The 51,118-nt window shown below is 37.0% G+C and carries 40 protein-coding genes and 1 tRNA gene; 17 read left to right on the plus strand and 24 right to left on the minus strand.

The window, feature by feature from the left end:
- Window positions 1-873 precede the first annotated feature (873 nt).
- Genes B3P23_RS00375 through spt form a run of 5 tightly spaced genes read right to left on the minus strand, consistent with a single transcriptional unit; the run spans window position 874 to window position 5,288 of the window.
- Window positions 874-1,260 carry a GtrA family protein gene (locus B3P23_RS00375; protein WP_045752946.1) on the minus strand — a complete coding sequence of 129 codons (387 nt, stop codon included), beginning with the start codon at window positions 1,258-1,260 and terminating at the stop codon, window positions 874-876.
- A 3-nt stretch (window positions 1,261-1,263) separates the two neighbouring features.
- Window positions 1,264-1,953, minus strand: a complete 690-nt coding sequence (locus B3P23_RS00380; protein WP_045752947.1) for a CDP-alcohol phosphatidyltransferase family protein — start codon at window positions 1,951-1,953, stop codon at window positions 1,264-1,266.
- Between the two features lie 9 nt (window positions 1,954-1,962).
- The gene (locus tag B3P23_RS00385; RefSeq protein ID WP_248755688.1) at window positions 1,963-2,958 is read right to left on the minus strand and encodes an NAD-dependent epimerase/dehydratase family protein; all 996 of its coding nucleotides are present in this window, start codon (window positions 2,956-2,958) and stop codon (window positions 1,963-1,965) included.
- The gene (locus B3P23_RS00390) at window positions 2,955-4,079 is read right to left on the minus strand and encodes a hypothetical protein (protein WP_045752949.1); all 1,125 of its coding nucleotides are present in this window, start codon (window positions 4,077-4,079) and stop codon (window positions 2,955-2,957) included. Before B3P23_RS00390 ends, B3P23_RS00385 begins: the two co-directional genes overlap by 4 nt.
- Before the next feature lie 9 nt (window positions 4,080-4,088).
- Window positions 4,089-5,288, minus strand: coding sequence for a serine palmitoyltransferase (spt, locus tag B3P23_RS00395; RefSeq protein ID WP_045752950.1), 1,200 nt, complete (start codon window positions 5,286-5,288; stop codon window positions 4,089-4,091).
- Window positions 5,289-5,681: 393 nt separating this feature from the next.
- On the opposite strand from spt, the gene smpB reads away from it, so the two are divergent.
- Window positions 5,682-6,137, plus strand: coding sequence for an SsrA-binding protein SmpB (gene smpB, locus B3P23_RS00400; protein ID WP_045752951.1), 456 nt, complete (start codon window positions 5,682-5,684; stop codon window positions 6,135-6,137).
- Window positions 6,138-6,140: 3 nt separating this feature from the next.
- Here the strand turns inward: smpB and B3P23_RS00405 are convergent, their stop codons facing one another.
- On the minus strand, window positions 6,141-7,049 hold the full coding sequence (locus tag B3P23_RS00405; RefSeq protein ID WP_045752952.1) for a helix-turn-helix domain-containing protein: 909 nt from the start codon (window positions 7,047-7,049) through the stop codon (window positions 6,141-6,143).
- A gap of 252 nt (window positions 7,050-7,301) precedes the next feature.
- Between B3P23_RS00405 and B3P23_RS00410 the strand changes: the two genes are divergently transcribed.
- Window positions 7,302-8,804, plus strand: coding sequence for an aldehyde dehydrogenase family protein (locus B3P23_RS00410; protein WP_045752953.1), 1,503 nt, complete (start codon window positions 7,302-7,304; stop codon window positions 8,802-8,804).
- 340 nt (window positions 8,805-9,144) lie between these two features.
- Window positions 9,145-9,519 carry a DUF779 domain-containing protein gene (locus B3P23_RS00415; protein ID WP_045752954.1) on the plus strand — a complete coding sequence of 125 codons (375 nt, stop codon included), beginning with the start codon at window positions 9,145-9,147 and terminating at the stop codon, window positions 9,517-9,519.
- Window positions 9,520-9,566: 47 nt separating this feature from the next.
- On the opposite strand, the gene B3P23_RS00420 is transcribed toward B3P23_RS00415, so the two are convergent.
- From B3P23_RS00420 to B3P23_RS00440, 5 genes are all read right to left on the minus strand, one after another.
- On the minus strand, window positions 9,567-9,971 hold the full coding sequence (locus B3P23_RS00420) for an acyl-CoA thioesterase (RefSeq protein WP_045752955.1): 405 nt from the start codon (window positions 9,969-9,971) through the stop codon (window positions 9,567-9,569).
- A gap of 7 nt (window positions 9,972-9,978) precedes the next feature.
- Window positions 9,979-11,802, minus strand: coding sequence for a MutS-related protein (locus tag B3P23_RS00425; protein WP_293923547.1), 1,824 nt, complete (start codon window positions 11,800-11,802; stop codon window positions 9,979-9,981).
- Window positions 11,803-12,114: 312 nt separating this feature from the next.
- Window positions 12,115-12,771: a protein-L-isoaspartate(D-aspartate) O-methyltransferase gene (locus B3P23_RS00430; RefSeq protein ID WP_293923549.1), complete on the minus strand. Its 657-nt coding sequence runs from the start codon at window positions 12,769-12,771 to the stop codon at window positions 12,115-12,117.
- A 133-nt stretch (window positions 12,772-12,904) separates the two neighbouring features.
- The gene (gene priA / locus B3P23_RS00435) at window positions 12,905-15,406 is read right to left on the minus strand and encodes a replication restart helicase PriA (RefSeq protein ID WP_293923551.1); all 2,502 of its coding nucleotides are present in this window, start codon (window positions 15,404-15,406) and stop codon (window positions 12,905-12,907) included.
- A 79-nt stretch (window positions 15,407-15,485) separates the two neighbouring features.
- The gene (locus tag B3P23_RS00440; protein WP_248755685.1) at window positions 15,486-15,875 is read right to left on the minus strand and encodes a DUF423 domain-containing protein; all 390 of its coding nucleotides are present in this window, start codon (window positions 15,873-15,875) and stop codon (window positions 15,486-15,488) included.
- A 156-nt stretch (window positions 15,876-16,031) separates the two neighbouring features.
- Here B3P23_RS00440 and B3P23_RS00445 point away from each other — a divergent pair, with 156 nt between their 5' ends.
- The 5 genes from B3P23_RS00445 to B3P23_RS00465 all read left to right on the plus strand — a co-directional run bounded on the left by B3P23_RS00445 (window position 16,032) and on the right by B3P23_RS00465 (window position 23,026).
- Window positions 16,032-18,671, plus strand: coding sequence for a PQQ-binding-like beta-propeller repeat protein (locus B3P23_RS00445; protein ID WP_293923554.1), 2,640 nt, complete (start codon window positions 16,032-16,034; stop codon window positions 18,669-18,671).
- A gap of 118 nt (window positions 18,672-18,789) precedes the next feature.
- Window positions 18,790-19,800: a DHH family phosphoesterase gene (locus B3P23_RS00450; protein WP_293923556.1), complete on the plus strand. Its 1,011-nt coding sequence runs from the start codon at window positions 18,790-18,792 to the stop codon at window positions 19,798-19,800.
- 19 nt (window positions 19,801-19,819) lie between these two features.
- Entirely contained in the window at window positions 19,820-20,815 is a 996-nt protein-coding gene (locus B3P23_RS00455; RefSeq protein ID WP_293923558.1) for an FKBP-type peptidyl-prolyl cis-trans isomerase, read from the plus strand.
- A 415-nt stretch (window positions 20,816-21,230) separates the two neighbouring features.
- Complete coding sequence (locus tag B3P23_RS00460; protein WP_293923559.1) at window positions 21,231-21,998, plus strand: TatD family hydrolase; 768 nt, start codon at window positions 21,231-21,233, stop codon at window positions 21,996-21,998.
- An 8-nt stretch (window positions 21,999-22,006) separates the two neighbouring features.
- Complete coding sequence (locus B3P23_RS00465) at window positions 22,007-23,026, plus strand: asparaginase (protein ID WP_045754579.1); 1,020 nt, start codon at window positions 22,007-22,009, stop codon at window positions 23,024-23,026.
- Window positions 23,027-23,218: 192 nt separating this feature from the next.
- Here the strand turns inward: B3P23_RS00465 and B3P23_RS00470 are convergent, their stop codons facing one another.
- From B3P23_RS00470 to B3P23_RS00530, 13 genes are all read right to left on the minus strand, one after another.
- Window positions 23,219-24,517, minus strand: a complete 1,299-nt coding sequence (locus B3P23_RS00470; RefSeq protein WP_293923563.1) for a bifunctional folylpolyglutamate synthase/dihydrofolate synthase — start codon at window positions 24,515-24,517, stop codon at window positions 23,219-23,221.
- 12 nt (window positions 24,518-24,529) lie between these two features.
- Window positions 24,530-25,357, minus strand: a complete 828-nt coding sequence (locus B3P23_RS00475) for an energy transducer TonB (protein ID WP_045754577.1) — start codon at window positions 25,355-25,357, stop codon at window positions 24,530-24,532.
- A 61-nt stretch (window positions 25,358-25,418) separates the two neighbouring features.
- Entirely contained in the window at window positions 25,419-25,826 is a 408-nt protein-coding gene (locus tag B3P23_RS00480) for an ExbD/TolR family protein (protein WP_045755600.1), read from the minus strand.
- Between the two features lie 43 nt (window positions 25,827-25,869).
- Complete coding sequence (locus B3P23_RS00485) at window positions 25,870-26,571, minus strand: MotA/TolQ/ExbB proton channel family protein (RefSeq protein WP_045754576.1); 702 nt, start codon at window positions 26,569-26,571, stop codon at window positions 25,870-25,872.
- A 34-nt stretch (window positions 26,572-26,605) separates the two neighbouring features.
- Window positions 26,606-27,787, minus strand: a complete 1,182-nt coding sequence (locus tag B3P23_RS00490) for an SPOR domain-containing protein (protein WP_293923567.1) — start codon at window positions 27,785-27,787, stop codon at window positions 26,606-26,608.
- Window positions 27,788-27,830: 43 nt separating this feature from the next.
- Window positions 27,831-29,567, minus strand: coding sequence for a TonB-dependent receptor (locus tag B3P23_RS00495; RefSeq protein WP_248755681.1), 1,737 nt, complete (start codon window positions 29,565-29,567; stop codon window positions 27,831-27,833).
- A 5-nt stretch (window positions 29,568-29,572) separates the two neighbouring features.
- Window positions 29,573-32,608, minus strand: a complete 3,036-nt coding sequence (locus B3P23_RS00500; RefSeq protein ID WP_293923570.1) for a tetratricopeptide repeat protein — start codon at window positions 32,606-32,608, stop codon at window positions 29,573-29,575.
- 235 nt (window positions 32,609-32,843) lie between these two features.
- Window positions 32,844-33,782: an aspartate carbamoyltransferase catalytic subunit gene (locus B3P23_RS00505; RefSeq protein ID WP_045754572.1), complete on the minus strand. Its 939-nt coding sequence runs from the start codon at window positions 33,780-33,782 to the stop codon at window positions 32,844-32,846.
- Window positions 33,783-33,810: 28 nt separating this feature from the next.
- Complete coding sequence (pyrR, locus tag B3P23_RS00510; protein ID WP_045754571.1) at window positions 33,811-34,359, minus strand: bifunctional pyr operon transcriptional regulator/uracil phosphoribosyltransferase PyrR; 549 nt, start codon at window positions 34,357-34,359, stop codon at window positions 33,811-33,813.
- Window positions 34,360-34,579: 220 nt separating this feature from the next.
- The gene (locus tag B3P23_RS00515) at window positions 34,580-35,977 is read right to left on the minus strand and encodes an APC family permease (protein ID WP_293923572.1); all 1,398 of its coding nucleotides are present in this window, start codon (window positions 35,975-35,977) and stop codon (window positions 34,580-34,582) included.
- A 159-nt stretch (window positions 35,978-36,136) separates the two neighbouring features.
- A complete protein-coding gene (locus tag B3P23_RS00520; RefSeq protein WP_293923573.1) occupies window positions 36,137-36,769 on the minus strand; it encodes a gluconate 2-dehydrogenase subunit 3 family protein in 633 nt (210 codons plus the stop codon).
- Between the two features lie 5 nt (window positions 36,770-36,774).
- The gene (locus B3P23_RS00525) at window positions 36,775-38,511 is read right to left on the minus strand and encodes a GMC oxidoreductase (protein ID WP_045754568.1); all 1,737 of its coding nucleotides are present in this window, start codon (window positions 38,509-38,511) and stop codon (window positions 36,775-36,777) included.
- Between the two features lie 288 nt (window positions 38,512-38,799).
- A complete protein-coding gene (locus tag B3P23_RS00530) occupies window positions 38,800-41,811 on the minus strand; it encodes a DUF2723 domain-containing protein (protein WP_293923576.1) in 3,012 nt (1,003 codons plus the stop codon).
- A 290-nt stretch (window positions 41,812-42,101) separates the two neighbouring features.
- Between B3P23_RS00530 and B3P23_RS00535 the strand changes: the two genes are divergently transcribed.
- From B3P23_RS00535 to B3P23_RS00575, 9 genes are all read left to right on the plus strand, one after another.
- Window positions 42,102-42,172, plus strand: a tRNA-Gln gene (locus B3P23_RS00535).
- A gap of 858 nt (window positions 42,173-43,030) precedes the next feature.
- A complete protein-coding gene (locus B3P23_RS00540; RefSeq protein ID WP_045753802.1) occupies window positions 43,031-43,987 on the plus strand; it encodes a ribose-phosphate pyrophosphokinase in 957 nt (318 codons plus the stop codon).
- A gap of 141 nt (window positions 43,988-44,128) precedes the next feature.
- The gene (locus B3P23_RS00545; protein ID WP_045753801.1) at window positions 44,129-44,725 is read left to right on the plus strand and encodes a 50S ribosomal protein L25/general stress protein Ctc; all 597 of its coding nucleotides are present in this window, start codon (window positions 44,129-44,131) and stop codon (window positions 44,723-44,725) included.
- A gap of 177 nt (window positions 44,726-44,902) precedes the next feature.
- Window positions 44,903-45,757, plus strand: coding sequence for a substrate-binding domain-containing protein (locus B3P23_RS00550; protein ID WP_045753800.1), 855 nt, complete (start codon window positions 44,903-44,905; stop codon window positions 45,755-45,757).
- An 8-nt stretch (window positions 45,758-45,765) separates the two neighbouring features.
- Entirely contained in the window at window positions 45,766-46,656 is an 891-nt protein-coding gene (pstC, locus tag B3P23_RS00555; protein WP_045753799.1) for a phosphate ABC transporter permease subunit PstC, read from the plus strand.
- The gene (pstA, locus tag B3P23_RS00560) at window positions 46,646-47,503 is read left to right on the plus strand and encodes a phosphate ABC transporter permease PstA (RefSeq protein ID WP_293923581.1); all 858 of its coding nucleotides are present in this window, start codon (window positions 46,646-46,648) and stop codon (window positions 47,501-47,503) included. The genes pstC and pstA overlap by 11 nt, the downstream gene beginning before the upstream one ends.
- Window positions 47,493-48,239 carry a phosphate ABC transporter ATP-binding protein PstB gene (gene pstB, locus B3P23_RS00565; protein WP_045753798.1) on the plus strand — a complete coding sequence of 249 codons (747 nt, stop codon included), beginning with the start codon at window positions 47,493-47,495 and terminating at the stop codon, window positions 48,237-48,239. The genes pstA and pstB overlap by 11 nt, the downstream gene beginning before the upstream one ends.
- Window positions 48,240-48,335: 96 nt before the next feature.
- Window positions 48,336-48,899 carry an aminoacyl-tRNA hydrolase gene (pth, locus tag B3P23_RS00570; protein WP_293923583.1) on the plus strand — a complete coding sequence of 188 codons (564 nt, stop codon included), beginning with the start codon at window positions 48,336-48,338 and terminating at the stop codon, window positions 48,897-48,899.
- Between the two features lie 153 nt (window positions 48,900-49,052).
- Window positions 49,053-51,089, plus strand: coding sequence for a beta-N-acetylhexosaminidase (locus B3P23_RS00575; RefSeq protein WP_293923585.1), 2,037 nt, complete (start codon window positions 49,053-49,055; stop codon window positions 51,087-51,089).
- The last annotated feature ends 29 nt before the right edge of the window (window positions 51,090-51,118 follow it).

The raw sequence follows: 51,118 nt of genomic DNA on the forward strand, positions 1-51,118 counted from the left end.
CTTCACTTCCTAATGTTTTCCGGAAATAGTTTACCGCGATACGGTAAAGGGCTAGAAATGTGACCGATAATTTATCTGGATGCCGCCTGATGATCATGCTGGGTCGGATATGGATTACCTTTTGCTATGGATCACATTGCTAATTGGTCTGGGGCCATCTGTGTGCGGACACGCCCGTCACCTTGTCCAGATATTAGATCATCTCACGAATACTGCGTTACTATGTTACCTAGTTACTTCTTTACTGAGACACTTTGTTAGCTTCGTCACTAAATCACTACGTTACTCGATCCCTCCGTTACTTTACCATATATACCAGATCTTAAAGACAAATCCTGACCAACTAGATACCAACTTCACTATTAAATGGGGAATACACCAGACATTACTTAGGGTTTATAGGGGGTTAGTAGGGGTATACCCCTACTAACCCCCTATAAACCCCCTCTTATCCCCCTACTATACCAGTATTAAATACGAAGTTGGTCAGAATTTGATATGTAGTTGGTAGCAATCAGATATCCATTTCACATCACTACTCTCCCTTAGATAAAATACTTGCATGTTAACACGTCTACTTAAAGTATAAGATTTATCATACATTTTATTAAACCCTTTTCCTTTTAGCAGACTAAAAATTTATCCTCTCCGACTTTCATTAAAAAAAAGCAGCATAATTGCCCTAATCCAGTTCTAATGATACCTTAAATGAATACTCGATCTATATCACATAAAACTATTTGATGAGCGATCATTTTTATAAAAAATGCATAGCTATCGAAAACATTTATTTTTTTATAGTAAAAGGGAATAAAAAAGGTCATCTCTTCTGAGATGACCTGACAATCCTAATATGGATTAATTCTTTTACCGCTACTTTTTAAAAACCCAAAAGCGTTGAAGCGTATAATTGAATCCTAACGAAACAATAATCTCCACAATCACTTTTGATAGCAAAGGATGTAAATGTAATCTGTCATCCAACAGATAAATGCCAAGTGACTTTAGGAGTATACTTCCAGCAACTACGATTACAAATTTACCGAGCTGTTTTCCAAGTGGGGCCGAAGTATTATTGAAAGACCAGTAACGGTTGATTACAAAATTAACGACCGCTCCTAAAGAGCCACTAATTACATTTGAAAATGCGGGCGAAATACTGAGTACTTTATAGCAGAAAGTATAAATGCCAAAATCTGAAAGACCACCTACAAAAGCTGATAATTGCGCTCTAAAGAATTCTTTTAGTTTTGCATTCATATGTTAAACGTTTTCAGGCTCTTTCGTTTTTTTCTCTTCAGCATCTCTGATATCTCCTAAATCCAGTAATTTTTTAGTATCAATAGCATTGATAACAAAAAGAATAGCACAGATTCCCATCACTAAATAATGGATGGCACCTACGAAGAATACCTCAACCAGCAATACAAGACAAATAATAACGCGGATTTCTGTTGGTCCAACGATACCTGCATCTATTGTATATTTGTCGGTTACCTTATAGCGCAGCAAGGATAAAATCATCGCCCAACCATACAAAGCCACCAAAACAAAACCAGTTAATTCAAAATTACCTTTAGCATAGAATACATATCCCAGTCCGATCATCACCGTACTAATCCAATCCATGACAATATCTAAAGAAAATCCATACCATTTACGAGACTTATTTCTATAAAAAGCAATTCTACCATCAAGTGAATCACCGAACCACTGAATAAAAAAACCTACTATACCTAATAATAAATAATTAATATCCCAATATTGCGCTAGGATAAAACTTACCATAATCATTAAGGAACCAAACAAACCAATTGCTGTTAGTCCATCGGATGAAATCCAATTTGGAATACGCGGAACTAAATACGAAATAAATTTCTGTTCTGGATTACTCAATATATTTGTTCTCTTTCTATCTTGAAAAAGTTTTTTGTTTATTTTTTGACCACTCATCTCTCTTTGTTATTTTAACCATTTATGATCACGATACCATTGAATTGTAACTTTCAAGCCAGCATCCAAATCATAAATAGGTTTATATTGAATATTTTTTATTGATGAACTGATATCACATGCCCAACTAGCGGCTGTCAATTCATTTAATCTTTCCGGATACAATACCGGTATTGATTTGGATTTTTTATATGCTAGATCCATTGCTTGAGCCACACCTCTAACCAAGCGAAGTGGAAGGTGTAATCTATATAGGGACTTAGCAGTATATTTTTTAAAAATTGTTGCCATTTCATAACGGTCATACACTAAGCCATCGGTAATATTATAAACTTTCTTGCCGCCTTTATCTAAAAAGCATGCATTCAGAATAGCATTAACGAGATCTTTTACAAAAACAAAAGTTAATTTTTGAGGTGATTTTCCAATATAAGCATCTAAACCCGTATTTAATGTTTTAAACAACACAAAAAGATCTTTCTCTTTGGGTCCATATACTGCAGTAGGACGGATAATGGAAAGTTTATTGTCAACATATTTATCAAGCATCTTTTCAGCCAGGACTTTACTACGGCCATATGCTGTTACAGGGTGATAATCATTTTGCTCATTGATCGCAGGTGCGTCATAAGCCACTGGTCCGATCGCTGCGAGACTACTAATAAAAACAAATCGTTCAAGCGGTATATTGGATTCAAAGACTGCGTCTGCCAAGCATTCGCTATACCCAACATTTACCTCAACAAGATCTAATTCGTTCTTTGCTCTTGTCATTGCAGCTGCATGAACAATATAGGCATATTGCTCTAGCTCTAACAGTTCCAATAATGAATCCTTATTTTTAAAATCAGGATAAACAAATTGATCAACAAAAGACTTTATTTCACTGACATCACTGGTTTTCCTAACGGCTGCATGCACTTCCAAGCCTGCCTCATAGGCAGCTTGAACGAGATGATAACCGACAAAACCACTTGCGCCTGTGATTAAGATTTTTTTTCTCATAGCGCTTGCTCGTACAGACGATAGCGTTTGTACAATTCTCCATTGATTTGCTCGATAGCATGATTCATCATATAATTAGTATCAAGCATCCATGAGCATTCTGCTCCTTTAACGGTAAATCCGTCTCCAGAATTTTTAATTATGCTACCATAAAGGCAGGCTTCAATTCCTAATTTACGGTACTCATCCAGTACCCCAAGCATCAGAACACGAATCAGATTTACCTTTTTCAATCCAAATAATAATTTGAAAATCCCGGTAGGTAATAATCTTCCGCGCTTGATTTTAATTAAAATTTGGTTGATATCTGGAATACCTAAAGCAAATCCAATGACTTTACCATCCTTTTCTGCCAACAAAGCATATCTAGGATCAACAATCATTTTCATTTCTTTAGCTGCGTAATTAAATTCATCTTCCGTAAAGGGCACAAAACCTAAGTTTTTATCCCACGCCTTATTATAAATCTCTCTGATTCGCTCTGTTTCATTTTTAAAATCCTTCAAATTCATTTGACGGATCTTAATTCCGGAACGATTTAACCGCTCTTCTAGTTTTTCCAGCAGAAGAACAGATCGTTTACTTGCTTTATTTTCCATCACCAGATAAGCACGCAAATCAATTTTCTTTTGAAAACCGGCATTTGTTACCAGATCTGGATAGTAAGCAAAATTATAAGGCATCATGGCTACAGGAGGACTATCAAATCCTTCCACCAATAAACCGCAGGTATCATTGGTCGTTAAATTAATTGGACCGACGATATTCGTTCCACCTTTAGCTTTTACCCAATCTTTTGCAGCTTGAAATAAAGCATTTGCAACTTCTTGATCGTTTATGGAATCAAAAAATCCCCACTGACCTTCCTGCACTTGGTTAAAGGCATTGTGATTCACATTCCAAATTGCAGCAATACGACCGACCAATTTCTGATCTTTGTACGCTAAAAATAATTGTGTTGAGGAATGTTTGTAAAAGGGATGCTTGCCAGGAGTTAGCAAATCATACTGAGCAAGATATAGCTCTGGTACATAATAAGGATTTTCCGCATATAAAGTATGCGGAAAATCTATATATAACCGTTTCTGTTTCTTAGTTTCAACGGGGATAACCTGTATCATAATAGACACTTAGATTAATGATTCAACATCTGCTAATTTGAAGACTTTAACCATCTTCTCGATCGCTTCATCAATTTGATCGAAGCTATGTGTTGCCATTAGTGAGAAACGAATCAAAGATTCTTCCGCAGGAACAGCAGGTGAAACTACTGGATTAACAAAAACACCATCGTCTTGAAGCATTTTAGTTACCCAGAATGTCTTTTCGTTATTTCTAATAAAAATTGGTAAAATCGGGCTCTCTGTCGCACCCAAATCAAAACCACTTTCTAATAATAATTTTTTAGCGTAATTTGTATTTGCCCACAATTTTTCAATATGTTGAGGCTCTGCTTGAATGATCTCCAAAGCTTTCAATGTCGAAGCAACAGAAGCTGGAGTCATACTAGCGCTAAACATGACCGAACGTGCAGAGTGCTTCAAGTATTCAATAACATCAGCATCTCCAGAAACAAATCCGCCCAATGAAGCAAATGATTTACTGAAGGTACCCATAATCAAATCGGCGCTATCAGTTAGTCCAAAATGTGACGCTGTACCAGCTCCCTTTTCTCCGATCACACCTAAACTATGTGCATCATCGACCATTACTGTCGCATCAAACTCGTCTGCAATTTTTATTAATTCTGGTAAGTTAACGATATCCCCTTCCATACTGAAGATACCATCTGTTGCGATCAATTTGCCACTTTCTTCTGGTAATCTAGCTATTTTTGCACGCAGATCGTTCATATCGTTGTGCGCATACTTGATCACTTTAGAAAAGGACAATCTACTACCATCAATAATGGAAGCATGATCGCGTTCATCCAATAAGATATAATCGTTACGTCCCGTAAGACATGATAATGGTCCTAAATTTGATTGAAAACCCGTACTGAATAAAATAGTTGACTCTTTCCCCACATAAGCCGACAATTTCTCTTCAAGCTCCACATGAATATCTAAAGTACCATTTAAAAAACGAGATCCAGCACAACCGGTTCCATATTTTGCTAATGCATCTTGAGAAGCTTTGATAATACGTTCATCCGTCGTTAATCCTAAATAAGAATTAGAACCAAACATCAAAACACGTTTGCCATCAATTTTTACTTCGGTATCTTGTCTCGACTGAATGGGTCTAAAATAAGCATATAAGCCTTTAGCTTTTAACTCACTAACGATTTTAAATTGCGATATTCTCTCGCCTAATTTTCCTTTACTCATGCGATTAAAAGGTATTTCTTAAATTTTATAATTGTTTTTGACTGCAATGATTACCAAAATATCAGCTTCATCATCAGCACTTTCAATTCCTACTTCCAAATAGATTAATACAAAATGACTTCCTAAATACTGCGTGAAATACAATATTAAATCAAAAACGATGCAAACATACGAAAACAAAACCTGACTTTCACTTAATGTTAGTCATATTTTTCACATATAAATATCGTAAAAATAATTTTAATTTAACACTTAAATTAAAATCCAAAAAATAACAATGCTAAAAAAAACACCATTATAATATTTATATTTGCTTTTCCGTGGCTTTACATATCACAAACTTAGCTGGGTTTGTATTTGGAAATGGAATGGGAATAAATATATTAAGAAATTATGGCAATATCATCAGATATCAATATAAAAAATAAAAGGGCATCGTTTGAATACCATTTGCTTGACAGATATGTCGCTGGAATTAGACTGCTTGGCACAGAAATCAAATCAATTCGAGAAGGAAAAGCAAATATCAATGATAGTTTTTGCAATTTTTTTCATGATGGTCTTTATCTAAGAAACATGCATATCGCAGAGTATTCGCATGGATCGTTTTACAATCACGAGGCAAAGCGTGATCGTCAATTGTTATTGACAAAGAGAGAATTGAAAAAATTAAGATTAAAAGGAGAGGAAAAAGGTTTTACTATCGTTCCGCTACGTATTTTCATCAGTCCTAGAGGTTTTGCTAAAGTGGAAATAGCTTTAGCGCAAGGTAAAAAAGACTTTGATAAACGTGATACCATCAAAGACAGAGAAGGCAAAAGAGAGCTGGATCGAGCGCTAAAAAGATAGTGCCTATCCGCATATGATATAAGCTCCAGGTGTTATACCTACTCTATTTTTAAAGAGACGAACAAAATAATTGACATCATTAAATCCAACACGAAAACAAGTCTCTTTAACGCTTTTTGTTTTCCGTAACAAACTCTTTGCCTGCTGAATACGTGTCCTGATAATGTATTCTATTGGTGTAATCCCCAATTCGTTTTTAAAAAGGCGAAATAAACTAGACTTACTCATATTTGCCTGCTTTTCTAAGACTTCCACTGTAATGGATTCGGAAAGGTGGGCATGTATATAATTTCGGATATGCTCTAAAGCTGTATTATTTTTTGTCTTACCAATATCAAGAGACAGTAACGATTGCGTTTGAAGTAAACGGATAACAAGTTCACGAAAGGTAAGATCAGCTAGGGCATCTTTCAACGGATTATCACTAGTGATGGTTTGGAATAATTTATTAATCAAATCCGTCAATTCTGGAGTGTTATACAGATGAAACAAGTTTAAGTCTAATTTCCAATCCATTACTGCATTTGCTTTTGGATAGTGCTCATTAAGATGGTTAATCACTTCATCTATCTTCGCTTTACTTATTGTCAAAGCGGTACATTGTGTAGGAGCTGTAAAAGTAGCTTCTGGAAAATCGATCTGCATTTTACTGTATGCAGGCAATATCATGGTCTGACCAGGTAAATATTCAAAGGAATCTCGTTGCTGGAGGTGCATAATTTTTTTTCCATGAATCATATTGATAATCACCAGATCATCAAATTGTAAAGCAACTTTCTCAGATCTTTGATAAGTCTCAAATACGTTTAATTCTAGATTTTCTAAAGTAAACGCTCTCCTATTCTCTACCAGCGTAGAAAGTTCATGACGCGATGAAAATGGCAACGAATTTACAAGCCTGTTGTTTATCATATCCCTATCTTTTATTATAATTGGCTGGTAATCAAACTTAGACAAATTGTCTTTAAAATACAAGATAATTATGTCGAATATTGGATTATTTCATCTACAATCACCGCCTCCAACATCGATTTATGGGTTATCTGCCGCTTTGATGATGAAATTATAATGCTACCATTTGAAACCATAATGCTATAAGTAAGCAAACACTTTTGCTAAATTTGAGATACAACAATTTGTATAACATTATAAAAAACAAATATTATGGCAGCAATTCAAAGACCGTCGTTTAAAGAGCGTTATGGTAATTACATAGGTGGAAAATTTGTTCCACCAACATTAGGAAAATACTTTGACAATATCTCTCCTTTAGATGGTAAAGTATTTACACAGGTTGCACATTCTACAAAGGAAGATTTAGAATTAGCTGTTGATACAGCTTCAAAAGCATTTGAAACCTGGGGAAAAACCTCTTCGACGGAAAGAAGCATCATTTTAAATAAAATTGCAGACCGCATCGAGCAAAACTTGGAATACATTGCAGCAGTTGAAACGGTTGACAATGGAAAAGCTGTTCGCGAAACGTTAAATGCAGACATTCCATTAGCGATTGATCACTTTCGTTATTTTGCCAGTGTAATACGTGCAGAAGAGGGATCTTTAAGTGAATTGGATCAAAACACCGTTTCTTTAATTGTTCATGAGCCAATCGGTGTTATTGCGCAGATTATTCCTTGGAATTTCCCAATTTTGATGGCTGTTTGGAAATTGGCCCCTGCTTTAGCCGCAGGTAACTGTGTGGTATTAAAGCCAGCAGAGAGTACACCTGTATCTATTCTTGTCCTAATGGAATTAATCGGTGACTTGATCCCTGATGGAGTGATCAACATCGTTAATGGTTTTGGAGGAGAATTAGGTCGTGCACTTGTCACCAATCCTAAGGTTTCAAAAGCCGCATTTACTGGCTCTACTGCAACTGGCCGTATGGTGATGCAGTATGCTACGGAAAACATCATTCCTGTAACATTGGAATTAGGTGGTAAATCTCCCAATGTGTTCTTTAGTTCGGTCATGGATCATGACGACGCATTCTTAGATAAAGCAATAGAAGGTGCTGTTTTATTTGCCCTGAACCAAGGAGAGATCTGTACTTGTCCTTCTCGCTTACTGATTCAGGAGGATATCTATGATCGTTTTATAGCTAAAGTGATCGATCGTGTCAATCAAATTAAAGTTGGCGATCCTTTAGATCCAGAAACGATGATGGGTGCTCAAGCTTCAAAAATCCAAAAGGACAAAATTATGTCTTATATCAAACTGGGTAAAGAAGAGGGTGCTGAGCTGTTAACTGGTGGTGATGAAAATCATTTGGGCGAAGGTCTGGAAGAAGGGTATTATATCAAACCAACTTTATTTAAAGGCCATAACAAAATGCGTATTTTCCAAGAGGAAATATTTGGTCCTGTATTAGCTGTTACAACATTCAAAGATGAGAAAGAAGCGTTAGAAATTGCTAATGATACCATCTATGGTTTGGGAGCTGGAGTCTGGACACGTGATGCACATCAGCTGTATCAAATCCCACGTGCTATCCAAGCTGGACGTGTATGGGTCAATCAATATCATTCGTACCCTGCTGGCGCTCCTTTTGGAGGTTATAAGCAATCTGGTATCGGTCGTGAAAACCATAAAATGATGCTTGATCATTACCGTCAAACAAAAAACATGTTGATTTCATACAGTAAAGAAAAACTTGGTTTTTTTTAATCTCGAAAAATAAAATTAAAAAAATGGGGTTATTACTATAATCCCATTTTTTTTAATTCTTAATGTATCATGTGGAATAACAAAATTCAATTATCGAAAAGGATACCGTAGGTATCTGAGCCCAATTTGCAAAATTACTCCTCGCGGGTGACCAATATTAATATCAGGTCAAGCAGAAAGATGGTCACATTATTGCAGGATACAATCAAGCAAAACAGATGAGATTTTCAGCAATAACATTCGGGAACAAATTGATCCACTGTCATACTATTGGCACTTTGGTGATCGTTAAAAACACCCCCTTAAAAAGCTTTAAATAAAGCATAAAATAGAACGGATTATGGTAGAAAGATTAGCGTTAACGGAAAAAGCAAAAGCACTAATAAAGGAATTATCAAGCACTCATGGGGATTTGATGTTTTATCAGGCAGGGGGATGTTGTGAAGGTACACAACCACAATGTTTTGAAAAAGGTGGATTCTACCCCCGAATGAATGATGCGATGATCGGCCTTGCGGAAGGTTATGAATTTTGGATCGATCGCGATTTATTTGAATATTGGAAATTTTCGCATTTCACCCTGGATGTCCTCGATGGGTTTGGACCAGGTGGATTTTCATTGGAATCATCCTTAGGGAAAACATTTAAAGTTCACTATAGGCTTTTCACAGAGGAGGAATTAAAAGAATTGTCGCCTATAAAACGAATGGAATAACCAACTTGTGTTATTCCATTCGTAATTTCATGAAGATGTAATCTGATTTAATCCTCGATTTCAAGCCCCTCTAATACGGGTATTGGTTTTTTATTATCATCCAAGGCTACGAAAGAAAAAACACCTTTAACAGCCAATTCGCGACCGTCTTTATACATATCTTCTAAGAAGATTTCAACTTTTACTTTTAAACTTGTTCGCCCAACGTGTATAACCTCAGCTATTGCTTCGATCATACTACCTGCAGGGATCGCTTTTTCAAAATCAATCTTGTCTGAAGAGACGGTTACAAGTGCTTTTCTGCAGAATCTGGTTGCACACATAAATGTTACTTCATCCATAATAGCCATAGCTTTACCTCCAAACAAAGTGGAATGATGGTTTGTTGTAAACGGGAAAACAGTTATAAAATGATGTGTTCTCGACTGTTCAATTCTTTCTTGTAATGTCATTATTTATTTAATTTCTTCCTTGTTCTACGTCGACTCCAATACCTTTTAACAACATTGAAGCATTAAATATTTTACACTCTCCGATCTTGAGTTTATAATCGAACAGCATCTCGTCTTGAATCACCTGTATATCAAAATGATAATTCTTGACTATTTTTGGATATTCATCTGCTAAAGTCGACAATTGCAAATCATGTGTTGCAACCATCCCCTTACCATTCTCCATGATCAATTTTTTAATAATGGCTCTTGATCCCAAATACTTATCGACCGAATTAGTTCCTCTTAGCATCTCATCGATTAAAAAGAAACTATCAGCACGCTGCGCTACTGTTTCTAAGATAAATTTCATACGATCCAGTTCTGCTTTAAATGTCGAAGTACTCTCATTCAAATTGTCTTTTATTCGCATATAGGATATCAAATGAAAGATCGGAAGTTTAAAAGAAGTAGCGGGTACTACTGCACCGGCATAAGCTAAGACCGCATTGATACCGACAGTGCGCAAAAATGTACTCTTTCCTGCCATATTTGAACCCGTAACCAATGCGATCTGATGATCAACATTGGTATATGTATTTGCAATGGCTTTATCAGCAGAAATCAGAGGATGAGCCAAATCAACAGCTTCTACAGGTGAATCCATTTGTTCTAATAATATTGGGACTGTCCAGTCAGGATGGTTACGGTTCCAGGTACCTAGACTTACCAGTGCTTCTACTTCAGCAAGCGTATCAAATGATTCCAATATATTAACGTGGTACTTTGCTTTCCAATCTACGATAGCCAATACCTGCTTAAAATCCCATAAGAATATCATGTTCAAGATTGTTCCGACCATCATATTATTTCGAGCATCCAAGTTACTGATCAGTTTACCCAGTTTTTTAAAGGCATGAGAAACTGAGTCTGATGACCCCTGTATGTTTAGTTGTTTCTGTAATTCTTGATTACGAGTTGCCTTCCAAGTTCGATTCTCAACTAGCTCCATACTTGCGGCATACGAATCCAGTAGATTGCCAACTTTATCGATTCGACTAGAGAAGAAAGAAACTTTTCCCCCATTGGCCATAGACCAAAAAACATGTCCCAATCCTATTACCACTGGTATGTATGCTGCAGCGGGAATAATAACCGCAAGAATAACAGCACCGATAAATAAAAACGGGGCTAGCTTCACGTATAAGCGCATAAATGAATGACCGAATGAGAAATCTGCAGACTGAAAGTATGTGGCTAGAAAAGATTTAACATCTAATTTTTGGTTCAAATTTGACAACAATTTTGCTTGAAAATCTTGGCTCCATGTGATATCAGTTGCAATTTCAGCCGCAGCTTCCTGTCTTTTTACAATTTCATCTCTTTTTGCATCAGTAAGTAACCATTGTCCTAAAACGGATAAACCCATTTTTGTGGTTGAACGATTTAACAATTCAAATAGAGAGTGGCTTCCAACAATATCCAGATCTGCACTATAGGGATGCTTATTATCTTCTAAATGTGCCCCATTATCATACATATTAACGCCTTTATTTTCGACATCAATTTCATTTAGGTTCACAGCCAGCAATGCTTTCTGATACACAGTAATTTTCTCTAATTTACTTTGCCTACTTACCAGGAAAGCAAAAAGAAATATCAGTGCAAAAAATAAAATCAGAACGAGCAGTAGATTTTCTAATTGAAATGAATAAAATAAAGCAGCACCGCCAAAGATGATCACACCGAGACGGAAGAAACTATTTTGGTTAATTGCTCGGTCCAGTTTCTTTACTTCTTGCTCGATCTGTACCTTATTACTAAGGTATATGTCCATAATTTTATTTTTCATTGGAGAATATTTTTTTACCATAATGAGTCTAGCATGTGCATCTTAACTGCTGTTTATGAGCGGTATGCTCATGCTGGCTTCATCAAAATTTAATTATTTATGAGTGTATGATTTCAAGTAAAACCTGTTGTACTAGCACTCGTATTTTGTATTCATGATCTATTTTTTTGAAAACACACATGCTTCATTTCGTCATTAAAGGTCATGAGCTTAGTTTGCTTCTAAAATTCACTCTTGAACTCAAACTAACAGTTGATATAAGCCTTTAATCCTGTTATTTTATTGATTTAAATAACTAAAAAAGCTTGGTTTTTACCAAGCTTGATCCCCCACCAAAGGAACAAATCTAAAGGTATCGAGCTCGATTCGATCAAAATCATTTTCTCCAGCTCGAATGATGGTTACCATTTTTTGTTCTTTTTCATCACCAACTGGTATTACGAATATACCACCGATTTTTAATTGTTTGAGCATAATCTCCGGCACAAAGGGAGCGCCTGCAGTCACAATTATTTTATCATATGGTGCATGTTGCTCAATTCCTTTGGAACCATCTCCACAGAAGAAATGAGGTTTATATCCCATATACGGTAAAACCTGTATCGTTCTCTGGTATAAATTTTCTTGTCTTTCTATGGTGTAAACATTTGCCCCCAGCTCCATTAAGATACAGGTCTGATATCCAGACCCCGTTCCAATTTCCAGCACTTTATCTCCCTTTTTTACATGGAGCAATTCCGATTGATAAGCAACAGTATAGGGCTGTGAGATGGTTTGCCTGTCTCCTATAGGAAAAGCGATATCTTTATACGCCTGATTCCAAAATGTCTCATCAAAGAAAAAATGACGAGGTACTTTAGCGATAGCATTCAATACATTTTGGTCAGTAATACCTCTTGTCTTCAGTAGCTGCACCAATTGCTTACGAGCACCTTTTTCCCTATAATTATCTACAAATTTATACGCCATTATGACTCAAAAATACTATTGTTATTTAATAATTACCACTATAAGAACATTTTCACAACTAATCAATTAACTGGCAAGCTCTTTCATTTGAAATTAATAATTTTTGGCTAATTTCACTTAACAAGCCAATGATTTAATAAGGATCTACATCGATCACGATACGCGTCCCGCTATTTGATTTATCTGCAATAAAATCATTTTTCACATGCTTGATTAAGTCTTTTACTTTAACAATACTGATATTATTTCTTTCGATTTTAAGCGTTATGGTTTGGATAAAATAATTCCGGACTCTTCCTACCAATGGCGTTTCAGGACCTAAAACTCTAGCGCCTAGCTGCTGTCTTAGCGCTGATCCAAATTTCTTAGCTCCATCATAACATTTTTGGATATCCATATGCTTAATATCAATACGAATCACCCGATAAAAAGGAGGATAAGCAAAGTTTTTACGTTCTTTTATCTCAGTATCAAACATTCCTTGATAATCATGTGCAACTACCTGCTCCAAAACACGATGTTTTGGCGTATAGGTCTGAATGATGACCTGTCCACCGGCTTCTCTTCTTCCAGCGCGACCTGCGACTTGCAAAAAGAGTGAGAAAGCTCGTTCATAAGCACGAAAGTCAGGGAAATTAATCATCGTATCGGCATTGATAATACCAATTAAGCTTACACGACCAAAATCCAATCCTTTGGCGACCATTTGCGTACCGATCAGAATATCAAATTCATGTTCATCAAAGGCACCTATGATCTTATCAAAACCATTTTTCCCCTTTGTCGAGTCCAAATCCAGACGGCCAATGCGCGCATTGGGCATGAGCAATTCTAACTCCTCCTCTACCCGCTCCGTTCCAAAACCTTTACTTTCTATATGAGGCATACCACATGCTGGACATATTTTGATTGGTGGTTCCACGTGACCACAATAATGGCAATGCATCATATTTGAACTCTTATGATAGGTCATACTAACATCACAGTTCACACATTTAGCGACAAAACCACAGGTATTGCATTGGATAATAGTGGTATGACCACGTCGGTTTTGAAACAATATAACCTGTTCTTTTCTTTCTAGAGCCCCTTCTATCGCTTTCAGTAAATTACCGGAGAAATATGAAAACATATTTTCTTTTCTTCCTTCTTGTGGTATATCGACAATATGGATATCAGGAAGTTGTGCATTACCATACCTTTCTAATAGCTGTACAAAACCATATTTATTTGATTTTGCATTATAAAAGCTTTCGATGGAAGGCGTTGCTGAACCCAATAAAACTTTCGTTTGGTGAATATAACCTAGGTAGATAGCGGTATCGCGCGCATGATACCTTGGTGCTGGATCATATTGTTTGTATGAACTTTCGTGTTCCTCATCGACTAATATAATTCCTAAATCTTGAAACGGTAAAAAGACCGAGGAACGTGCACCTACAATAATCTGAAACTCATTTTTCATTACTTTATGCCACACCTCTGCACGTTCATTATCATTAAATTTGGAATGATAGACTCCCAGTTTATCTCCAAAATGCAATTTTAAGCGCGCGGTTATTTGAGCTGTTAAAGCAATTTCAGGTAAGAGATATAGTGCAGACTTTCCAGCAGCTATTGCTTGCTCAATTAATCGAATATATAGCTGGGTTTTTCCAGATGCAGTCACCCCATGCAATAAAGTAACGTCTTTAGTTTCAAAGCAATCTTGAATTTGGTTATAAGCACGTTGTTGATCCGCATTAAATTCAAAATTAGCATCCAACTCAATATCCTCTCCCTGAAAGCGACTGACCACCTTTTCTTTAACTTGAAACACCCCCTTATCTATAAGTGCAGTAATCGCGCCTGAACCACAGCCTGAAGCTTCCATAATCATCTGACGGGTGACATCTGTACCCATTTTTGCTAATTGCATACATGCCAAAACCGCATCTTGCTGTTTGGGAGCTCGGTTTAGTCCATCCAATAGATTTCGTTTCCCATCTTCATCTCGAAATTCTGGGGCAAAAGAGAAGAAAACTTTAGTCTTGGGTTTATATCGTTCTGTAATCTCTTCCGAAATCAAAACAATACCTTTATCAAACATGACTTTCAGGATCGGAAATACCGATTTTTGACTCAATAGTTTGACAATATCGTTTACTTTTAGTTCTCCTGCGACTTCAAGCGCTTCAATGATCAGGTATTCTTTGTCTGTCAATGTCGATCGATCAAAATCATCGGGTATAGCCGATACAATTTTAGTTTCACTTGCGAGCTTCAATGCAGAAGGCAATGCAGCTTGCATGACCTCTCCCAAAGAACACATATAATAATCAGCTATCCAATCCCACAAGAGCAATTGTGCGGCATCAACAATCGGTTTTTCATCGATAATATCTAAAATATACTTTGCTTCATAATGCTTAGGCGCTTCCTTGCTGATTTGTTTTACAATAGCAGAATAAATCTTATTCTTTCCAAATTGCACCATGACACGAACACCGACCTGAATCTTATCGTTCCATTCCACCGGAATACGATAGGTATAGGTGTTGGCCAGTGATAAAGGCAAAATAACATCGACAAAAACAGTCGTCCGGTCTGTGAAAAATAAATTTTGAGGCTCTGGCATATTCATTTCAAGTATCATGTAAAATTACTAAAAATAAGCCCTCGAAAAACGTTAATTTCTTCGAGGGCTTATTTTTTACAGTATTACTACCGTATAACTATGATTTATTTTTTAGAGCGGCGACAAACAAGGCTGACCATCCGACAATAAAGGCTACTCCACCTAAAGGTGTGATAGGGCCTAAAATAGCTGGATTGCCGAAACCTGTGATCTCCCGTACACTGAGCAGATATAACGATCCTGAAAAGAAAAGCAATCCAATTATAAAAGCGATAAATGATACACGAATGGATGCTGTTTTTGCTCTTGAAAAAGTTGATAAGAACAACAAGGCCAACGTATGGTAAAAATGATACTGATTAGCGGTTTTCCAAGTTTCGATATGTTGTTCACTTATCTTTCCTTCTAAACCATGTGCTCCAAAAGCGCCTAAAATAACAGCTAGTGCACCAAAAAATGCAGCCACTAGGATGATTCTCTTATTCATTAATTTAAAATTATGTCTATATTTTATTAATGTTGGCTAAATGTATCAAATCTTCCTCACAAAAGGAGAATATTTATTAAATTTATTGTTACAAAAGGAGTTCTTAGGTAAGATAACTCAGGTTCCAGATATTTTTTAGTAGGTTTGTTATTAGATATGAGAAATACAATTATTGTTACTGTCTTACTATTTATAGCCGTAGTTGCGGCTTCCATCTATTACTTCTCCGACAGCAGCAGCAGGCAAGAAAATGCGACAAAAGCACTTCAATATTTACCGGAAGACACTTATTTTATTACTGCCTTCAGAAACAACGAAACAACAGATACTATATTTCAACATTTTGAATTATTTGAAGCTATTCAAGGAAAACAAGATTTTGACAACCTCAAAACATTAAAACAAGATTTTCTTAGCTCAGAAGCCCTAAAAGCAAAGGTTCAAGATGTCGAAATTATTCTTTCTTACCATCCAAGTACATCTGGAATAGCAACCTTATATACAGTAGCCTTAAATGAAAAATTAAACAACAAGGCATTAGAAACTATCTTTCAAGGAATTGACAACACATACAAACAAAATCATACAGACACCTTAGGCCATCGCATCTATAGTTTTGATAAGGGAATCAAAGACTCTATTTTATATTGTACACTGTATGAGAATATACTTTTCGCGAGTTACCAACGCCCCATTATTTATCAAGTAATGGATAAAAAAGTTAAAAAATTAGATTCTAAACAAATTGAGTTTTTTATTGAACAGAATAGTAAAAATACTCCTTTAAGTCTATATTTCAATAATCATCAACTTGCAGCATTTGCAAAAAAAATCATGCGCAGTAAGTCTGGTGTCTATCTGAATCAAATCGATTCTCTACAAGGATCTACTGCATGGAATTTGAATTTCAAGGATGATGCTCTAATTTTTAAGGGAGAAACAAAGCTAGATTTGAACCATCATCAATACCTTCATCTTTTCGCTAATCAATCGCCACAGGTACAAACTCTGGCTAACTTTTTACCAAAAAACACCGCTTCTTATATCAACTATAGCCTCTCCAATATCACGAGCTTTCATAGTGGTCTGAATGATTTATTTGCCTATCGAAAAGAGGCTGACAAAATAAAAAGCCACCAGAAATTAATTGAAAATGAAGGAAAGGTGATTTTTCAATCCGATATATTATCGCTGTGGAACGATGAGTTTGCTATTGCAGAACTGGACAATGAGGCCATGCTTGGTTTAGTCAGTCTAGCGGATAGTACTAAATTTGTAGAAACGGCTAAAAAAATAAGTAGCAATCAAGGTGATGATATTTACCAGTTTGACTACTCCAATATTTTATATTCAAGTTTTGGAGATCCATTCAAAACTTTCCAGCGTCCTTACTTTACCAGAATAGGTAAAGTGCTTGTGATTGCAAATCAAACTGGAATTTTACGCAAGTATCGTCAAGCCTATTTCGATAACCAAATGATGTCTGGAACTGCCATCTTCAAAAATCATAGTGCGATTCAGAGTAACCGGGCAAATGTGACATTTTATATTGAACCTGAGACGGCTAAAAATACCATCATTAACAACTTGAAATCAGAGTATGCCAAAGATTTTAGGGATAAAGAGCAATTTGGCTATCAAAACTTTTATTCAACATCTTTTCAATTAAGTGGCAATGAGGGTGAATTTGTTTCAGGTTTCTATGCGCTTTACAAATCTAAAAATCGTCTTGGAGGTACCGCAGAATGGACGTTTCAGTTGAACTCGAAATTAATCAATAATCCTTGGGTCTTTAATCAAACAGAAAATAGCAAATTCATATTAGTACAAGAACAAGATCATACTGTATATGCTCTTAGTCCTTCGGGAAAAGAATTATGGAAGACTTTATTTCAGGGAGAAATCTTAGGACAACCGATACAATTGCAAGATCGGAGCATATTATTGAACACCAGAAGTCGCCTCTACCGATTTTCCCCTGATGGCAAATTACTTCCTGGTTTTTCTATAGGTTTAGAAAACAATGCCTCCGCAGGATTGATATTATCAACTTTCAATAATGAGAAAAGGATTTATATCCCATGCTCCAATCAAATTGCTGCGTATGACCTTGCTGGTAAAAAAATCGAAAATTGGAAAAACCCTACCGTTGATAGTAAAATTTTATATGATCTAAAAGCAACTACCATTGCCAATCAACATTATATTATCGCTGCAACAAGTCAAGGATCGGTATATTTCTTCAATGAAATAGGGGGCTTAGTCAATAAACAAGAACTCAATACCAATGGTCAGACCTTAAAGAATCCAATTGGCTTAATTACGACTTCCGACAAGAAAAATTCTTTCGTTATCGTTCCGGCAACTCAAGGAGAAATAATTAAAGTACCATTTGACGGTGAACCTATCAAATCAAAAGTAGGCGACTGGGGATCAAATTTCACCTTCAATTTTGAAGATGTGAGCGGTAGTGCAGATAAAGATTATGTCGTGCTTAGTGACAATAGTCTAACGGTTTACAATCAGAAAGACAATAGTAAATATTTTGAATATAAATTTGTAGATGAGGTGAGCAATAGACCCAACTTCTTCAAGGTGACGAACAACAATGATCTTGTCGCTGTCGGCACGAATAATCGCATGATCTATATCTTTAGTGAAGATGGATTGGTCAGAAATGGTTTTCCTGTCGAGGGTCTATCCAAATTCTATTTTGGGCCTATTGATTTTGGTAATAATGCCTCGTATTTAATTAGCTCTAAACGAGATCACAAACTTTACGCTTACAAGTTTTAACAAATTGTAATTCAAAAATTTAAAAACAAAAATTAAACGATCAAAATCGTCTCAAATGTTTATAAAAAAATGCTAGAAATATTTTTTTTTATAGTAGGTTTGCAGACTTAATACGAATATGCTGACATCAGAACAACTAAAGACACTTTTATCCGAACCTAAAAGAATTGTAATCACGACGCACTATAAGCCAGATGGCGATGCGCTTGGTTCTTCATTAGGTCTATTTTATTGGCTGAAAGCCCATAAACATGATGTAAGCCTTATCGTTCCTTCCGACTTTCCGGCCTTTTTAGACTGGCTTCCAGGTCTGGAACATGTGCGCATCTATACCAGAGAGGTGCAAGAAAATCAACAATTAATTGCTGATGCAGAAATCATCTTTTGCTTAGATTTCAATGGCCTTGGCCGTATCCACGACATGGCAGTTCCTGTAGAAAAAGCAACCGGTCTTAAATGCATGATCGATCATCATTTGGAACCACAAGGTTTTCATGATTATGCTTACTGGGATCCCAAAGCAGCAGCGACAGCACAATTGATTTTTAGATTTATCACAGAAGAAATGCAGGATGAGGGAAATATCTCTGCAGATATGGCGACCTGCTTATATACCGGTATTATGACCGATACAGGTTCATTCCGTTTCCGTTCCACAACATCTGAAATCCACCGCATTATTGCAAGCTTAATTGACTGTGGAGCTCAAAACTGGGCTATCCATGAATCAATTTACAACAGCTCTTCTGAAGGAAGATTAAAATTCTTAGGATATTGCCTACTTAATCGTTTAGAGGTATTCCCAGAGTACAATACCGCTATGATTTATGTCACGCAAGCAGATCTAAAAAGCTTTGAGGTGATCACAGGAGATACAGAAGGACTTGTCAATTATGCCTTATCGATAAAGGGAATTCGTTTAGCTGCATTAATTATTGACAGAACTGAACAAATTAAATTATCTTTGCGCTCAATTGGTGATGTTCCTTGTAATGAAATCTGTAAAATCTATTTCAATGGCGGTGGACATCTCAATGCATCAGGAGGAAATTCGCACGATGATCTACAAACGGTTATCGATACATTTAAATCTGCATTACCAAATTATAAAGAAATATTAACAAAATAAAGATAGCAATTAAACTGAAATGAAGAAATCAATTCTATTATTGGCATCAGCAGGATTCTTATTCACTGCTTGCCAAAATTTCAAAAAGGCTGAGGGCGGCCTAGAGTACAAAATCGCTAAAGATGCTGGTGCTGATAAAGCTGTATCTGGTGATTTATTATCAGTAGACATGGTTGTTAAGACTGATAGAGATTCATTATTAAATAGTACTTACGATGCTGGGATTCCACAGATCGTACAATTATATCCAGATAGTATCATCAAACAAAATCCAGGAGATCCAACAGGTTTATTCAAATTTGTAGGTGAAGGTGATAGTTTGGTATTCAAAATCGATTTAGATTCTGTAGCTGCTAAAACACAACAACCAAAACCAGCATTTGCTGACAAATATATCATCTATACGTTGAAAGTTCAAAAACACTTCAAAAAAGGTAAATTGACTGATCAACAATTGGGTGAGCAAGTAACGAAATACTTTGAAGAGCAAACTGCAAAGTTAAAAGGCGCTGAAGCTGGAAAAGTTGAAGCTTACTTAAAAAATAACAAATTGGAACCAAAGAAAACAGCTTCTGGTTTACAATATGTGATTACTAAACAAGGAACAGGTAAAAATGCTGTTGTTGGCGATACGGTAGTTGTTAATTACATTGGTAAATTGACTAACGAAAAAGTATTTGATACGAATCAAGCAGATTTAGCTAAAAAACATAAAGTTTTCAATCCACAAAGGCCTTATGAAGCATTACGTTTACATTTAGGTGTGGATGGTGTGATCACAGGTTGGACTGAGGCATTCCAGTTATTGAACAAAGGTTCAAAAGCAACTTTGGTTATTCCTTCAGCATTAGCTTATGGTGAGCGCAATGCAGGACAAATTCCTCCATATGCACCTTTAGTTTTTGATGTAGAGGTTGTTGATATTATCCCTGGAAAAGCACCTGCTGCTGCTCCAACAACAATTCCAGCTACTACAACTGCACCGGCTACTACAACTACGCCAGTTAAAAAATAAGTAAATAATCTTTTACGTTAAAAGCGCTTATCGGATAACCGATAAGCGCTTTTTTTTATGGAATCATTGTTTTAGGCACTTAGCAGATGATCACAAATGTCTGTGATCGAATAATCAGTAGGGATACTATATTGTTCAATAGATTAAACGAATAAAACCTTATTAATTTAAACATTGAGCAGACAAAATATTAGTTCTAAATAAACCATACTTAAAAAAGATAGCTTATTCGATTTTTACCAAAAAAATCAAAAAAAAACCACAATTAATATATATTCGCAACAAAACATCCCTATTACTTATTAATTTTCAATGCATTGAACATATTTACATCATGATGATAATGGCTAACTTTTATCAGATTAGGTCATATCAACCTAATCTTTTATTTTTACCGTCGCTATAACTATAATCCATGTTATTAACAGATACCCATACCCATATATACTACCACGTCGATAGCAATACATTAGCAGAACAGATGAAACGTTGTTTTGATAACGATATACAGCGCTTATTTCTTCCTAATGTGAATAGCGCATCTATTTCAGCCGTGATGAAGACTGTATATGCTTATCCTGCAAATTGTTTTCCAATGCTCGGTCTACATCCATGCGATGTAAAAGAAAACTATCAGGAGGAATTAGCGCAGATCTATACCGCATTACAACAGCATCAAGTCTACGCCATTGGGGAAATTGGTCTTGATCTCTACTGGGACAAATCGACCTTAGAAATTCAAAAGGATGCCTTCCGCCAACAGGTGCGATGGGCTAAAGACCTCCATTTACCTATAGATATTCATTGCCGTGAAGCTTTTGACGAACTATTTGAATTGTTGGAGGAGCTGAAAGATGAGAAGCTTTTCGGTGTCTTACATTGTTTCACAGGTAACTTTGAACAAGCACAACAGGCGATTGATCTCGGATTTGCATTGGGAATCGGCGGAGTGGTTACCTTCAAAAAAGCTGGCCTGGATGAAGTGGTTAAACAAATTGATCTGAAACATATCGTTTTAGAAACAGATGCCCCTTATTTGGCACCTGTTCCCTTTAGAGGAAAGCAAAACGAAAGCAGCTACTTATACTATATCGCGCAGAAAATCGCAGACCTAAAAGAGGTATCAATAGCAGATGTGGCAGCAATAACAACTGAAAACTCACAAAGAATATTTGGAATCTAAATCATATTATGCGTAACATATTTATCATATACACAGGTGGCACCATCGGAATGGTCAAAGATGAAACCGGAACCTTTGTTCCATTCGACTTTGAATTGATCAAACGTAATCTTCCGGATTTGAGTCGTTTAGACTATAAATTGACGGTACATTCATTTGATCCAATTATTGACTCATCAAACATGAAGCCTGAAATATGGATTGAGATGGCGCAGATTATCAAAGATAATTATGATGAATATGATGGTTTTGTGATTTTACATGGATCAGATACGATGTCCTTTTCGGCATCTGTGCTTAGTTTTATGTTAGAAGGATTGCAAAAGCCCGTTATTTTATCGGGATCCCAATTGCCTATCGGTGAAATTCGTACTGATGCACGTGAGAATATGATGACAGCATTGGAAATCGCTTCTACTAAACATTTTGGCATATCCATGATTCAGGAAGTCTGCATTTTATTTGATAATAAATTATTTAGAGGAAACCGATCATTTAAATATAATTCAGCTAAATTTGAGGCATTCCGATCGCCCAACTACCCTGTTCTTGTAGAAGCGGGCATACACTTACAATATAATCAAGATGCACTCTTAAATAACAGTGGCAAAGAGTTTATTTTGCACACTAAACTAGATGATCGGGTAGCGGTATTAAAACTTTTTCCAGGAATAAGCGCTAGTACAATTAAAGCTGTGCTCAATTCCGATGTTCGCTCCATTGTGATGGAAACTTTCGGTTCAGGTAATACTACGACAGATCAATGGTTCTTGGATCTATTAAAAGAAGCGATAGATAATGGTAAGAACATTCTGAATATATCGCAATGTAAAGTCGGTTCGGTCGAATTGGGAAGATATGAGACCAGCACAGGATTAAAAGCTATTGGTGTGCTCAATGGATACGACATGACATTTGAAGCGGCTGTAACCAAGCTCATGTATCTTCAAGGAGAGCTTGAAGACCAAAAAGAAGTTGCTTATTGGGTCGAAAAAAATATCAGAGGTGAATTGACGGTCAATGACTAGTCATTGCCTGTAAAATTCATCCTAGCTTCTACCCCAGCATGTCATTCGAAGAATGTCAAAAATGGATGATGAGGAAGTAAGAGGTCATGATACACAAAAGGCTATCGAATCGAATGATGGATAGCCTTTTGTATTTTTTAATAATTGAATATAGGAAACATTAAATCCTTTTGTATAGAAACTTTTAGATCACTATTTGAGCTGTAAGAGTACTTCTGACACTACAAAATTACTTCCGCCAACAAAGATTAAATCTCCTTTTTGATAGTGCTCCTTAGCAGCTTCAAAAGCCTTTACTACCGGACCATAAGCATTACCTTTTAATCCCAATTGATGTGCTTCCGTTGCCAGTTCCACGGAGGGCATTGCTCTTGGCATATCGGGGTTACTAAAATAATAAATTGCATCTTTTGGTAAGAGTGGCAACATATGCCCCAAATCCTTATCCTTCATTGCTCCTATCACAAAATGCAATTGTCTAAAGCTTGTCTTATCCAAATTCTTTAAGACTTCCCTGATTCCATCTTCATTATGCCCAGTGTCACAGATAACAAATGGATCTTTTGACAATGTTTGCCAACGTCCTTGAAGTCCCGTAAAGGATTGTACTTTTCGCAAACCATTTTTAACGGATGCAAGCGGCAGATCATACCCTAGCTTACGCATCTGATCAACGATCTGCAAAACACCTAAGATATTTTTAGATTGATAACTTCCTTTTAAATCCAGTTCGTACTGTTCTGTCTGACCTTGCAGGTTGACCACATCAATCTGCAAATAGTCTTCGTTGACTGCTATTATGCTCGATTGCAGTTTTTCAGAAGCAAACTCAAGCGATGCCTGTTCCTGTTCAGCTTTTTTTACAAATACCGGAGCTGTCTCTTCATTGTATTCTGAAACGACAACTGGAGTATCATGTTTGATTATACCTGCTTTTTCAAATGCAATTTCTGCGAGGGTATTTCCAAGCATGTTCATATGGTCAAAGCCGATATTGGTAATCAGGGAGATTAAAGGCTGGATCACATTAGTGGAATCTAATCGTCCACCCAAACCCACTTCGATAATTGCGATATCGACTTGCATTTTTGCAAAATAATCAAATGCCATAGCCACGGTCACTTCAAAAAATGACGGCTGGATCTGTTCGATTAATGCTTGCTGGTTATGGACAAAATCGATCACAAATTGTTCGTCGACCATTTGCCCGTTAATACGGATACGTTCCCTAAAATCCAATAAATGTGGGGAAGTATACAGGGCTGTTTTATACCCTGCTTCTGCAAAAATTGAGGCTAACATATGGGATGATGATCCCTTTCCGTTAGTTCCTGCGATATGGATAGACTTGAATTGATGCTGCGGATTGCCCAAAGCATCAAGCAGTGCTAAAGTATTATCTAAATCCTTTTTATATGCCGAAGCTCCATCACGGGTAAACATAGGTAATCGAGCATATAAATACTCGATTACCTCATTATAATTTTGCATTGACAATAAATTTTATCTTAACTTAAAATTGAATACAATTCTACCTGTTTGGGAGTCAGGTGCATTTGCCAATTGATTCAATCGAGCTCCACGAACAGCTCTTTCACATTTTTCCAACAAACCTGGATCCGTAATGGTTGTACCCTTTACACCCGCACGGGCATAGATGATCACTCCAGATTGGTTAACACGGAACTCTACTGCTACCTTTCCTGCCTGCTGTCCATTGTCATCAATCTGAGGTCGCTGTGTAAAGCTTCGGTTTTCAATCGAAAGCATCATATTACCGTTACCAGAACCACCTTCACCATAATTACTCGCTAAAGGATCTCCCAATTTACTTCCTTGGTTACCAGGTACGGAACCTGTCCCGTCACCAGAACCTGTACCATTATTCTTTTTACCTTTATAAAGGGCGTTTGAGTTAACAGTAGGTTTACTATCCTTGACTTCTTTAGTGGTTTCAGGAGCTACTGTTTTGACTGGTTTTGAAGATTTGGTCACTGCAGGTGCATCTTCTACATCTTGTGTTACGACAGCTTTATCTGCGACTTGCTGTGAAGGTGTTGGTGTCGGAATCTCTTCCGGAACGACGCGATCAGGTTTTACATGATTAGCATTGGGATCTACCGAGGGCTCTTCCACACTCATGTAATCGTCACCCATGCCTTCTTCTGCTGTACCATAATTGACAATCATGCCACCCATACCGTATTCATCAGGTGTCTTGGTGCCAAAAATGACAAAGAAACCTATCAATACCAAAATCCCCATAATAGCAGTAGAAATCCCTAGCGCTTTTGGGAAGTTATTTTCCTCATGTTGAAGATGGTAAGCCATGTATTATATCTCCTATCTCTTTAAAAATTAGACTTCAACCTGTTCAAAGGTTTAATGCTCTTTAATCTTTCTTTGGTTCTGTTGCCAAAACAACTTTTATCTTTAGTTTGTTGGCAATATCCATTACTGAAATCACATTCTGAATAGGCACACTATTGTCTACATACATCATGATAGTCAATTCCTCTCCCGTTTTCATTTGTGACTGGATTGCAGCTTCTAATGCTTCATATGGCACAACTGCCTTTTCAACATGATAAGCTAGATCCGATGTAATAGAAACCGTCAATGTTTTTTTCGATACCGACTGCTCTCCTGCGCTAGATTTTGGAAGTAATAACTTCACTACTTGCGGATTGGAGACAGCAGATGCCAACAAAAAGAACAACATCAGAAAGAACATGATGTCATTCAATGCAGAAGTATGTACTTCTGCTGCTGGTTTATTTTTTCTACTTCTTAGATTCATTTTAATAAATTTTAATTGATGAATTAGTGATACGATCCTGCGATTATACGCCAGGTTCATCTAATAAATCAATAAATTCTACTGCATCCGTTTCCATGCGTAAGATCAAACGTTCAACCATCATATTTAAGATATGGTAACCAATGTAAGCTAGGATACCAACCGTCAAACCTGAAGCCGAAGCAACCATTTTCACATAAAGACCACCAGATACCGAACCGATATCAATACCACCAGCCATCTCTACCTCATGGAAAATTGTAATAACTCCAAAAATAGTTCCTACGAAACCAAGCATCGGTGCGATACCAGCGATAATTCCCAGAATATTAATGTTCTTTTCCAATTTAGCCACTTCAAGCTTACCTACGTTTTCAATAGCGCCTTCAATATCTTTGATGGGACGACCTACGCGTAGTAATCCTTTTTGTAACATACGTCCTAATGCAGAATGACTAGAACGGCAAACAGCTAAAGCTGCATCCAATTTTCCTGATAAAACACTTGCTTTTACTTGTGACATCAATGAAACATCATATTTTGCCGCTTTACGAATAGTCAGGAAACGTTCAAAAAAGATAATTAAACCAATAAACAACAATAATAAAATGGGAACCATAATCCATCCCCCCTTCATCATCATTTGAATTAAACTCAAATTCTCTTCTCTGACTACAGGTACCGCCTGTTGTGCTGCGTGATTAATGGTGTCCAAAAGATTGCTGTCGCTCTGAATCAATGACATAATAATGTATATTTTTAAAATTGTTTATATTAGACTATTTCGATATTTTTTCAACCCATGCTCCTGAGAAAGTTTTCGCAACCGTTGCCTGATCACGATCTGCTTCTTCTTTTGTTATATAGGTGTCCCAAATCACGCGTTTTTTATTCCTCTTAAATTTGCTATCCACTGCTCGCACAGTTGTATATCCCTTTTTTCGTAACCTTAAGACCTCTTCTTCTGCCAATGCCATCGTTTTCGGAGTGGCAATGACCAGTTGATAATTGGGCTGTGCTACCGGCACAGACTCTTTGACAACAAGCGTTTCTTTTGTCGCTGCAGGAAGTATTACCGTATCCTGGTTTAACGTGTCAATTAGAGCTGTTGAATCTTGTTTCAATTGCGTACTGTCTATTTTTGCTACTGTATCCACGGGGGCAACAACAACAACAGGAGCAACTGCCGGCTTCTTTCCAAACAGTTGATCTTTTAAAGTTGGATTGAGCATGAAAGCTACGATGACAGATACGACAATAATGATTGCGGCAGAAATATAATACCACATCGTATTGGACTGTGTCGTTCTTTCTTCATACAACACTACGGGCTCTTGCTCCACGGTTTGTTCGTGAGTAAAGACAACAGGTTCTATTTCCACCGGTTCGACAACTGGATCCGGTTGAATTGGGTCTAGTTCTTCAGTAACAATCTCTTCTTCTACTTCTACGGTATCTACCTCTTTCTCCTCTTCAAGCTCATCATCGACACTTTCCTGCTCTTCAACAGGAATCAGAGGAATAATTTCCTCCAATTCACGGTCTGGAATGACAGTTTCTATTTCTGGAACAACAACATGTTTGATCGGTTCAAAATTAAACCCCGATAAGTCCAATGGTTTAAAAACTAAACTGGAACCATAGCTCACGATATGACCTAAGTCTTCCAGTTTTGCTTGTCCATTTTGGATGAGTTGATCTTTTAAATCCGCCACAGCATCTTGCAATACTTGCGTGGCTGCATCCAGGTTTAGATTTTGCTGTTGCTGAATATAATGAATAAAGTTAAACCCATTTTCTGCTGTAGAATCAAATTCCACATAAGAGATAGGTGGTAAAAACAGGTCACGCTGTCTATCTAACTGTGCCGCAGAATGCTTTCTTTTGAACACCCCCAAGCCCTTAACGTAAACTTCTGAGTAACGCTTTAATAGATTATTGATGTTTTTACCTAAATTCATTCTTGTTCCTTATTTGCTAACGCAAAGTTATAATCTTCTTGTATTAAAAAGAAAAGTTTATACCACCAATTATATTAAAACCTAGACGTGGGTAGTATTGATAACGCTCGTATTCGGTTCCAAAGATATTATTTGCTTTTACAAATACGCCTAATTGTTTCTTAATCCGATATTCGGCACCGGCATTAAAATCTGCAAAAGAAGGTATCGTCACTTTCGATGGATTTTCAGATCGTACTGTAGCACTTGTATACGTATAGGCTAAAGCTGATGTTTGTCCTTGCGTTGATAACTCGGCATCTACAAAGAATTTATCCGAAATATTAAATCTTGCATTGGCTAAGAAACGGAATTTTGGCAATGACCATGCTTCTTCCGTATCTTTTACTTTGTAATCATCAATATTGATCTTACCCCCTAAGTTAACCAATTGTGAAACACGAACGTTCATCTCTCCCTCTATACCAAAATGAGTTGCTTTACTGGAATAGCCATCGTAAATAACATCAAATTTATAGGGAACAAATCCTTCTCCCAATTCCTCTCTACTATTGATAAATAAAGGAAGTCCTTCGATCTGTTTGTAAAATGCTTTTACTTTATAACCAAAATTTGCGCCTGCATTACCTTTTAGACCTGCATAGATATTTAATTTTTCTAAGGTGTTACGCACTTCAATATTGCTATTCAAGTAAGGGTTTTCTTTTGCAAAACCACGTAATGATCCTTGTTTCACTCCACCGTTTGCTCCTGCAAATAAGTACACATATTCTGGTACTACAGCAAAATCAGCTTCTACTGTTGGGAATACATTAAACCGGCTACTATCACCAAACTCCGACACGAGATTAGCTCCTAGAGTCACATTATAATTATCGCCTTTGAATTTAATATACGGATTAATGGATGCCACATGGTTTTTTGTCGATACCTCAACGTCCTCAACAGAATTAAAGCTTGCGCTTAAATTTGCTCCAACATTAAAGGTGTTGATCTTTTTATTCAGATAACCCGACAGTGCAAATGAATTCTCTTTTGCATTGTACTTATCTTTAAATAGGTAAGCATCCGCTTTTGCCGAGTAACTTACTGCTCCTTCTTTATCCACATCAGTATTACTGGTCAGCTCACCATTAAAATAGATATCATTAAAAGCTTGTGCTTCTGGAGTTGTATTGATTAGATTAGAACTCTGATCAAAGACCTGTCCATAGAAGTTTGTTGCATAACGGTTGTAACCTAAAGTACCATTTAAAGTAAAAGGCTCATAAACACGTCGTCCGAAAATACCGATATCTTGTGTTGCGAACTTTTGTCCTTCAATACTTCCTTTTTGATTCAAATGTTTGGCAAATAATCCAAAACGTGTATTTTCAAACTGATCAACGGCTAAATATGCTTCACCTAGAATCGTGTTATAGTTACCTACGCCAAATTTAACATAGTTACTGGTTTGATCCGCTAGTTGCGAGAAAGGCAGTTCTTTGACGTTCAATTCGCGCAATCCAGTATTGATATCTAGTTTTTTATCTGTGATATTATTATAGGTCAATCTTGGCTGATATTCTCTTTTATTAGTCATATCAGGACTACGACGGATTTTTACCGCATCTGCAAGAATAGGTTTATAATCACGTACGACATCAAAAGAATCGATTGTCACTGGTGTAGCAGGATCAACTTTTTTTGGTGTTTCTTGTGCAAAGGAGTGCATTCCAGCACCCAATAACAAGGTTGCTAATGTATATTTCTTCACTGTTGTATTGTGCAACTTCTTCATTATTCCTATTTCTTTTTGTTCAATTTTTCTAGACGAGCTTTTGCTGTAGGCAAAATATCATCCTTACCATCATAATTTTCAATCACACTCTCTAAAGTAGATTTTGCTTGGAAATTATCTCCTTTTCCGACATAAGCATCAGCCATTAAGATAAAGCTTTTTGCTACCCAGTAATCATAAGAAGAGAATGAATCTGAAACATCAAAAGCTGATTTAATAGCTGCTTCGTATTCCTTGTTTTCATACTGCATCAAAGCAACATTATAGCGTGCCTCTGCACCAATAACTGTACGGCTTTTTAAGGCTGCTAAATTAAATTCTTTCAGAGCTTCTGCACGCTTGCTTTGTTTCAAATATGCTTTACCTGCATATAAAGAAGCGTTAGCAATTTCTTCCTCCGATGATTTCTCGTAATTCCTTACTGCATTGGAGTAATTCAACGTTTCTTTATAATCACCAATCTCAAAATAGCTCACCATTAAATTGTTGATCGCATAGCTGTAGTTCGATTTGTATTCAGAAGTCAACTCTAATTTTTTGAGCAATTGTGTCGCTTCATTATATTTCTTCTGCTTCAAATACAAGCGTGACACACTGACCAAAGTACGTTCGGTGTAAGCACTTGTCCAATCATTCAAGATAATGTTGTAATCGTGTAGAGCCTCATCGATATGACCTAGTGCGGCATTACTTTCTGCACGAATAAAACGAGCATATTTTTCTTGAATTGGTTTAGGGAATTTGTCAAAATAAGCATTGACAGCTTCGATTGCACCTTGATAATTTGATCTTGAGAACAAGGTGGTAGCAGTAGAGAAGGTGCGGCTATCTTGCTCAGATGTAGTTAAATTTCCAATATTGGTACCAGTAGCATATTTGATATAGCCAGTAGCATCACTATTGTCCAAATAAATATTTTCAATAGAACGCATCGCTTGTTTGGCCTCATCTGTAGTCGCATATTGATCAACTACACGTTGGAAGGTCTTTAAAGCAGCTTCGTTATTATCTTGATTATATTGTACTAAACCAATTGTAACCAAAGCACGAGGCACATAACTACTACGTGGATATTTCTCCACCATCGTTTGTAATCCTGAAATAGCTTGATCCGACTGCCCCATCAAGAAATAGGTATAAGGAATCTCGAAGGAAACATCATCAGCATAATTTGATGTCGGATATTTTGCAATTACAGATTTAAGCGTTGCAATTTTGCCTTCATTATTACCTTGTAGCCCTTGGATAATACCGCGTTGGAATAAAGCATAATCTTGACTTGCTGCTTTTGCATTGATCAATCGATCATACTGCTCCATGGCTTTACCATAATTTTTCGCTGAGAAATACGAATCTCCTAAACGCGCGATAGCATCGTTACGGGTATTTAATTCAATTCCTTTGGAACCACCTGTCGCTAAAAAGCGTTCAAAATAATTTGCAGCAGTATTGTAATTACCATTTCTAAATGCGGCATATGCTAATGCATAGTTGGCGTAGTTGTACACATCCGTTTTGCTAGCTGCTGGTAAACGTAAAAATTTATTGAAGTTCGTTACTGCTTCACCATATTTACGCACCTCATACATCGCTTCTGCTTTCCAGTAAGTAGCTAATGCATAAATCTCTTCATCATAACGATTCGCTTCCGAACGCATGAATAAGGAGATCGCATTTTCAAATGCACGCTCATTATAGTATTCCAAACCTCTATAGTACGTTACTTTTTGGTAAGCTACATTTGCTTCTTTTCCTCTTTTCTGAATAGTTTCTAAGATATCAACAGCTTCGCGGTAATTTTTAGTACTCAGCAACACTTCAGCTAACAATGTTTTAGCCTCTTCCTGACGTTTTGAATTTGGATATGTTTTTAAATATTCCTGCGTAGAAGCTAACGCTACTTGGTGGAATTCCAGTTCATAAGAAAGTTTAGCATAATTAAATAAACCTTCTTCTTGCAGATCTTTATCAAAATCTAATTTAGATGCTTTGAAGAATGCATTACGAGCGGCTTGTTTATTACCTTTTTTCAAGAATGAATCACCTAATGTAATCATCGCACTTTGATAATAAGCATCAGGTTCGGTCATTTTCTCCAATTCTGTAATCGCCTTATCATAATCTTTTAACTTATAGGCGATATAACCGATTTGGTAACTATCTTGATTGTTTTGTGTCTTTCCCTGATCTTGTGCTTGAAACTTATCGTAGTAGTTTTTAGATGATTTCAGATCTCCTTTAATAAAGTATGTCGCTGCGATAATACGGAACAATTCCGTTTCATTTTCTTGTTTGGTGCGTTGCATAATGGGCAAAGCATAATCCAAAACATCATCATAGCGCTTATCTAAGAAATACAAGGCTGTAATATAGTACGGATAACTGGTTTCAAAAGTTTTTGATCCATTCAGACGTTCAAACTCATTCAAAGCAGTCTTATACTCCGCATCTAGATAACATAAGTAAGCATAATAATAAATAGATGCTTCTTGATATTCCGATTTCTGATCTTTTAAAGCTTCAAAAAGTGGTTTTGCAGCCGTATAATTCTTAGTTGTAAAATAAGAATATCCCAATTTAAAACGATACTCTGCACTTTCATTTCCTGCTAAATTTTTACTATCGATCTTGGTAAACCATTCAATTGCTTTTACATAATCTTTCTTTGCATAATACGATTTTCCAATCTGAAAATATGCAGCTTTAGCATTCGCACTTGAAGGATAGTCTTTGATATATTTCAGAAATTGTGCTTCAGCATCTGTTTCTCCAAGCTCAAGAGCACATACCGCTTGATAATAGCGAACATTTTCTTTTAGGAGTGTCAGCTCCTCTGTTTCATCTAATTGTAATGATGATTTGGTACGTAAAGCTTCTACACGATTAAATTGTTCGGAAGCAGAAGTAAACTTACCTCTTTCAAACAATTCCATTCCAGACTTGTATGCTTTGTTGATTTGTTGCCACTCTGTCTGCTGTGCTAAAGCTGGTGTCGCCATCAAACTTAGCGCAAACCCTACCTGGTAAATCTTTTTATACATAATATGTAAAATATTTTATATGTTTTATTTTATATTACAAGCACTTAACTCAATAAAGCCAAGTAAAACTCATAGTAATCTTCAAAGTACTAAATTAAGCCTAAAATAGGGAGTTTTCCTCAAAAGTTATTCACAATTGTTAACATTATTAGAAGTATAACGTATTTAATACAAAAAAAATATGCCTGATTTAAAAATAAAACCAGGCATATTGATCTATTTAAACAATTTGTTGTTAACCTCGCTGTCCTGCTAACAGATAAAGGACTGCCATACGCACGGCTACACCATTTTCCACTTGATCTAATATAATCGAATGTGAACTATCTGCAACATCAGATGTGATCTCTACTCCTCTATTGATCGGTCCTGGATGCATAATTGTTATTTCTTTATCCAGTGAATCTAATAGGGTTTTATTTAAGCCATAAAGCATGGTATATTCGCGTAAAGATGGAAAATAGGCGATATCTTGTCTTTCCAATTGTATACGTAACATATTCGCTACATCACACCAGTTCAATGCTTTCATCAAATCGTGTTCTACTTTAACACCTAATGAAGTGATATATTTAGGAATTAGCGTAGTTGGTCCACAGACCATAACTTCTGCACCTTGTTTTTGTAAACATAAGATATTAGATAGTGCTACACGTGAATGGGTGATATCACCGATGATTGCTACTTTACGTCCAGCTACATCACCAAAACGTTCACGAATCGAGAACGAATCTAATAACGCTTGTGTAGGATGCTCATGTGCACCGTCACCGGCATTGACAATTTGTGCGTTTACATGCTTACTCAAAAACACGCCTGCTCCAGCATATGGGTGACGCATCACGATCATATCCACTTTCATCGCTAAGATATTATTGACCGTATCGATCAACGTCTCACCTTTACTTACAGAAGAAGATGAGGCTGCAAAATTGACAATATCTGCTGAAAGTCTCTTTTCTGCTAGCTCAAATGATAGGCGTGTGCGCGTGGAGTTTTCAAAAAAGACATTTGCGATTGTAATATCACGCAGAGAGGGAACTTTCTTGATCGGTCTATTTAAAACTTCTTTAAAGTTGCTCGCAGTATTTAAAATCAATTGGATATCGGATTCATTCAAATCTTTTATTCCTAACAAATGACGTGTACTTAAGTGTTCAGCTGTTGATGACATTTTATAATGTATTCAGATTTTCGTTATTCTATTTTTTCTCTGTTACCAAGATAATACTATCCTGATTATCCGACTCCTGCCAGTTCACAATCACTTTTTGCGAATCAATAGAATCCACTTGAATTCCAATATAATCGGGTTGGATCGGGATCTGTCTTGAAAAACGACGGTCAACGAGCACAAGTAGTTCGATACGTTCGGCTCGACCAAATGCTTGAATGGCATCCATCGCAGAACGAATGGTTCGACCAGTCCAAAGGACGTCATCCATCAAAATGACCTTTTTACCTTCTACAATAAAATTGATGTTTGTGCTGTTAGCTAAAATGGGACCATCATTACCTTTTCTACGAAAATCGTCACGGTAAAATGTAATATCCAAATCTCCACTTAAAATTGATGTACCCAACATTTTCTCCAATTCTTTGACAATGCATCTGGCTAAGAAAGTTCCACGAGGTTGTATACCAATTATAACTGTATTTGAAAAATCTCCATGATTCTCAATCAATTGACGACAAAGTCTTTGAATGGTAATCTGAAATTTTGGTCCATCTAATAAAATCGACTGTTTCATTAAGGGAATGTTTAAGCAAACGTACCACTTTTTTCGAAAAAATCCGAATAAAAGATGAATTTATTGTCGGATGAACGACATAAAAGTACCATTAAAAACTAGAAATGCCCCTACCCTTCCTATAAAATCATTGTATACATTTCTAATTTCTACGCACCATCCAGAACAAGATTTATCGTATACCGGGTAAAACAAGCGAGCAGGCTCTCATAAGCTTGTTTTATGAATCTATCGTAGCTGTTCTTTTCTTGTTTATCAACCAGTAAACAGGTAGTCCCAGAATAATAAGAATAAAACCAGGCCATGTGTATTGTGGTTTATATAAAATCAATAAGATACAAAATGCCGCTCCAATAAGTAAGTAAATTAAAGGAACGATCGGGTATCCTACCGTTTTATAAGGACGTTCTAAATTTGGTTGTTTAAATCGAAGCCAAATCACAGCAAATACCGTGATCATATAAAATAAGACAATCACAAAAGATATCATGTCAAGCAAGTCTCCATACTGACCGCTCAAACATAGTAGTGAAGCCCATATTCCCTGCAACCATAGTGATTTTTCAGGTACTTCGTATTTATTATTAGGTATAGCTTGCTTCAAGAATAAACCATCTTTTGCCATCCGTTGAAATACCCTTGCGCCGGAGAGCACAATACCGTTGACACAGCCAAATGTGGATATCATGACTAGAATAGCCATAATAATCGTTCCTGTTTCGCCCAATATTTTATTGGCTGTCGCGACCGCCACACGGTCATTGACAGCAAATGCAATCTCTTCCCTACTTAATGCAGATAAGTACACATAGTTACAGAGTAAATAAAGCACCATCACTAAGGATGTTCCGATCACCATCGCCCGAACAACGTTGCGTTTGGGATTTTCAATTTCCCCTGCAATAAAAGTGACGTTCTCCCAAGCAACACTACTGAAAACTGAACCGACCATTGCAGCGGCAATACCTCCTAACAAAATCCCACCACTGATATCTGTCCAGCCGAGACCTTTCAAATTTTGATAGGAATTTAAGCCATAACTCAAGTTTTCAGAAAAATGATTTTCTTTGATCATAAATATACCGCCTATTATGAGTAGAATTAAGGCAATGATCTTTGATGATGTAAAAAAGGATTGTATTATTTTTCCGCTTCGTACTCCCCTAGTGTTGATAAAGGTGAGTATTAAGATAACGAACATCGCAAGTATTTGAATCCAGGTAATCTTAAAGGAGCCATTTTGGTATAAGGGGGGAGCGTTATTGAGTTCAGGAATGAGGTAGGCTGTAAATTTTCCAAATGCCACTGCTACTGCAGCAATAGTTCCAGTTTGAATAACGGTAAATAGGCTCCAGCCATATAAAAAGCCTGTCATTTTTCCAAAGACTTCAGTCAAGTAGGTATATTGGCCTCCCGCTTTGGGAAATAAAGCGGACAACTCGCCGTAACATAGGGCTGCAGAAACAGTCATCACGGCTGTAATGACCCATACGATTATGACCCACCATCCCGAACCTAACTGTCGCATCATATCTGATGAAACAATAAAAATTCCACTTCCAATCATTGATCCCATTACAATCATAATAGCATCCCAAAGTTTGAGTTGTCGATTCATATATTATAGGCTGGTTACCTTTGACAAACTTACAAATATTCTTGAAAAACAAGAGGTTAACAAGAATAAAAAAAATGCCCTTATTTCTAATAAAATAGAAATAAGGGCATGGGTCTGAACGTCCTTTTTTAAATATGTCAGGCAGTTATTTTTTATGTTTTATCCAAAAAATTTAGTTGGATCAAATCCATGTTGTTTCAATACATCATCTGGAACACCGTTCCACACGCCTGGTGTATTTCCTTGAAAACCGATTGCTTTTACTCCGATTTCGCTGGTATAAAATCCAGAAGCAGTCAGGTTGCGCATGAGTGAAAAGAAAGCAACTCCTTGCTGCATTTCAGGTCTCGCTAATTCAGGATAAGCAATATCATCGACGATAGCCAATTGTTCCTGCTGCTTACAATTAACAAATGCTTGTCCAAATCTTTTTTGACATTGTACATCTAGCCATTTTAAGCCACCCCGCATTGGAATTTTATTATCTGGTAAATCTTTCACGATAAACTCAATAAAGTCGGGTACCCCTGCATCTGAGGCACTTCCCGAAGACGCATCTTTAGGAATAATGATATCGGCTAATACAGTAATGGTCGCAAACTCATGTTCGTTAAAAAATTTCTCTTCTAATAGTGCTTTTGTGCGTTCATATTCAAAATCCTGTATTCCTGGAAGGCGGTCTGAAGTATCTACCGCTGCTGTTTTACTTTTATCGGTATTACAGGATCCTGCCAACAGGCCCGTTCCTGCTGCAATGAGACCTAATGCTTTTAGTGATTCTCTTCTATTCATGAGTCCTAGCTATTTAAGTTTTTCTTTTCTTGTAAAATATATTCTGCAGTGCGCATCGACAGGGCTAATATCGTCCAAGTCAGATTTTTATCCCCTTGTTGAACAAATGGTCCTGCGTCTACGACATACAGATTTTTACAATCATGTGCCTGCCCCCATTTATTTAATGCTGAAGTTTTAGGATCATTACCCATGCGGGTCGTCCCTCCTTCGTGTATAATCTTACCTGGCGCCTCCAAGCCATAAAGTGTATCTGCACCTGGAATCTTAGAGGTGATCACAGCCCCCATTTCATGCATGATGGATTGAAACGTTTCTTGCATATGCTTGGCCTGTGCTATTTCTTCATTAGCCCATTTATAATGGAAGCGTAGCACAGGAATACCAAATTTATCTACTTTATTGGGATCAATCTCGCAATAGTTATCAATTCGTGCTAAAGCGGTTCCTCTACCAGCCATACCCACATTTGCACCATAGAAGCTATTGTAGTCTTGCTTCAATGACTCTCCATATCCACCTAATGGCTTTTGCTTTCCATCGGCACCTTTCGCATTATTATTTACATTAGGGACCCAATTCAAAAATCCATACGAAGGCATATGGAGTCCACCTCCATATTCAATATGATATCCACGAGGGAAATTAAGCTTTTTGTTATCTTCCCACCATGGAGAGTAAATATGCACGCTTCCTACACCATCTTCATTATAACGTTTTCGATCTAACAATTGTGGTAAAAAACCAGACAGACTGGCACCGGTAGAATCATGCAGATATTTACCGACTACACCGCTGCTATTACCCACTCCACCAGGATGAGCTTTAGATTTGGAATTGAGCATAATACGCGCACTCTCACAGGCACTAGCTCCTAAAATAACTGTTTTTCCTTTTACGGCATATTCTTGCATATCTTTGGTATTCACATAAGAAACACCAATGGCTAACCCTTCATCATTGGTCAGGACTTCCCTTACCATAGCGTTGTCAATTACTTTCAGATTGCCTGTATTTATTGCTGGTATGACTAAACAAGATGAAGATGAAAAATCGCCATACACTTTACAAGCACGACCACACTGACCACAGTAAAAACATGTACCTCTACCTTTGATCTCTTTCGATACTTCGGTCAGCACGGCTCCACGGCCCGGAATAACAGGGACTCCTGCTTTCTTGGCTCCTTTTGCGATGTACAACTCATTTAATCTTGGTTTTGGTGGTTTCATAAAAATCCCGTCGGGTTCATTGTGTATACCCTCCTTGGTGCCATATACACCGATCATCCGGTCTACACGATCATAAAATGGTTTGACTTCATCATAAGTAATTGGCCATTCATCGGTGACACCATCTTTGGGTTTGAAATCATCAGGTCCCATGCGCAGCGATATCCTACCCCAGTGATTAGTACGTCCGCCTAACATGCGAGCACGGAACCATTCAAATTCAGTACCTGCTACTTTGCTATAGGGTTCTCCTTCGATTTGCCAGCCTCCAAATGCGGCATCAAAGTCTCCAAACGGCCGCGTGGTCGAAGCTCCACGTCGCGGAGACTCCCAAGGCCAACGTAACTGTAATGAATCTTTTGCTGGATCGTAAAAAGGACCTGCCTCCAACATCAGTACCTTTAGCCCGGCATTGGCAAGGATATAGCCCGCCATTCCACCACCGGCTCCTGATCCGACGACAATAGCATCATAGACTTCTGCACTTTCCTTTATTTGATAATTTACCATAATTAATTTTTAATTTTCTCCGAAGCCATCCATGTTACCATGATATGCAATAAAATAAAGATGAAACTTCAAAACTGTTTGGTTATAATTAATTGTTAGATGAAGCGACAAATTATCTAAAATTCTTGAAAGTTCAAAACAATTTTATCGATTTAGCACTTTGTAAACAAGCCTTTACAATTCATTTCATATTTTAAACGCTCAAGCTTGTTCTGTCAAATTAAAATATAAGACACAAAAAAATAGGCTTACAAAATTGTAAGCCTATTTTTTTGTGTATCACAGTATTTATTCTAAGCCAAATTGCTTTTTATAATTATTTTCAAGCTGCTCGACTTCTTGTTGTAATTTTGTCTCTTTGGTCTGAGACAAAATACTCTTATAAACACCCAATGTCCTTAGCGCTGTTTGAATATTTGCATATTCTAACTCTGTTTTCGTCTGTGCAATAGCATTATAATATGCCATATTTTGCTTTAAGAATACGAGATTGCGATTGACAATATCAGTTGCTTTTTGAGTTTCTCCAACACTATACAAGATATTGATGATCGGAGTATAATTTAAAGCATCACGCATTAAGAAAACACGTTTTGGCATTTTTTCATAAGCCAGTAAAGCGACTTCTTTTGCTTCTTTGTCTTTTCCTTGCTCCATCAACTGAGTGGCGGTACTTCCCAATATGGAATTGGTAATTAACCCAATCATACGATAAGACTCTGGATCTAGGTATGGTGAAGTCGCCATATTGCCCCAACTATATTTTTTGGTAATAGCAGTATAAGCAGCATCTGCGTTTACTAGAGAACCTTCATTCTCTTTTGCCACCTGCACAGGCATCAATCGGTAGGCAAAACCTTCTTGTACTAAATACTTATCTAATCCTAAATAGTTATCATTTGGCACTGTTGCAGCAAAATAAATAGGCCTTTTCCAGTTGTTATTTGCCAAAATAGATAAGATCGACAATTCTGCACGAGTCACATAGTTTTTGTTATAGGTCCATGCCAAAGTATCAGGAATTGAACTTTCCCATTCTTTTGGTACTGTTTTATTTTGAATGACCGCATTTCGATCTACCGCTAATGCTAGATTTTTCGTTGGTAAGAAGTTTTCAAACTCACCAGAATTCAACTGCGCTTTATTTTTAGGGTCATCCGATAGCATAATCTGCAATACTAAATTCAGATCAACATGTCCAGGTACTTGAACATCTTGGTAATACATGACGTCGCGGACACCTTTTTTGAATTTCTCTTTTTCAATATTAATCGGTAAGGCATCTGCATCATTAACTTTTTGTTGCATTTGAGCCATATACCAATCTGCACTTAATAAGCTTAAGTTGACGACACGTACATCTGTACGTACACCTTCCACCTCTTGTACATACCATAATGGATAGGTATCGTTATCACCGTAGGTGAACAATATCGCATTCGGAGCACATGACTCTAAATAATCCTTAGCAAGATCACGAGCTGTTAACTTATGGGAACGATCGTGATCATCCCAATTTTCCTTAGCCAATAAAACGGGAGCTGCTAATAGACAAACTACCGTCGTCAAACTTGCAGCAGTCTTTGGATTCATTTTCTTACCCAAGAAATCTGCTATTGCAAATACACCCAAGCCAATCCATATCGCAAATGCGTAAAACGATCCTGCATACGCATAGTCACGTTCACGTGGTTGTAATGGACTTTGATTTAAATATAATACAATCGCCAATCCTGTAAAGAAAAAGAGAAGCCCGACAACACCCGCGTCTTTTTGCCTTTTCCCAAAGTGCCAGAATGCACCAATCAGTCCAATGATTAATGGTAAAAAGAAATATTTATTGTTTGATGGGTCTGTATTCAATGAATCAGGAAGTGCATCCTGTCCACCGACCAACATCTGATCTATAGGCTTAATACCCGAAATCCAATTTCCTTCTGTATAAGTACCGTGACCTTGTTGATCATTTTGACGACCAGCAAAATTCCATAGGAAATAACGTCCGTACATATGTCCAATCTGATAATTTAAGAAGAATTTTAGGTTATCACCAAAAGTTGGGGACTGTCCCTCTCCTAATCTTAAATAATCTTGATAATACCCTGGGTGTCCATCTCTATTACTATATACACGTGGGAATAGAACTTCTTTATCATACTGATAAGTAGACCCTGTCTGGATCTTCGTATACTTATCTTTATCTTTTCGGTATGAATAAGTGGGTTCTACACCTGTGATTTTAGAATCAAAGTTAGGCCCTTTAAATAAAGGTTCACTGGCATATTGTTCACGACCTAAATAACTTAAAAATGTAAAAGCATTTTCAGGATCACTATTATTTAAGGTTGGATTTGCTTTTGCACGAATCATAATCATAGCAAAAGAACTGTAACCAAAAATAATAAACGAGGCACTGATCAATACGATATTTAAAATCGGTTTCACTTTTTTGACTGAAAACCAGATACCGTAAGCTAATAATGCCACTAATAAAACAACAAAAAATGTAAATCCCGTTCCAAATCCCAGTCCTAAGGTATTCACAAAGAATAAATCGAAATAAGCGGCAAACTTAACCGAATATTGAATGATACCCCATAAAATAACTGCCAGTACGACAACACCTAATAAGAAGGATTGAATTGCTCCTTTACTCGTAATTGTTTTGGCTCTTTTAAAGTAAATCACCAATGCAATTGCCGGTATGACCAGTAAGTTCAATAAGTGAACACCAATTGACAGACCCATCACATAAGCAATCAGAATCAACCAACGATCCGCTCCTGGCTCATCTGCATGGTTTTCCCATTTCAAAATGCCCCAAAAAACAACTGCTGTACATAACGATGACATCGCATATACTTCGGATTCAACTGCCGAGAACCAAAATGTATCTGAAAAGGCATAAGCTAATGCTCCTACCAAACCCGATCCAAATATTTTGATCAGATCTACACTTGTATATTCTCCGTCTATAGATTTTGTGACCACTTTACGCGCTAATGCTGTAATGGTCCAAAACAAAAACAGAATAGTGATACCGCTACATACACCAGATCCCACATTCATCCAAAAAGCGATACGTGTTACATCTCCACCCGCAAGGTTTGAGAATATATTTTGAATCATCAAAAACAAGGGAGCACCTGGTTGATGAACGACCTGCATTTTATATGCGGAGGCAATAAACTCGCCACAGTCCCACCAACTCGTTGACCTTTCAGCGGTTAACATATAAGTGACCGTAGCAATAATTGCACACGTCCACCCTAAAACATTGTTAATTTTAGTATAGTTCATAAATTATACTGTATAAAGATTATAATACGTTCCGAAAATAAGGATATTTAATAAGAAACGAATAAATTATATTTTTTTATCCAGTAAAAGTCAAATTTGTTACCGTGACATCTGTCTCAAAATTCGGCTTCAAATCCTTCTTGAAAATAAATTTTAAAATTATCAGCCTGAAAATCAATCAAAATGGATTTAATGATACTTTTTTATTTGCAGAAATGAAAAAGCACCGTATATTTGCATCATCAAAAGTGACCAACACGCTTCCATAGTGTTACTCTTTTGAGCATGTTTGCCCGATAGTATAAGGGTAGTACGACAGTTTTTGGTACTGTTTGTCTTGGTTCGAATCCAGGTCGGGCAACATTTAAAAAGGCTTACTTCGGTAAGCCTTTTTTTGTTTTAACACTTTTGCAAATTGATCCGCAAACGTCCAACTTACTCACAAAACAATTCGCCATATATTCCGCATAAGTAACCGCTTTCATTACTTATCCTCCTTCCTATTTTAGGATCTTAAATTTATAGAGCAATTTGTATTCACATTGCTATTTTTATTTTATTTATGATGCGTTTATAAATATAGGTTCAAACTTATCGAAAGAAGTATATTTAAAGTGCTGCAACATATTGCCTGAGAGGATAGACTATCCATCATATAGCATGGCGATCGAACCCATACAGAACTTACGCTTCACAGACGGAACATGACTTCACTTTTTTATTAAAAAGATACTTCCAAATAATTATAAAAACTGAATAACCTCATGTGGATTATATCCAATATATAATGTACGGGGAGCGAAAATTTATATCCGTAAGATTTTGACGATTGAAACTAGGTGTCGGCACAACGCAATCAGTACGCAAGTGGGTCATATACTTTTTTATGCTCATAATGAGGCAGTATTTAAATTTTTGACATTTTTTTTTGATTGAGATTTTGAAATTAAAAACATTTATCTAACTTTGCACCATCGAAAGGATAAGGGCGGTTGCAATATCAAACAAATCTTTAAGATAGATTGCTCGATAGTATAAGGGTAGTACGACAGTTTTTGGTACTGTTTGTCTTGGTTCGAATCCAGGTCGAGCAACTTTAAAAAAGAAAGAAATGGATTGTTATCAAAAACAATCCTTTTTTTTTAAGTCATTAGAAAGTAATTGGCAACATACAAACAGAAAATTCTATTCTAATCCACTATATCAAAAATAAAAAACCATGCCTTTGCAATTCAACACGGTTAAGTTATTCGCCGGTTCTGGCACTACAGAATTAGCAGAAAAAATCGCTTCTTCCTATGGGAAACCTCTTGGAGATAAAACGTTAGCTCGTTTTAGCGATGGAGAAATCCAGCCTTTTTACAATGAGTCTGTTCGTGGTAGCGACGTATTTATCGTTCAATCGACCAATCAGCCAACAGATAATTTATTTGAATTATTGTTGATGATTGATGCTGCAAAGCGTGCTTCAGCACATTACATTACCGCAGTGGTTCCTTATTTTGGCTTCGCACGTCAAGACCGTAAAGATAAACCTCGTGTGGCTATCGGTGCTAAAATGATTGCTAATTTAATTACTGCTGCAGGTGCACACCGCATCATGACCATGGATCTACACGCTGCTCAAATCCAAGGCTTCTTCGATATCCCTGTTGATCACTTAGATGGTTCAATTATCTTTGTCCCTTACATCAAATCACTGAATCTTCCTAACTTGACGATTGCATCTCCAGACATGGGTGGTTCTTACCGCGCTCGTACATTTGCAAAATTCTTTAATGCAGAAGTGATCATCTGTGACAAACGTCGTAAACGTGCTAATGAAATTGAGTCGATGTCTATCATTGGCGATGTAACTGGTCAGGACGTAGTTTTGATCGATGACATTTGCGATACGGCTGGCACATTATCAAAAGCGGCGGCATTGATTATGGAAAGTGGAGCCAAATCTGTTAGAGCGGTTTGTACACATGCTGTATTATCAGGTAAAGCATACGAAACTATTGAAAATTCGGTATTATCAGAAATGATTGTTACAGATACGATTCAATTAGATCCAGAAAAAATGAAACTTTCCACTAAAATCAGAGTGTTATCTACTGCTGAATTATTTGGAAAAGCAATTAAAAATGTCAATCAACACGGTTCAATTTCTGATTTATTCGAGGTTGAATAATCATTCTGTTGACCATTAATGATATAACATGACCTTTCTCTTTTGCAGAGAAAGGTTTTTTTATTTATAATAATAGCTATCAACCTATTATTATAAATAAAAATACATATCTTTGCACCTCAAAATTTAATCAAATTAAAGATGAAATCAATTGCTATTAGCGGTTCTGTAAGACAGAACGTAGGGAAAAGAGATTCAAAAGAATTGCGTTACGTAGGTAATGTTCCTGCAGTTCTTTATGGTGGTTCTACACAAACACACCTTTCTGTATCCGCAGCTGATTTGAAAGCAGTTCTTTACACTCCAGAGGTTGTCTTCATTGACTTAAACCTTGATGGAAAAACTGTAAAAGCTATCGTTCAAGACGCTCAATTCCACCCATTAACTGACTTAGTTACTCATATTGACTTTTTAGAGTTAAATGACGAGAAAGAAGTTACAATAAATATTCCTGTAAAATTAACTGGAACTTCTCCAGGTGTTAAATTAGGGGGTAAATTAGTTCAAAAATTACGTAAATTACGTGTTAAAGCTTTACCTGGTGACTTACCTCAAGAAATTGAAGTTCCTATGGAATCTTTGGAAGTTGGTAAATCTTTCCGCGTTGCTCAAGTAGTTTTAGAAAACGCTAAAGTATTAAACAATTCTGACGATACTATCGTATCTGTTATTATGTCACGTGCTTTACGTCAAGCAGAACAAGAAGCTGCGAAAGCAACTAAAGGTGGTAAAAAATAATCTTTCCAGATTTATTAAACAGCTTTTAAAAGGCATCGATCATTCGATGCCTTTTTTGTTAAGAAAAGTTTAGCAAATTAATTATTAACACCTTCTTAACATTGGGTTCATGACGAATTAACAGTGTATCATTACTTTTGAAAACATCTTAAAGTCTCGACTTGTTTTATAAAAGTAATGAAAAAGCACATTTTTGGATATCCACAGCTCTTCTTATTCTCCATCCTTGTTTTGACTCAAAGCTGCGCTGATGCGGATCATGCCATCAAAATGAAAGGTTCAGACACCGAGGTCAATTTAGCTGTAAATCTTGCAGAGGAATTTTCAAAAGAGAATGCTGATTTTAGTATTGCCATCTCTGGAGGAGGCTCTGGTCTGGGCATCACTGCGCTACTCAATGGGCAAGCTGATATTGCAAACTCTTCTCGCCCTTTAACGGAAGACGAAATAAACCTATTTAAACAGAAGAACATTCCTTTGCGAACGGTTGTCTTTGCCGAGGATGCAACCGCATTTGTCGTCAATAAAGATAATCCCCTTGAAGCGATCAACTTAAAAGATTTAGCAGAAATTTTAGATGGAACACAAGATTCATGGTCAAAATTATCAAATAATAAATCGCCCATTACTATCTATGGTAGACAAAGTAGCTCTGGAACATACTCTTTTGTCAAGAAAAAATTAAAAATTACTTTTAGTCAGGCTGCTAAAGAAATGACGGGTAATTCCCAGATTTTGGAAAGTGTAAAATTGGATAAATCCGGTATCGGATATGTCGGTGCAGGTTATATCTCGCAAAATACCAATGTCCAACAAGGTATCAAGGTTTTAAAAATTATTGATAACACGAATACGGCAGTTTCTCCATTGGATCAAGAGGCTATTCGTCAAAATCGCTATTATTTCCAGCGTCCATTATTCCAATTTATTCCCGAAAAGTCTTGGAAAAAGGTAGAACCCTTTATTTCATTTGAAAAAAATGCTAAGGGCAAAAATCTAATCGAAGCATCAGGGTATTATGTTATTCACTAATATAGGTTATGAAGTATAAAAATAGAATTGTAATTGATCGTGTTGCACAACACACCTTCAAGCTGACAGGATATTTGGTATTGGCACTTCTGGGTGGAATCTTCGGGATGTTATTATATAACGCCATCTCCTTCTTTTTGGAGGTTAAACCCTTTGATTTTCTAACTGGCCGTGAATGGAATCCCACAGCTGCTACTCCGACCTACGGTATCTTACCCCTGATCGTCAGTACGACAATCGTTGCATTTGGTGCTATGGTAATTGCTATTCCTCTGGGTATTGGAACAGCAGCTTACATCTCAGAATATGCAAGTCCAAAGGTTAAAAACATATTAAAACCTTTAATCGAGATGTTGGCTGCCATACCATCTGTTGTCATCGGTTTTTTAGGCATTGTATTGGTGGGACCAAAAATCGCGGAACTTACGGATCTACCTAATGGGTTAAATGCTTTAAACGGTTCTTTATTACTTGCGATCATGGCATTGCCAACTATTATTACCATATCTGAAGATGCCATACATGCCATCCCCAAAACCTATCGTGAAGGGAGTTATGCTTTGGGTGCCAGTAAATGGGAAACGTTAATTAAAATCACGATTCCAGCTGCTGCTCCAGGTATAATTGCTGCAGTTATGTTGGGGCTGGGACGTGCGATCGGCGAAACGATGACCGTATTAATGGCAACGGGAAACGCGGCACTTTTTCCGCAAGACTTTTTTGACTCGGTCAAGACCATCACAGCAACTATTGCCATTGAAATGGGCGAAGTACCTTATCAGACGACACATTACTTTGCTTTATTTGCTATTGCGATCGTCTTATTCTTTATGACTTTAATTGCCAATTTGGTTGGTGAATATTTTATTAATCGTTTTAGAAAATATCATGCGGCTTAATTTTAAAAAAATAACTCCTGTTATTGAATGGGGATCACTACTGCTCTCAACGGGATTGGTATGCTTTTTCTTAATTGTCATCCTATACGAAATTTTCTCAAAGGGATGGTCTTCCTTGTCCTGGTCTTTCATCAGCGAATTACCTACAGACGGCATGACAAAGGGGGGCGTGCTCTCTCCGATTATCGGAACTGTTATTTTAACGTTAATCACAGCTCTATTTTCTATTCCATTTGGCGTTTGCTGCGCAATCTATTTAAATGAATATGCTAAGAATACTTGGTTGACGCGCACCATTAGAGCTTCAATCCGTAACCTATCGGGTGTTCCCTCTATTATTTATGGTTTATTTGGATTAGCATTATTTGTACAGGGCTTACACTTCGGAACATCGCTCCTATCTGCAGGATTGACGCTGGGTCTTCTATCATTACCCTATATCATCACGACAACAGAAGAAGCATTACTCCGTATTCCGGCCAGTATGCGCGAGGCTGCTCTCGCTGTAGGAGCGACAAAATTTGAATCCATTAAAGATGTTGTTTTACCTGCATCATTACCTGGTATATTGACTGGTGTTGTCTTGACATTATCTCGAGCTGCTGGAGAAACTGCTCCCATTTTATTTACAGGTGTTGCATTTTATATCACAGATGTTTCTGTCAATACCAGTCAAGAGTTTATGGCTTTACCATACCATCTTTACATGCTATCGACGCAACATCAATCTATTGAAGAAGTTCGTCCATTAGCGTATGGAACTGCACTCGTACTGATCATGGTGGTTTTCTTAATGAATTTAACCGCTTTCTACATTCGTTATAAATACAGAAAAAATGACCAATAATTTATATACCAAAGACCTGAATATCTGGTTTGGTTCTAAACATGTTTTAAAGGGAATTGATATTGAATTTCCTGAAAAAAAAGTCACTGCTTTAATTGGCCCTTCTGGATGCGGCAAAAGTACTTTGCTGCGATCGTTTAATCGTATGCACGACCTGGTGCCAGATGCCAGAATTGAAGGAATGGTAAGTATTGACGGTCAGAATATCTACCAAAAAGGGATATCTGTGACGGATATCCGCAAAAGAATCGGTATGGTTTTCCAAAAGGCAAATCCATTCCCAAAAAGTATACAGGAAAATATCGCCTACGGATTAAAGTTGAATAATTTGGATGCAAGCCCTGCTGTGATTCAAAAGGCTTTGGAGGAGGTATATCTTTGGGATGAAGTGAAAGATGATCTTAAGAAACCAGCAACCCGATTATCCGGCGGACAACAACAACGTTTATGTATCGCCCGTGCAGTTGCACTTCGACCTGATGTTATTTTAATGGATGAACCCTGCTCGGCTTTAGATCCGATTAGTACGTTGAAAATTGAAGAACTGATCCATCAGTTAAAGGATCAATATACCATTGTCATCGTTACTCATAATATGCAACAGGCACAGCGTGTCGCTGATAAAACGATCTTTATGTACCTGGGTGAAGTCAAAGAAGAGGGTGCTACGATCGATATCTTTAACAATCCGCAGCACGAGATCACGAAAAACTACATTAAAGGTCACTTTGGATAAGGAAGCAGTTAATCGTTGTTATTTTACCAGTTAAAGCATAGCAGGTCTATTGTATTTGAAAAGGTTTCCTTATTTTTGCAGGCTAAGTATTAAACAATGAATTATCTTATCGTAGGATTAGGCAATATCGGAAGAGAATATGCCGACACGCGTCATAATATTGGTTTCATGGTTGCTGATCAACTGGTGAAAGAGGCCAATGCTTCTTTTTCAACGTTAAAACTGGCTGCCTACTCCGAGTTCAAGCAGCGTGGACATAACGTGTATGTGATCAAACCCACGACTTATATGAATTTAAGTGGTAAGGCCATGAATTATTACATGCAACTGCTAAAGGTACCTATCGAAAACACATTAGTGATTGTCGACGATCTGGCTATTCCATTTGGTTCATTAAGGATTAAACCTAAAGGTTCGGCTGCGGGGCATAATGGATTAAAATCAATTGAAGCTTTATGCGGCGGACAAACTTATCCTCGTCTCCGTTTTGGAATTGGTGATAATTATCCAAAAGGCAGGCAAATTGATTATGTCTTAGGTCCATTTGATCCTGAGGAACAGAAAGAACTTCCACGCCTGATCGACCACGCAGTAAAAATGATCCATAGTTTTGTCCATATCGGGATTGAGCTGACGATGACAAATTTAAATACAAAATAAAGAAGGAAGCCGTTAAACAGATTAACGGCTTCCTTCTTTATGAGGCCGCCATCCCAAAAAAGCGCAAACGTTTGATATCGGAAAGCGTCATTTTAAGTTAAAATGATTTTCTACCTTTAAAGGAACTAATATCAATCAAAAACCGAATAAAGCATGTTTTATATCAAAAAAACAAAGCAAAAATGTCTTTCCATTATAGCCATTTTATTGCTTTCGTATCAACTAGAAGCACAGGAATCACGCTTTGCGATCATACCCAAACCTAGCGAGATGATTGCACAAAATGGCGAGTTTTCTTTAAATCCCCAGACGCTGATCTACATAAATAAGGAAAATCGTTCTGAAATACAGGAATTTGTAAAATTGATTAAAACCGCAACAGGATTTGATCTTAAAATCGAACAAGAAAATGCCCGTAAAAAAGGAATTCACTTTGTTCTTGATCAGCAATTAAAAAACGTACCGCAAGAAGGGTACACATTGGATATTAAATCGGATAACATCATTGTTAAAGCTGCATCTGCGACTGGTCTGTACTATGCGACACAAACGTTGAGGCAACTGTTACCTAGTACAATTGAAAAGCAATCTATCGTCCAGAATGGCCTATGGACTGTTCCAAATCTGTCGATTACAGATGCTCCGAGGTACCATTGGCGCGGATATATGCAGGATGCAAGCCGTACATTTTATAGTGTAGATGTGATCAAAAAATACTTGGATGTCATGGCGCTCTATAAAATGAATACTTTCCACTGGCACTTGACTGACGATCAAGGCTGGCGCATTGAAATCAAAAAGTATCCCAAATTAACATCCGAGAAAGCGACTGTTTTCCACCACACCACCCATCAACCTGCCGAACGCAGCGGATTCTACACGCAGGAACAAATTAAAGAGGTAGTTGCTTATGCCAAAGCACGCCACATCACGATTGTCCCTGAAATTGATGTACCCGGACACTCTTGGCCTAATATTTTGGTATATCCGGAATTGGGAGTTAATCAGAACAGTTACCCTAATCATGTGTTTCCATTTGTTTCTTCATGGGGATATTGGGGCAATCAATTTACTCCCAACACATTAGATCCCACTAAAGAAATTGTTTACCAATTTCTTGACGATGTGTTTACTGAGGTTGTAGGACTATTTCCTGGACAATATATTCACTTTGGTGGTGATGAAGTTCGCCACGATCTGTGGGAAAAGGAACCTCATGTCACGGATTTCATGAAAAAAAATAATCTTAAAACAGTTACCGAATTACAGAGTTATTTTGTCAAGCGTGTATCTCATATCATCAGCAGCAAAGGCCGAAAACCAATGGGATGGAATGATATTCTGGTGGATGCTAAAAATCTACCGAAAGAAACTGCTATCATGAGTTGGTTAGGTGCGGATGCTATTAAGCAAGCTGTGAAAAATGGATTTGAAAGCGTGGCAACTCCTACTGCACCTATGTATTTTGATATCACACAAGCTGACCGGGATGATGGGACGATGAGCGATCTTGCTTATGGCAATATCAATACCATAGCACGTGTTTATCAATATGACCCCAGTCAGGGTCTCAGTCCAGAAGAGGAAAAGCTGATTTTAGGTGTTCAAGCAAATCAATGGACAGCTCTTCCACAAGAGGTGAAGGATATGAATGTACAAAATTTCCCTCGGTTACTTGCTGTTGCTGAAACAGGATGGACAGCTCAAAGTAAAAAAGACTTTAGTGATTTTTCTCTTCGTTTGGATCAACATTATGATCGATTGGATGAATTGAAAGTTGATTATTATAAAAACGGGGGATATACTGTAGCAAAATGGAGTCCCGCTACAGTTACTGAGCAGTTTAAAGAAATGACAATTGATGTGACTAAAAAGGTGTATACTACAGGCCGCGTGCAAGCTGGTTTCTTTTTTACAGGTGGAAAAAACTTTTTAGAGATCGATGGTGTCGAACTATTGGAGAATGGAAAAGTCATCGCCGTAGATGATCACCATGCATTAGCTGATAAATTTAGAGGTACCAATAAAATCAAGCCTTTTTTCTACAATTTTGAAGTTAAACAATACCATCCAAATGCAACATATACAATTAGGGCTCTAGTCAGAAGTGTTGGCGGTACGGATTCAAATGGAAATTTTACATTCAATCTGAGTCCCTATCAACCCTTTACCGTATCTGAACCAAGATAAAAGTCTGAAAAAAACTAAAAAAGCTCTAA

The sequence above is a fragment of the Sphingobacterium sp. UBA6320 genome, from assembly GCF_002440335.1.
Taxonomy (GTDB): Bacteria; Bacteroidota; Bacteroidia; order Sphingobacteriales; family Sphingobacteriaceae; genus Sphingobacterium.

Excerpts from the sequence above, each read along its gene's own strand:
- B3P23_RS00410 (WP_045752953.1), top strand. The coding sequence starts at position 7,302 with ATGGCAGCAATTCAAAGACCGTCGTTTAAAGAGCGTTATGGTAATTAC.
- B3P23_RS00420 (WP_045752955.1), bottom strand. The coding sequence starts at position 9,971 with ATGACATTACAAGAAAGAATTGAACAGTCGAGAACACATCATTTTATA.
- spt (WP_045752950.1), bottom strand. The coding sequence starts at position 5,288 with ATGAGTAAAGGAAAATTAGGCGAGAGAATATCGCAATTTAAAATCGTT.
- B3P23_RS00375 (WP_045752946.1), bottom strand. The coding sequence starts at position 1,260 with ATGAATGCAAAACTAAAAGAATTCTTTAGAGCGCAATTATCAGCTTTT.
- B3P23_RS00525 (WP_045754568.1), bottom strand. The coding sequence starts at position 38,511 with ATGGTAAATTATCAAATAAAGGAAAGTGCAGAAGTCTATGATGCTATT.
- B3P23_RS00480 (WP_045755600.1), bottom strand. The coding sequence starts at position 25,826 with ATGAATCTAAGAAGTAGAAAAAATAAACCAGCAGCAGAAGTACATACT.
- B3P23_RS00515 (WP_293923572.1), bottom strand. The coding sequence starts at position 35,977 with ATGAATCGACAACTCAAACTTTGGGATGCTATTATGATTGTAATGGGA.
- B3P23_RS00380 (WP_045752947.1), bottom strand. The coding sequence starts at position 1,953 with ATGAGTGGTCAAAAAATAAACAAAAAACTTTTTCAAGATAGAAAGAGA.
- B3P23_RS00405 (WP_045752952.1), bottom strand. The coding sequence starts at position 7,049 with ATGATAAACAACAGGCTTGTAAATTCGTTGCCATTTTCATCGCGTCAT.
- B3P23_RS00430 (WP_293923549.1), bottom strand. The coding sequence starts at position 12,771 with ATGGCGTATAAATTTGTAGATAATTATAGGGAAAAAGGTGCTCGTAAG.
- pth (WP_293923583.1), top strand. The coding sequence starts at position 48,336 with ATGAATTATCTTATCGTAGGATTAGGCAATATCGGAAGAGAATATGCC.
- B3P23_RS00455 (WP_293923558.1), top strand. The coding sequence starts at position 19,820 with ATGAAGAAATCAATTCTATTATTGGCATCAGCAGGATTCTTATTCACT.
- pyrR (WP_045754571.1), bottom strand. The coding sequence starts at position 34,359 with ATGAAACAGTCGATTTTATTAGATGGACCAAAATTTCAGATTACCATT.
- B3P23_RS00530 (WP_293923576.1), bottom strand. The coding sequence starts at position 41,811 with ATGAACTATACTAAAATTAACAATGTTTTAGGGTGGACGTGTGCAATT.
- B3P23_RS00505 (WP_045754572.1), bottom strand. The coding sequence starts at position 33,782 with ATGTCATCAACAGCTGAACACTTAAGTACACGTCATTTGTTAGGAATA.
- B3P23_RS00475 (WP_045754577.1), bottom strand. The coding sequence starts at position 25,357 with ATGGCTTACCATCTTCAACATGAGGAAAATAACTTCCCAAAAGCGCTA.
- B3P23_RS00465 (WP_045754579.1), top strand. The coding sequence starts at position 22,007 with ATGCGTAACATATTTATCATATACACAGGTGGCACCATCGGAATGGTC.
- B3P23_RS00540 (WP_045753802.1), top strand. The coding sequence starts at position 43,031 with ATGCCTTTGCAATTCAACACGGTTAAGTTATTCGCCGGTTCTGGCACT.
- B3P23_RS00485 (WP_045754576.1), bottom strand. The coding sequence starts at position 26,571 with ATGTCATTGATTCAGAGCGACAGCAATCTTTTGGACACCATTAATCAC.
- B3P23_RS00450 (WP_293923556.1), top strand. The coding sequence starts at position 18,790 with ATGCTGACATCAGAACAACTAAAGACACTTTTATCCGAACCTAAAAGA.
- pstC (WP_045753799.1), top strand. The coding sequence starts at position 45,766 with ATGAAGTATAAAAATAGAATTGTAATTGATCGTGTTGCACAACACACC.
- B3P23_RS00390 (WP_045752949.1), bottom strand. The coding sequence starts at position 4,079 with ATGATACAGGTTATCCCCGTTGAAACTAAGAAACAGAAACGGTTATAT.
- B3P23_RS00445 (WP_293923554.1), top strand. The coding sequence starts at position 16,032 with ATGAGAAATACAATTATTGTTACTGTCTTACTATTTATAGCCGTAGTT.
- pstB (WP_045753798.1), top strand. The coding sequence starts at position 47,493 with ATGACCAATAATTTATATACCAAAGACCTGAATATCTGGTTTGGTTCT.
- B3P23_RS00500 (WP_293923570.1), bottom strand. The coding sequence starts at position 32,608 with ATGTATAAAAAGATTTACCAGGTAGGGTTTGCGCTAAGTTTGATGGCG.
- B3P23_RS00425 (WP_293923547.1), bottom strand. The coding sequence starts at position 11,802 with ATGAAAAATAAAATTATGGACATATACCTTAGTAATAAGGTACAGATC.
- B3P23_RS00470 (WP_293923563.1), bottom strand. The coding sequence starts at position 24,517 with ATGCAAAATTATAATGAGGTAATCGAGTATTTATATGCTCGATTACCT.
- B3P23_RS00545 (WP_045753801.1), top strand. The coding sequence starts at position 44,129 with ATGAAATCAATTGCTATTAGCGGTTCTGTAAGACAGAACGTAGGGAAA.
- B3P23_RS00385 (WP_248755688.1), bottom strand. The coding sequence starts at position 2,958 with ATGAGAAAAAAAATCTTAATCACAGGCGCAAGTGGTTTTGTCGGTTAT.
- B3P23_RS00575 (WP_293923585.1), top strand. The coding sequence starts at position 49,053 with ATGTTTTATATCAAAAAAACAAAGCAAAAATGTCTTTCCATTATAGCC.
- B3P23_RS00460 (WP_293923559.1), top strand. The coding sequence starts at position 21,231 with ATGTTATTAACAGATACCCATACCCATATATACTACCACGTCGATAGC.
- pstA (WP_293923581.1), top strand. The coding sequence starts at position 46,646 with ATGCGGCTTAATTTTAAAAAAATAACTCCTGTTATTGAATGGGGATCA.
- B3P23_RS00520 (WP_293923573.1), bottom strand. The coding sequence starts at position 36,769 with ATGAATAGAAGAGAATCACTAAAAGCATTAGGTCTCATTGCAGCAGGA.
- B3P23_RS00495 (WP_248755681.1), bottom strand. The coding sequence starts at position 29,567 with ATGAAGAAGTTGCACAATACAACAGTGAAGAAATATACATTAGCAACC.
- B3P23_RS00415 (WP_045752954.1), top strand. The coding sequence starts at position 9,145 with ATGGTAGAAAGATTAGCGTTAACGGAAAAAGCAAAAGCACTAATAAAG.
- B3P23_RS00550 (WP_045753800.1), top strand. The coding sequence starts at position 44,903 with ATGAAAAAGCACATTTTTGGATATCCACAGCTCTTCTTATTCTCCATC.
- B3P23_RS00440 (WP_248755685.1), bottom strand. The coding sequence starts at position 15,875 with ATGAATAAGAGAATCATCCTAGTGGCTGCATTTTTTGGTGCACTAGCT.
- priA (WP_293923551.1), bottom strand. The coding sequence starts at position 15,406 with ATGATACTTGAAATGAATATGCCAGAGCCTCAAAATTTATTTTTCACA.
- B3P23_RS00490 (WP_293923567.1), bottom strand. The coding sequence starts at position 27,787 with ATGAATTTAGGTAAAAACATCAATAATCTATTAAAGCGTTACTCAGAA.
- smpB (WP_045752951.1), top strand. The coding sequence starts at position 5,682 with ATGGCAATATCATCAGATATCAATATAAAAAATAAAAGGGCATCGTTT.